Annotated in this window: 25 protein-coding genes and 6 pseudogenes; 17 read left to right on the top strand and 14 right to left on the bottom strand. The window is 42.2% G+C overall.

The features are described 5' to 3' along the window. Window positions 1-334, top strand: a pseudogene (locus tag V7L12_RS31660) (hypothetical protein); the annotation flags it as partial. A 221-nt stretch (window positions 335-555) separates the two neighbouring features. On the opposite strand, the gene V7L12_RS31655 reads toward V7L12_RS31660, so the two are convergent. The 3 genes and pseudogenes from V7L12_RS31655 to V7L12_RS31645 form a co-directional block, all read right to left on the bottom strand. Continuing rightward, window positions 556-1,584, bottom strand: coding sequence for a S66 peptidase family protein (locus V7L12_RS31655; protein ID WP_335090489.1), 1,029 nt, complete (start codon window positions 1,582-1,584; stop codon window positions 556-558). A 336-nt stretch (window positions 1,585-1,920) separates the two neighbouring features. Then, on the bottom strand, window positions 1,921-2,301 hold the full coding sequence (locus tag V7L12_RS31650) for a KGK domain-containing protein (protein ID WP_335090487.1): 381 nt from the start codon (window positions 2,299-2,301) through the stop codon (window positions 1,921-1,923). Between the two features lie 118 nt (window positions 2,302-2,419). After that, window positions 2,420-3,581, bottom strand: a pseudogene (locus V7L12_RS31645) (dynamin family protein). Between the two features lie 346 nt (window positions 3,582-3,927). Here V7L12_RS31645 and V7L12_RS31640 point away from each other — a divergent pair. Further along, the gene (locus V7L12_RS31640; RefSeq protein ID WP_335090486.1) at window positions 3,928-8,643 is read left to right on the top strand and encodes a beta strand repeat-containing protein; all 4,716 of its coding nucleotides are present in this window, start codon (window positions 3,928-3,930) and stop codon (window positions 8,641-8,643) included. Between the two features lie 218 nt (window positions 8,644-8,861). Here V7L12_RS31640 and V7L12_RS31635 read toward each other — a convergent pair whose 3' ends face one another. From V7L12_RS31635 to V7L12_RS31620, 4 genes are all read right to left on the bottom strand, one after another. After that, entirely contained in the window at window positions 8,862-9,845 is a 984-nt protein-coding gene (locus V7L12_RS31635; protein WP_335090484.1) for a polysaccharide deacetylase family protein, read from the bottom strand. A gap of 770 nt (window positions 9,846-10,615) precedes the next feature. Then, window positions 10,616-11,500 (bottom strand): aspartoacylase, encoded by an 885-nt coding sequence (locus V7L12_RS31630; protein WP_335090482.1) that lies wholly within the window; start codon window positions 11,498-11,500, stop codon window positions 10,616-10,618. Further along, complete coding sequence (locus V7L12_RS31625; protein WP_335090480.1) at window positions 11,497-12,552, bottom strand: glutathione S-transferase family protein; 1,056 nt, start codon at window positions 12,550-12,552, stop codon at window positions 11,497-11,499. Before V7L12_RS31625 ends, V7L12_RS31630 begins: the two co-directional genes overlap by 4 nt. Window positions 12,553-12,758: 206 nt before the next feature. Further along, entirely contained in the window at window positions 12,759-15,215 is a 2,457-nt protein-coding gene (locus V7L12_RS31620; protein WP_335090478.1) for a BsuBI/PstI family type II restriction endonuclease, read from the bottom strand. A gap of 244 nt (window positions 15,216-15,459) precedes the next feature. On the opposite strand from V7L12_RS31620, the gene V7L12_RS31615 reads away from it, so the two are divergent. From V7L12_RS31615 to kdpA, 4 genes and pseudogenes are all read left to right on the top strand, one after another. Continuing rightward, the gene (locus tag V7L12_RS31615) at window positions 15,460-16,437 is read left to right on the top strand and encodes a 2-hydroxyacid dehydrogenase (RefSeq protein ID WP_335090476.1); all 978 of its coding nucleotides are present in this window, start codon (window positions 15,460-15,462) and stop codon (window positions 16,435-16,437) included. A 7-nt stretch (window positions 16,438-16,444) separates the two neighbouring features. After that, window positions 16,445-17,291: pseudogene (locus V7L12_RS31610) on the top strand (Rpn family recombination-promoting nuclease/putative transposase). 118 nt (window positions 17,292-17,409) lie between these two features. Then, complete coding sequence (locus tag V7L12_RS31605) at window positions 17,410-17,961, top strand: hypothetical protein (RefSeq protein WP_335090474.1); 552 nt, start codon at window positions 17,410-17,412, stop codon at window positions 17,959-17,961. A gap of 503 nt (window positions 17,962-18,464) precedes the next feature. Continuing rightward, window positions 18,465-20,333 carry a potassium-transporting ATPase subunit KdpA gene (gene kdpA / locus V7L12_RS31600; protein ID WP_335090472.1) on the top strand — a complete coding sequence of 623 codons (1,869 nt, stop codon included), beginning with the start codon at window positions 18,465-18,467 and terminating at the stop codon, window positions 20,331-20,333. Window positions 20,334-20,432: 99 nt separating this feature from the next. Here the strand turns inward: kdpA and V7L12_RS31595 are convergent, their stop codons facing one another. After that, the gene (locus V7L12_RS31595; protein WP_335090470.1) at window positions 20,433-20,738 is read right to left on the bottom strand and encodes a hypothetical protein; all 306 of its coding nucleotides are present in this window, start codon (window positions 20,736-20,738) and stop codon (window positions 20,433-20,435) included. Between the two features lie 50 nt (window positions 20,739-20,788). Between V7L12_RS31595 and kdpB the strand changes: the two genes are divergently transcribed. The 5 genes from kdpB to V7L12_RS31570 all read left to right on the top strand — a co-directional run bounded on the left by kdpB (window position 20,789) and on the right by V7L12_RS31570 (window position 28,820). After that, a complete protein-coding gene (kdpB, locus tag V7L12_RS31590; RefSeq protein WP_335090468.1) occupies window positions 20,789-22,930 on the top strand; it encodes a potassium-transporting ATPase subunit KdpB in 2,142 nt (713 codons plus the stop codon). 84 nt (window positions 22,931-23,014) lie between these two features. Then, window positions 23,015-23,257: a potassium-transporting ATPase subunit F gene (locus V7L12_RS31585; RefSeq protein WP_335090493.1), complete on the top strand. Its 243-nt coding sequence runs from the start codon at window positions 23,015-23,017 to the stop codon at window positions 23,255-23,257. After that, on the top strand, window positions 23,257-23,895 hold the full coding sequence (kdpC, locus tag V7L12_RS31580; protein ID WP_335090466.1) for a K(+)-transporting ATPase subunit C: 639 nt from the start codon (window positions 23,257-23,259) through the stop codon (window positions 23,893-23,895). The genes V7L12_RS31585 and kdpC overlap by 1 nt, the downstream gene beginning before the upstream one ends. Window positions 23,896-24,152: 257 nt before the next feature. After that, window positions 24,153-26,462 (top strand): aminodeoxychorismate synthase component I, encoded by a 2,310-nt coding sequence (gene pabB / locus V7L12_RS31575; protein WP_335090464.1) that lies wholly within the window; start codon window positions 24,153-24,155, stop codon window positions 26,460-26,462. 582 nt (window positions 26,463-27,044) lie between these two features. Next, a complete protein-coding gene (locus V7L12_RS31570) occupies window positions 27,045-28,820 on the top strand; it encodes an iron uptake porin (protein WP_335090462.1) in 1,776 nt (591 codons plus the stop codon). A 274-nt stretch (window positions 28,821-29,094) separates the two neighbouring features. Here the strand turns inward: V7L12_RS31570 and V7L12_RS31565 are convergent, their stop codons facing one another. After that, window positions 29,095-31,797 carry a CHAT domain-containing protein gene (locus tag V7L12_RS31565; RefSeq protein WP_335090459.1) on the bottom strand — a complete coding sequence of 901 codons (2,703 nt, stop codon included), beginning with the start codon at window positions 31,795-31,797 and terminating at the stop codon, window positions 29,095-29,097. A 565-nt stretch (window positions 31,798-32,362) separates the two neighbouring features. Here V7L12_RS31565 and V7L12_RS31560 point away from each other — a divergent pair. From V7L12_RS31560 to V7L12_RS31540, 4 genes and pseudogenes are all read left to right on the top strand, one after another. Continuing rightward, a pseudogene (locus tag V7L12_RS31560) lies at window positions 32,363-35,021 on the top strand (hypothetical protein); the annotation flags it as partial. A gap of 253 nt (window positions 35,022-35,274) precedes the next feature. Further along, complete coding sequence (locus tag V7L12_RS31550; RefSeq protein WP_335090454.1) at window positions 35,275-35,637, top strand: hypothetical protein; 363 nt, start codon at window positions 35,275-35,277, stop codon at window positions 35,635-35,637. Between the two features lie 303 nt (window positions 35,638-35,940). Next, entirely contained in the window at window positions 35,941-37,668 is a 1,728-nt protein-coding gene (locus V7L12_RS31545) for a ShlB/FhaC/HecB family hemolysin secretion/activation protein (RefSeq protein WP_335090452.1), read from the top strand. 202 nt (window positions 37,669-37,870) lie between these two features. Then, window positions 37,871-38,543: pseudogene (locus V7L12_RS31540) on the top strand (Uma2 family endonuclease). 71 nt (window positions 38,544-38,614) lie between these two features. Here the strand turns inward: V7L12_RS31540 and V7L12_RS31535 are convergent. The 3 genes from V7L12_RS31535 to folK all read right to left on the bottom strand — a co-directional run bounded on the left by V7L12_RS31535 (window position 38,615) and on the right by folK (window position 39,884). Then, entirely contained in the window at window positions 38,615-38,743 is a 129-nt protein-coding gene (locus V7L12_RS31535; RefSeq protein WP_335090450.1) for a hypothetical protein, read from the bottom strand. A gap of 8 nt (window positions 38,744-38,751) precedes the next feature. Continuing rightward, window positions 38,752-39,300 carry an NUDIX hydrolase gene (locus tag V7L12_RS31530; protein WP_335090448.1) on the bottom strand — a complete coding sequence of 183 codons (549 nt, stop codon included), beginning with the start codon at window positions 39,298-39,300 and terminating at the stop codon, window positions 38,752-38,754. A 68-nt stretch (window positions 39,301-39,368) separates the two neighbouring features. Then, window positions 39,369-39,884, bottom strand: coding sequence for a 2-amino-4-hydroxy-6-hydroxymethyldihydropteridine diphosphokinase (gene folK / locus V7L12_RS31525; protein ID WP_335090446.1), 516 nt, complete (start codon window positions 39,882-39,884; stop codon window positions 39,369-39,371). 253 nt (window positions 39,885-40,137) lie between these two features. Between folK and V7L12_RS31520 the strand changes: the two genes are divergently transcribed. After that, window positions 40,138-42,525: a transglycosylase domain-containing protein gene (locus V7L12_RS31520; RefSeq protein WP_335090444.1), complete on the top strand. Its 2,388-nt coding sequence runs from the start codon at window positions 40,138-40,140 to the stop codon at window positions 42,523-42,525. Between the two features lie 328 nt (window positions 42,526-42,853). Beyond that, a pseudogene (locus tag V7L12_RS33440) lies at window positions 42,854-43,941 on the top strand (ISAs1 family transposase). A 157-nt stretch (window positions 43,942-44,098) separates the two neighbouring features. Here the strand turns inward: V7L12_RS33440 and V7L12_RS31505 are convergent. After that, entirely contained in the window at window positions 44,099-45,475 is a 1,377-nt protein-coding gene (locus tag V7L12_RS31505) for an MATE family efflux transporter (protein WP_335090440.1), read from the bottom strand. Window positions 45,476-45,843: 368 nt separating this feature from the next. After that, a complete protein-coding gene (locus tag V7L12_RS31500; RefSeq protein WP_335090438.1) occupies window positions 45,844-48,039 on the bottom strand; it encodes a lytic transglycosylase domain-containing protein in 2,196 nt (731 codons plus the stop codon). Window positions 48,040-48,698: the final 659 nt, after the last annotated feature.

The raw sequence follows: 48,698 nt of genomic DNA, 5'->3' as shown, positions 1-48,698 counted from the left end.
AAAAGATACAGCGAATGCAGTAAAGGGTGCAGCCCAAGAGGTCAAACCAGCCGTTAAAAATGTAGCGGACTCTGTTAAAGAGACAGTTGAGGAAGCCAAACCAGCTTTCAAAGATGCAGCAAAAGATACATCGAATGCAGTAAAGGGTGCAGCCCAAGAGGTCAAATCAGCTAGTAATCAGGGCGTAGGATTAGATGAACGGCTGGTTGCAGATAATAAGCAGGTGAAAACTGAAGATGTTGGCATGAGGAAAAGTGTTGAAACTCACTCACCCCAATCACTCCCAGTAGAGATTATTGATCGAACCACCTCTGTAAACACTGACACACTATGAGATGGTGATAAGTTAGACATTCCTTAAGGGGTGTTAGGGGACTTGCAAAAAATAAAGCATTTCCCCATAGATAATTAGGACTCACGCAAAAAGGCAGTGAAAGCCTTGATTTACCGTAGGGGCAATTCATGTAGACGCAAAGCGGCTTCCCGCAGGGTATTGCCCCTACATATTAGATAAAATGTGAGTCACTATTTTTATATTCTAACCTCCTGCATTCTTCACACAAGACTAACAGCCGCCTCTAACATTCGTATTGTCCCAAGTTCAGCATTTATTTCCACTTCTACACCGATTGGCAAGGTAAATTTATCCTTAATATGACCAATCATTGAACCGTACCAAGCAGGAATACCTAAAGGAAGTATGTGGTCTTGCAATACTTGCATTAAGGTAAATGATGGTTCATCTCCAAGACTACAATTAGTGCATTGCCCAAAGATAAAACCAGCAATTTGGTTAAGTATCCCAGCAGTTTTTAACTGCGTCAGCATCCTATCTATACGATAAACATCCTCGCCAATTTCTTCTACAAACAGGATGCTTTTGTTCCAAGAAGGTAGGTAAGGTGAACCTACCATTGCTGATAGCACTGACAAGTTTCCACTCACAAGTTTACCCCTCGCCTTTCCCGTTGCTATCGCCTCCACCCGCACCTCGCTAGGGTTGAGATTTTGCATAGTCACCGCTTCAGCATTAAATAGGATGCGCTTAAAGTAATCGACTGTAAATTGATTCCAAGTAGACGTAGCAACTGGCCCATGAAAAGTAATCATTTGACTACGGGCATTAATTGCCAACAACAGCGTCGTAATATCGCTGTACCCGATGATAATTTTCGGATGGGAGCGGATTAGCGAGTAGTTGAGTAAAGGTAAAATGCGATTACAACCCCAACCACCACGCATGGGAATAATTGCTTTTATGGTGCGATCGCTAAACATTAAGTTTACATCCTGGGCGCGATCGGCATCTTTACCCGCTAAATAGCCGTAACGATCTAAAATATGCTTCCCCAGCTTGACTTTTAACCCCAACTTTGAAATTGATTTCTGCGCTGCTTCGATGTCTTTAGCGTCAACGACACCCGCAGGGGCGATTAATCCTACTGTATCGCCCGCTTGCAGGTGGGGCGGCTTGCGGCTAGTGTTTGAAGATGCCTTACCTTGGGCGGTAAGTGCTGCTGGTATCTGGGTAGCGAAGCTAGCAAGTCCACAGGTTGTGAGAAATTCCCGACGTTTGATATTCATAACCATTGAGTTGGGGACTAGGGACTGTTTTTCTAATACTTAGTACCCAGTTTTGTAAAGAGTATTTATAGCACAATACAGTTCAGTTAGCGCCAAAAACCTTAAACTGCGTAGGTTAGGTTGAGGAACGAAACCCAACATTTCCGGTGCTTTGTTGGGTTGCGCTTTGCTTAACCCAACCTACAATTTTTTCTAACCCTACCGTATTGAGTTATAGAAAGCGTAAATCATTCATCAACAACAAAATTCTTGACTTATTTAATAAGTCGGGAATCTAAGCTTTTCTATTAAAAAAATCACATAGGATTGTTATATGTAAATTTTAATTGACTAATTTTACTCCTGAATCATGCGGCGAAGATCATCAAGAGGCGACTCTGGTTCGGTGATTTCTAAATTGTTGCTGTTAGTTATTTGTACATCTTCCTCTTCAACATAAAATTCAACACTTATTTTAATTTTAACTTTCCCCTTTTTCCAGCTTTGAGAACCTAGTGTTAAAATTTCGCAATCCATACCATTCTGAAACCAATTCACCTTTGGAGACTGTTTTACCCTTACTCCTTGCCTACCTAATTCTTGATTCAATATTGATTCTAGCGTGGAGTTAGATGAGGTATTCATTGCTTGTTTAAATTTAGCAACTTTATATGTGTTGTCTCCAAAGTCCAAAACATCACCATCGTTACACTCTATTGGCTTGAATCCATCTTCCATATCAACCTCAATTTTTGAAAATTTTCTACTTTACGCAAAACTGTAGTTAATGAGGGCTAAAGTCACTAACTACAAGCTACAAAAATCCAAAATTATCTGTGTTTATCTGCTATTCATACTAAACCTGTGCTACTTTATCAACGAACCCATCTGAGTTGACAAATCCATTACTAGCAAATTTGCCATCAGTGTCTAATGAACCAGAGGTAGCATATATAAACTCTGCATTACCAATTACAGGCAAAAGATTGTCATATAATTGCATTGCCTGTAAACAATTATTGATACTAGAAGCTGCTGAATTATATGTTGCAATATTTTCTTCAACAACATTCAATAATCGGCGATTGTTCGCAATTTTTTCTTCAGCTTCTTGTTGGAGTGTTTTTTCTAAATAAGCACGCGCCTGTGGGTATTGCTGCAAAATCTCATCCGCTTGCTGATCCGCCATTGGTAACAACTGAGTTTTGAGCGTTTGGTTGATGGTTTGACGGAAAGATTTGCGAATAGTTTGAGAAACTTTTGGCTCAAAATCTAACTTTAATAACTGCCTAATTGCTGGCTCTGCTTCCACGATACTTTCAGCGTCGTAACCTTGAGAAGTTTGTGATAAAGTTTGGCGAAATTGATATATAGAAAAAGTGCCTTCATCGTAAAATCTCGGACTTTCTCGCACAAAGCGATCGCACTCTACACTAGCTGCACTCACTAAAGTTAAATTGCTCCATTGAATATGTAGCATTAGCCACCGTGTTGATGCGATCGCTATTTGCAATATATCCCTCTAGCAACAACATTAAAGCCTTTGCCTGTTTTGCACGTTCTGATTTACTCTCACCACCTTCGTGCTGAATAATCGCTTCAGAACCTTGACGTAGTAAGTTAATTACCTCAGCTTGGTTGATATTAGCTACTGTTTTAAATCCTAGTTGCTGACACAAAGAAGCTACTTGTTCCCGAATCTCTACTTCACTTAAAAACGTCAAAACAACACGTTCTTTATCTACTTCTGCATACTCAATTTTGCATTCTGTACCTGTAGCGTGTCCCTCTGCGCTGTAGAGTAATTCTCTTTCTAATAGTGCATTAATTAGCATTGATTTCCCAGCACTAAAAGCACCTGCAAATACAATTTCAAACTTGGGAGAAATCACCTTACTTAAAGAAGTTCGTACAGGTGTAATATCTTGGGAACGTAGCGTTGGTTCTTGTTGTAATAGTTGTAATATAGACTCAACCTGCTCTTTCAAATTTTTGCACTGAAGCGGCATATCTGACATATTCAGCATCCTGACAATATTTATGTATATATTAGTAATATTTATTGTTTTGATGGTTCAGTAAAATTCCTGAGAATTTCACTGTGCTTTAGCTGCTGGATATTACTAGGACTGACGCACTGTACAAATTAATGAGCGATTATTCTACAAACTCAAAGCCTACCTGGTTGCGGAAGTAGCAATCAATTTGCAGTTGTTAATAGTGCGCCCAGTCTCACCACATCAGATTTTGTTGTGCAAGTGTCGGGATATACATCTATACCCCCCTACTTAGAACACGGAACTTCAAGCGTAAAACCTAAAAGTTCACTCGCTGACTAACAAGAAATAAACACAGGAGAAAATCATGGCTAATTCATCATTCAATCTCGGTAACCTCTCTTCTTTGAATGGCACTAATGGCTTCGCCATCAACGGTGTTACAGCAGATGACAACTCAGGCTCCTTAGTCAGCAATGCGGGGGACATCAACAATGATGGCATTGACGACCTGATTATTGGGGCACCTAATGTTTCTAATTCTGGTGTTTCTAATTCTGGGCGAAGCTATGTAGTGTTTGGGGGAACAAATGTGGGCAGTGGCGGCACTCTCAACCTCTCCTCTTTAAATGGCACTAATGGCTTTTTAATTAAAGGCAATTACTCAGGCTACTCAATCAGCAATGCGGGGGACATCAACAACGATGGCGTTGACGACCTGATTATTGGGGCACCAGATGGCGACCCCAACGGCATCTATAATGCTGGGCAAAGCTATGTGGTGTTTGGGGGAACAAATGTGGGCAGTGGCGGTACCTTCAACCTCTCTTCTTTGAATGGCACTAATGGCTTTTTAATTAACGGCATTGCTAATGATGACAACTCAGGCTCCTCAGTCAGCAATGCAGGGGACATCAACAACGATGGCATCGACGACCTGATTATTGGGGCAAGGAATCCCTCTTATAGTGGGCAAAGCTATGTGGTGTTTGGGGGGACAAATCTGGGCAGTGGCGGCACCCTCAACCTCTCTTCTTTGAATGGCACTAATGGCTTTTTAATTAACGGCATTATTACTGAGGATAACTACTCACGCGTCTCAGCCAGCAATGCGGGGGACATCAACAACGATGGCGTTGACGACCTGATTATTGGGGCACCACTTGCCTCGCCCAAGGGCGAAGATAAAGCTGGGCAAAGCTATGTAGTGTTTGGGGGAACGAATGTGGGCAGTGACGGCACCCTCAACCTCTCTTCTTTGAATGGCATTAATGGCTTTATAATTAACGGCATTGCAGCAGGTGACTACTCAGGCTTCTCAGTCAGCAATGCGGGGGACGTCAACAACGATGGCATTGACGACCTGATTATTGGGGCATATTTTGCCTCTCCCAACGGCATAACTGTTTCTGGGCAAAGCTATGTGGTGTTTGGGGGAAGGAATCTGGGCAGTGGCGGCACCCTCAACCTCTCTTCTTTGAATGGCACTAATGGCTTTTTAATTAACGGTATTGTTACATATGACTCCTCAGGTATCTCAGTCAGTAAAGCGGGGGACATCAACAACGATGGCATTGACGACCTGATTATTGGGGCACGACGTTCCGACCCCAACGGCAACTATACTCCTGAGCAAAGCTATGTGGTATTTGGGAGGACGAATCTGGGCAGTGGCGGCATCCTCGACCTCTATAATCTGAATGGCACTAATGGCTTTTTCATTAACGCCATTGCAGCAGGTGACGAATTAGGCTACTCAGTCAGCAATGCGGGGGACGTGAACAACGATGGCATCGACGACCTGATTATTGGGGCACCATATGCCGACCCCAACGGCAAAGATTCTGCTGGGCAAAGCTATGTGCTGTTTGGTGGGACGAATATTGGGAGTGGCAGCACCCCTCCTAACCTGACTGGAAGTCCCAATAGAGATTTCGACTTGTTTGGCACACCTAGCAACAACATCATCGATGGGTTAACTGGTGATGATACCCTAACAGGCAACGGCGGTCAAGATAAATTTATTATTCGCCCTGGCGATGGCGATGACACCATCACCGATTTTGGCGGCATTGGTAAAGGCACAACCCCAACGTCGGCAGTGATTGCCTCTTTGGACACCTTGCAATTTACAGGTAGTGGTTTAACTGCCCAAAATTTGCAATTAACTCAAAATGGTAACAACTTAGAAGTCACCTTTGATGAAAATGTAGCTTTTACCAAAGTCACTCTGCAAAACTTCAAATTAGAAAACCTGGATAACCTCGCTGCAAGCGGTTCACGACCTGCACTTGGCAATATCCTGTTTGATGGGCAAACCAACATCGCCGACAGCTTTGATGTCTTCGATGCTAACTCCACTCAAACTACGCTATTCAACAAGAATACGGTGACTTTCCTCAATGACCTCAACAACAATATCACGGGTTTTGACAACTCCGCTGATATCATTAATGGTCAGGGAGGTGACGACATCATCGACGGCAAGAGTGGCAATGACTTGCTGCGGGGTAGTGCAGGCAATGATACCCTTGTCGGTGGTGCAGGCAATGATACCCTTGTCGGTGGTGCGGGTGCTGACCCTTTCTTCAACCTCTCTGACTTGAATGGCACGAATGGCTTTATAATTAACGGCATTGCTAATGATGACAACTCAGGCTCCTCAGTCAGCAATGCGGGGGACATCAACAACGATGGCATTGACGACCTGATTATTGGGGCACCATATGCCGACCCCAACGGCAAAGATTCTGCTGGGCAAAGCTATGTAGTGTTCGGGGGAACGAATCTAGGCAGGGGCGGCACTTTCAATCTCTCCTCCTTGAATGGCACTAACGGCTTTATAATTAACGGCATTGCAACAAATGTTTACTCAGGCATCTCAGTCAGCAATGCGGGGGACATTAACAACGATGGCGTTGACGACCTGATTATTGGGTCACGATATGCCTCTCCCAACGGCAAAGATTCTGCTGGGCAAAGCTATGTGGTGTTCGGGGGAACAAATCTAGGCAGTGGCGGCACTTTTAACCTCTCTGACCTAAATGGCACTAATGGCTTTTTGATTAACGGCATTGCTGAGGATGACAACTCAGGTTACTCAGTCAGCAATGCGGGGGACATTAACAACGATGGCGTTGACGACCTGATTATTGGGTCACTTGCCTCTCCCAACGGCAACTATCATGCTGGGCAAAGCTATGTGGTGTTCGGGGGAACGAATCTGGGCAGTGGCGGTACCCTCAACCTCTCTTCTTTGAATGGCACTAATGGCTTTTTGATTAACGGCATTGCTACATTTGACTCCTTGGGCTACTCAGTCAGCAATGTGGGGGACATCAACGGTGATGGCGTTGACGACCTGATTATTGGGGCACCAGAAAATGGCTCCTCCTACGGCACGGGTGCTGGGAAAAGTTATGTGGTGTTTGGGGGAAGGAATCTGGGCAGTGGCGGCACCCTAGACCTCTCTTCTTTGGATGGCACTAATGGCTTTTTGATTAACGGCATTGGTGATGTTTTAGGATTAGGCTTCTCAGTCAGCAATGCGGGAGACATCAACAATGATGGCATTGACGACTTGATTATTGGGGCAGGTGGTGCTTATGAGCCTGGTGGGAAAAACTATGTGGTGTTCGGGGGAACGAATCTGGGTAGTGGCGGCACCTTAGACCTCTCTTCTTTGGATGGCACTAATGGCTTTTTAATTAAGCGCATTGGCGCTAATAGTCAGTTCCCATACTACTCAGTCAGCAAAGCGGGGGACATCAACAATGATGGCATTGACGACCTGATTATTGGGGCAGCTAATGCCGACCCCAACGGCATCTCTGAGGCTGGGCAAAGCTATGTGGTCTTTGGGGGAACGAATCTGGGCAGTGGTGGTACCCTCAACCTCTTTTCTTTGAATGGCACTAATGGCCTTTTCATTAACGGCATTGCAGCATTGGACTACTCAGGCTCCTCAGTCAGCAATGCGGGGGACATTAACAACGATGGCGTTGACGACCTGATTATTGGGGCACCTAATGCCGACCCCAACGGCAAAGATTCTGCTGGGCAAAGCTATGTAGTGTTTGGGGGGACGAATAGAAACAGTGACGACACCCTTAACCCGACGGTAACTCCTGGTAATGATACCCTGACGAGCAACAGCCGTCAAGATACATTTGTATTTCGCCCTGGCGATGGCAATGACACCATCACCGATTTTGGTGGCGTTGGTAAAGGCTCAAAGCCGTCTGCGCCAGAGATCGCTTCTTTGGACACCTTACAATTTATAGGTTCGGGTTTAACTGCCGAAAATCTGCAATTAACTCAAAATGCTAACAACTTAGAAGTTACCTTTGAAAATGTTGCTAATAGCAAAGTCACTTTGCAAAACTTCAAATTAGAAAGCCTCGATAATCTGCCAGCTTCTGGAGCAACACCTGCGATTGGCAATATAGAGTTTGATGGGCAAACTAACATCGCCGACAGCTTTGATGTCTTCGATGCCAACTCTACTCAAACTAGCCTGTTTAACAAAAACACGGTCACTTTCCTCAATGACCTGAATAATAGCATCACAGGTTTTGAAAACTCCAACGATGTGATTAATGCTCAGGGGGGTAATGACATTATCTATGGCTTGAGTGGCAACGATCTATTGCGAGGCGGTGATGGTAATGATATTCTCGTCGGCGGTGCTGGTAATGATACTCTCGTCGGCGGTGCTGGCGCGGACTGTTTCGTTTACAACACCGATGCAGCTTTTGACCTGACTGCTGGTGTAGATGCGATGTCTACGACGGGCTACGCCTACGCTGACTTCAACAGTTCCCAAGGTGATAAAATTGTCCTAGATAAAACTATCTTTAGTGCGATCGCTTCAACTGCTGGAACAGGTTTTAGTAACAAGAGTGATTTTCAAATCATTTCTAATGGGGGAACCAGCACAGCGAAAATTATCTACGACGCTTTTCGTGGACAGTTATTTTATAACCAAAATGGCAGTGCGGCTGGTTTTGGTAGTGGCGGTCTATTTGCAACTCTGACTGGTGCGCCAACTTTGAGTGCATCAGATTTTGTTGTGCAAGTTTAGATGCTATTTTCAGGTAAATATACCATATGTAGGGGCACAGCAATACTCATTGTAACTTAGCGTCAAAGCCAGCCTAAAACTAGCTTTTTGCTTAAGTTGACACCAATGAGCAATGCTGTATCCCTACGACAACTGAATTCTGACCGGAGCAACGGAAACGTCTCCGGCTCCGCTCCTGAGTTCTGAATTCTTGTTAATAAATCGCATAGATGATATTTTTACCTCTTTTGAGGCACTAATACAGGTAGTTTAGGGGCATCGGCTGCAAATTTAGCGTGTTGTCCAACAGTCAAAACATTAAACTGACTGGATATCATTTCTAAACTTTTGTTCACTATTGCCAGCTTTTTGTAGGTAGGGACACTCATACCTGGGAAGAATGAGAGTTCTGGCACATCTTCTTGACTTACAAAGTCTGTAGGATGGAGTAGCAAAGAAGGCTGGACGCGTGTAACTTTACACAGCGACAGGGCAATTCGCAGGTAGAGTAAAGCCACTTCTGAAGAAAATGTACTCAGAAACATTATGTAACTGAAGTGAATTGGCACTTTAAAAATTGGCATCGTGGTAACGGGAATCTCAGTCAGTTTATCTTTATCTAGTTGCCACTGGTAAGGTTTTAGAGGCTGCAAACCCTCTTTAAAACCGCCAAACAGCGCTTCCCGTTTTTTACGTTCTTCCTTGCTCAATTTACAAGTTATTAAATAATATGCTCGTGCTATAGGCCCCAAAAATGTGGGAAAAGTCGAAGCATCATATTCATATCCTCGTCGTGCTAAGACTTTCAATACTGCTGGAGAAAAACTGTATCCTGGCCCCCGAAAGCCGATAGGATGTTGATGAGTGACGCGCTTGATATGTTCTTCGGCGAGCGCCACCTCTTCTTCAATCTCATTCTCTGAATACAGATGTAGCCAAGGATCGTGATAAAATGAATGGTTGCCAATTTCGTGACCGGCGCTAGCGATCGCTTGTATTGCCTTAGTATTCTTTTCTAGTGCTGCATCCTGACCGACAATGAATACTGTGATTGTCAAATCCCATTGCTTGAGAATATCTAAGAAACGAGGTACTGCGATATTCAGGTAAGAAGGATAAGTCTCCCAACCCGGAGCGCCCTGATTTTTTAAATAAGACCAAATATTATCCAAGTCTAAAGAAAGACTGGCTATTGGTTTGTTTCCTTTTTGCTTTGTTTTCATTATGAGTTAAATTATTTGGACAATTTTAAGCGTCAATTATAGTCTAAGGTTTGGACTTTATTGGTCAAGTTTCATAGTTCGACCTAGGCTGAGTTTAAGGGAAACCTGAAGCTAGAATATTTGCGGCTCCTAATTTTCAAAATAAAGAGTTACTTTAAGAGCAGCATTTCGTAGGCATCGCCCGTCATATCATGTCTACTTGATTACTTATTAAACCCGAATCACCCCACCCCGCCAAAGCTACGCTTTGTCTCCCCTCCCGTTGCTAAGGGACTACGGTTATACACAAGTCAAATTACCCCCCTTAATACCCCCGTTTATTGGGGGGAAACAGGAATCTAGTTCCCTCCCCTTAGAAAGGGGAGGGTTAGGGTGGGGTAAAACTGACGCGAAAAACCAGGTGAGTAAACTATTTCAGACTTGTGTATACACCGTAGTGGCTAAGGGGAGGGGATTAAGAGGTGGGGTACAATGACTGTGGGAATCATAAGTAATTACCCGGACTTGATATCATAGGCATCGCCCAGATTAGTATCGTCCTTTGATCTCGATTTTATCAAACCTTTGGACAACTTTTTACCCTGATACTTAGTTACTGATCATTAATAATTATAACCAAGATACATATAAACTTACATAAGTAGATTTTAGCGTATGCGTAGCCCGTCGCAGACATCGCGCTAGATATAGAAGTTATTAATGATTTGGATGCTCAATTTCTATCATCACTTCCAATTAAAAGCAATTATACAAAAATTTTTATCCACATTCTAGATGTTGATTTGCTGCTTTTGGGTCAAACACATTGCAATTCCCTTTTCGTAGTAAGCTGCCTCATTAATAAAAATTGGCCAAACAGTAGATGCACCTTCATAAACAATTGTTTTATCGTCAAAAGTTATAAAAATTGGATCTCCTGGGTGCAAGGCTTGATAATCCTTATCCTGAAGCTCTGGATGAATCATTCCAAAGATTGTACCATCCGGTTTTTTGGGATAGTCTACAACTGATAAGTGGTCATAGAGAATCAACGTTTCATTATTTGATGGAATTTTACCCTGGTTAAACTGTTCTAGGTAGTCCAGAAGCGCGCGAACAAGTTCCTCTGTTTGTTGGAATAGCGTCGCTTTTAAGATACCTTGGGCAATTGGGCCAACCTCGAACGCAAAGCCTAATTCGCACAGAGAATTTACAAATGGGTTTTCTGCAATTGATTTAAAAGAGCAGCGATAAACCCTAACGAAAGGATTAAGCTGGCTCAGATAAGCAGCCAATTTTAAGTTGAAGGAATGACTGTTATCAAGAATAATTGTCAGACCCATATTAGCTGTACTGCTGTGCAAGTCTAAGATGAAATCTGCTTGTTTATCCCCATTTAATGCTAGGGTATCCTGGATTAATTTAGCCTGCAAATCTTCGTAACTATTCAGAGTTGAATCTTGTAAATCTTGCTTGAGAAAACAGCGATTTAAATCTTTTTCTAAATATCGTCTCCCGGCGGCAAAAGCATTGGGATTTGCTAACAGAGTGACTGTCTCAAAACTCGATCTAGTAATTAAATCGGGAAACTGGGCAAATTTCTGGATTAGGTAGGCACCTGTAAACTCATTGCCATGAGTTCCACCGACAATTGCAACCCGATTAATCTGATTCATGAAGCATTCACCTTGCCGATGCGATCGCGATCGTGTGGTTGATTAAGATAGGACATATCAGGGCCATTGGGAATAATGCCGCCGGGATTGAGTGGGAATAGGTTCCCGTAGTAGTCCCGCTTCACAGTTTCTACGTCGCAAGTGTCAGCCACACCCGGAAGCTGATACAAGTCACGTAGATAAGCTCCGAGATTCTGATAATCTCGAATTCGCTGCCGATTGCATTTAAACAGCCCATAGTAGGCACTATCAAACCGAAATAATGTTGTAAATAAACGTACATCTGCAAGTGTCAGATGTTCACCGCAGAGATAGCGATTAGTCTGCAATGCAAGTTCAATCTCATCAAGAGTTCCGAACAGTTCATTACAGGCTTGATTGTATGCTTCTTGAGTCTGGGCAAAGCCACAGCGATATACACCGTTATTTACGGCGTGATAAATCTTTTCATTCCACCAGTCAATTTTCTCTTTAAGTTCTTCTGGGTAAAGATTTAGCGTCGGATTGTTAGCGAATTCGTTAAACTCAGAGTTCAGCATAACGATAATCTCTGAACTCTCATTATTGACGATGGTTTTTGTTTGGTTATCCCATAGTACCGGCACTGTAGAGCGCCCACTGTAGCCGGGTTCTACCTTTTGATAAAATTCAGCCAGTGTGCGACAACCTTCTTCTTCTTGGTTGAATATCCAACCGCCTTCAATGGGAGAAGGAGAGACGATACATACTGATATTACCGCTTCCAGTTTTTTGAGCGATCGCACAACTAAAGTTCGATGTGCCCAAGGACAGCCCAGCCCAACATAGAGTTTGTAGCGCCCCGTTGCTGGTGGGTGTGGATTCCCTGATTCTGTACCGATGAACTTGCGAAACTGGCTATTAGGACGAATATACGCTCCCGATTGATTGCGAGGAGCAAGATTTGACATCATTATCTGCCACATACTCGTCCAGACAAACTTTCCTAGCCAGATAATCCGCTTGGGAGGAAGCGATTTGCCTTTCTTCTTTGGGAGCTTTTTCTCGTCATCCATTGGAGTTGAGTTAGTCATGGCGACAATCTTGCTTTGGGAGCGATCGAAGTTAGCGCTGTATATGCTGTTAAATTTATAGTCGGTAGGTTTCCATACCTACATGCATCTTGAGATTTCTTATTTTAACTCTACTACGCTTTGCCTGAACTGTTGGATCTATATTGTAGATACCGATATCGCCTTAACGCTTCTTTTTGCACAGATTATCAAAAATTAAAAATAGTTTATTCTGTTTCAGAATCTCTATCTACTTTGTAAGCCTGTAATAAATATTCTCCATTGAAGTGAATGAGATGAGTAGAATCTTCCGCAACCCAAACATCGGTTTCCCAAGCAATTTCAGCCAAATACTCTACCATCGCTTTCCGGCTTAAAAAGGTTGTTACCATTACAAGGGGAATTTTTATATTAGCAAAGATAACTTCAAGTTCTTTCTTGCGTTTAGGGTTAATTGGGCCATGAGAAGTTACAGCTTCAATTAAAACTAGCCAATCATTTTCTATATGATGGATAATCACATCAGGCATTTTTCCGTGAAAATCGATAGTAACACCCAAATCTCTCAATGCAACTTTATTAAAATGCGCGAACTTTTCATCTGTATCACCAACATAAATCAGTTTTCCTCCAGGTGTAAAACGTTCTGCAAACTCCTTAATAATCTTTTCGATCAGAATATTCTGTCCACCTGGTGATAGAGTTTTTAACTTTCCTTCAATTATTATAGGGATACGTGATAGTTCCCGCTCCTGAGCATATCGTTTTTTCAAAGTTTCAACTGAAGCAAGGTAAGTACGAATGCTCTTTTTCCATTCAGTACTTCCATAAGTACGTAAGAGTTCAAGCACACTTTCTTCAATCTGATATACTGTTTTTGGACTGTTAACGGGGCGTTCAGGAGCATCTGGATTTGCAATTATCAAAGCCGCATCTAAGAATTGATGGACTGTTTGGCGGCGAACAGTTTCCCGTGTATTAGGTTTATATGTTTTGCCATAGTGCTGTGCCATAAATTCCATCATTGGCGTAATTCCCATTAGGGGAGATGTAGCAGTTCCCCAAGGATCAGTCGGCTTTAAGTCAAGTAGAGCCAAAAGGGTTAAGGCTGAACGCTCATTAAGTTGTGCCCGTGGAAGTCCAAGTTCAATTAGTATTTGCAATGCTTCATCAATACGGATTTTAATTATTAAGGGGTTATTTTCAGACTGATTGCTCATACTCAGTAACTCTTTTTGCACAAGTTCATCAATTTCTTTCTGTGATGGGAAATGCTCAGTAATATATAGTCCTACGGTCATTAGCTGCGCTATTGTGGGATATTTTAAATTTCGTAAATCGGTTGCATTAACCTGAGTATGCCCATTAAACAACCGAAAAAATGTATCAACAAGGCTAGAGTTAAGATAAGCAGCAAGACCGCGTGCTAGGGTAAGATTGAGTCCTCTTCCGTCCTTGTGAAAATAATTTAAGTGATTTTCAAAACCTACCCAAGAACAATTAATTTTGTTAGCATCATATACAACGGCAACAACTCGTTTTTTTTCCTCTTTTGAGGACAATCGTTTAGTCAAAACATAATGTTCATTTGGTACTAAAAGAGAGACAGTTTCTTCGGTATATACCAGAGCTTGGTGCTTTCTAGTTACCTTGGGATACTCAACATATCCTTTTGAAAAATTCAATGGATAAATCAAGGGAACAGTATTTTTGTCTGGCATTAAACACAGATATTCTTTAGCACGAAAATCTACAACACGTCCCGTTGATACAGTTAATTCTAGGTCTTTTAATGTGCAGGTAAAATTAGCCATTTTTTCAATGACCTGCTGACTTACTGTATCGGGGATAATGTGGATAAATTGTTGCGAATCGCTGGGAATAACTATCTCTGTATAAGCTAAGGAATTTGACAGAATAAAATCATCATTAGCACTTGAACTTGTACTGATGATTACATTGTCAAATTTTGGTTTTTGTTTGATAGCATGGATAATAATTGTTTCTTGCAAAACTTCATCATCACTAAAAGCTTCCTGTCTGGATTCAAAAAGATGTATCTGGTCTAAAGCCATCATTTCTAAAAACATTCTGCGGAAGTCTCTAAAATATGGCCCATTACAGAAACTACGCGGCGAGATAGCTACAAGCTCTCCTCTTGATTCAAGAAGTTGAACTGTAGCAGCAATAAAACCTGTATATAAATTGCTGGCTTCTAATCCTATAGAACGTAACAAATCACGAACTTTGGAATGAGCGTTAATTTTTAAATATGGGGGATTGAGAATAGCGTGGGTAAATCTGCAATTGTCAGGATTATCGAACAAACTAGGCTGAAGAAGTCTGACTGCATCCTCAATAAAATCCGTATCTCGGATCTCATAGTTTAAAGAGATACCAGCTATTTGACATTCTCTAGCACATAATTTCAATGTCTGATGCAAATACCCAATCAGAAAAGGATCAATTTCATAGGCAACAATATCTAAATTGGCTGGGCGTTGTTTGCTGTGACAAAGTTTAGCTACAAAGGCTGCAAGTAATGAGCCAACTCCTGCTCCAGCATCAAGTAGAGATATTTGAGGAAGATCGAGCTTGCCAAACATCCCAACCATTAATTCCGCGACTGGAGCAGGAGTCAAAAATTGCCCCAGTTTTCCTTTTTGCTTTTGATCCTGTTTCAAGCTTGCAGCAATCCTCAGAATATCTACGTCATCGAGTAAGTTTCTGGCAGAACATTTCGACAAGCTTTTGAATTCCAACGGCTTGTGATGATTGTCTGTAGACTCTCTACTGCTTGATTGGAACATCACGGTTCATTTTCACAGAACAAAAACCAACTTTACCAGGTTTTGAATTTACGCCATGATATTTTAAAGAGAAACTGATGCAAGAAGCGTCCCTTTATCCAGAAATTATTTTAAAACTATGCTTCAAGCTAAAGTATTTGTCACTCGTCGCCTACCCATCGAATTAGAGCGACTGCGATCGCTTGCCATTGTGGAAGTTTGGCCAGAACGCCAACCCCCTCCCTACGAAATTTTACTAGAAAAAGTCAAGGAAATAGATGGTTTGCTATGTCTGCTGACTGACCAAATTGATCGCCAACTGATCGAGTCAGGGAAACTCAAAGTCATCAGTCAAATGGCGGTGGGTTACGATAACATTGACATTGCCGCCGCTACGGCACGACAAATTCCCGTCGGTCATACTCCTGGGGTGTTAACCGATGCTACCGCAGATTTTGCCTGGGCATTATTAATGGCATCTGCCCGGCGAGTAGTAGAGGCAGATCGGTTTACTCGTGCAGGTTTGTGGCAGACTTGGGAACCAGATTTGTTATTGGGGCCGAATGTTACGGGTGCTACCTTGGGAATTGTTGGTTTTGGGCGGATTGGTCAAGCGATCGCTCGTCGTGCCAAAGGCTTTGAAATGCGGATTTTGTATACGAGTAGGCAACGATGCAGCCCAGAATTAGAACAATCTTTAGGTGTGGAGTTTGCTGCGTTAGAACACTTGCTGCAAGAGTCAGATTTTGTAACACTGCATACACCATCTGCTGATGATACTTATCATCTGATTAGCGATCGCCAATTTGAGTTGATGAAGCGATCAGCTATTTTGATTAACACGGCGCGAGGAACTATTGTAGATCCCGATTCTCTGTATCGTGCCCTGAAAAGTGGTCAAATTGCTGCGGCGGCTGTAGATGTCACCGAACCAGAACCGATTCCCAGCGATAGCCTGTTGTTGACTCTAGAAAATCTAATTATTGCACCTCATATTGGCAGTGCCAGCCATCAAACGCGCTCAAAAATGGCTTCAATGGCGATCGCTAATTTAATCGCGGGACTTAGGGGCGATCGTTTGGCTTATTGTGTCAACCCTGAAATTTATAATTCATAATTAATCAATGTCTTTTGATAACCTGTGCAAACTACTTTCAGAAAAACATCCCGTTACCTTTGCCAGTTGGGTTTTGGGTACACCTCAAACTTCCGTCAAAGTCCTCAAAACTGAATTGAGCATTGAACCGATTCGCGCTGATTATGTCACATTTTTACAGCTACAAGGACGTATTTTACACCTGGAATTTCAAACTAAACTAGAATCCACGCCACCCCTACCCCTGCGGATGCTAGATTACTGGGTAAGGTTATATCGGTTGTATCGTCTACCAATAACGCAAGTTGTTGTATTATTGCTTCCCCCTGCACCAGAAACGGTAATTGAAACTGCCTTCAGTGTTGAAACCACCCGTCACGAATATCGTGTGATTCCCTTATGGGAGGAAAATCCAGAACTATTTCTCAACGATCCAGCTTTGTTACCCTTAGCACCACTGGCAGCAACCACGCAACCCCAAATCTTGTTACAACAAGTTGTGGAACGAGTGAATCAACTTGAGCCAGAACAACGACCAGAAATTTCTGCTTACACCCAAATCTTAGCGGGGTTAAAATACAGAAAGGACTTGATTCGACAATTATTTCGGGAGGGTATGATGCGCGAGTCAGTAATTTATCAAGAAATTCTGGCAGAAGGGGAACAACGAGGAGAACAACGAGAACGATCGCTCATTCTCCGTCAACTCACTCGCAGGGTGGGAGAATTACCCCAAGAGGTGCGTTAGCGAAGCTTACCGTCAGGTATCGCACATTGAAACCCTCTCTCTAGAAAAATTAGAAAACCTCGCTGAAGCTTTGTTAGATTTTCAGGCGAGCGCAGATTTAGAAGCCTGGTTAACTACATTAGAGTAGCACTAAGTAATCTTAATTTTCTGATTTTGGATCGAGTTGAGTTCAGATGCTTAAAAGACTATATTTTAGTGTTTAATTTTAAGTTAGATAATCGAAAGCATATTTCCAGCTAACATTGATGAATAATACTCTAGCTTCTACTTTAGGAGAACTACAAACAAAAATATATTGGCTACATGATGCTGAAAATTTTTCTGAATTGGCAGAAGCAGCAACTAAAATATATATGAAACTTGGATATGACCAACAAAAAGCAGAAATTGTTGGTCATTTAATTAGTCAAGCCTATCAGTTCTCTGACGATGCTGATATATCATACAAGGCTGGAGACATCGAGAAAGAAATAAAATTTTATAATCAAGTCAAAGATAAATTTATAGAGGTTGAGGCTATATTAGGTCTACAAAAAAGTATAGCCGAGCATCAAATGAAATGGTGGATTTATTTTCGCCACAAACAGAAATTTAAAATTATATATCACCTATTCTTACAACATTTCAAACCTTTGGGCTTCAGCTATTTATTTATAGCTATACAACTAATATATTATATGTTAATGATAGGCAAAGGTCATAATTTGCGCGATATAAAGATAACTCAAAAAAATGCTACAAAATATTGGATGCAATTATTGAAATGTAATATTACCAAATATCCATATTTAGGTTAATTTGGTATTTTGTAAAATATTCATAGAAGCAACGCATAGCGTCTCGTAGAGAAAGTGGTTTGATAAATTAAGCTTTTTGGCGAATTGCGTGTCAATCGTGGTTTTGTTTGTATCGTTGCAGTTTATAACCACCCTTTTAAGTTTCTTACTCATTCCCTACGTAGTCAATAAAGCTAAAAGTTACTGTAATCCTCAAAGACCTCAGCTAGTTTTAGTTGTCAAATAACTATTTGTTTAGTATTTAGCTGTCTTTCTATATTTGCAGATATATATCGAGATAAACACTCTTATACATAGAAACATATATTTCTTATATAGCATAGTTTAAATATCAATTTATACCTTGTGTTCTTTCACAAAAAACTCCATGATTGAGAAAGCCCATAATTATAAGTTAGTTGGTTAATAAAGATGTAAATATACTTCATAAATATTTCCAATCCCTAATAAAAAAATATCTGATATTTATCTCAAGTTTACTTAGGTTGGAGTTTGATTGACTCATGCTAGAAGGATGGATTCAAATTATATTAACGCTACTAATTGTAGTAGCAATTACTCCTATTTTTGGGCGCTATATGGCGCGGGTTTACCTAGAGCAAAGTACTTTTCTCGACCCGATTTTGAATCCGGTTGAGCGAGTGCTTTATTCTTTGGTTGGCGTTAAAACCAAAGAAAATATGACCGACTGGCAGTATGGGCGGGCAATTTTATACAGCAACGTAGCAATGGGGTTGCTGATTTTCTTGATTATTATGAATCAAGGATGGCTACCATTAAACCCAACCAAAATAGATGCCCCAACTTGGGATACAGTGCTGCATACGACTATTTCTTTTATTACTAATACTAACCAGCAGCACTATTCTGGTGAAACCTACATGAGCTATGGCAGCCAAGTGTGGGGACTTGGTTATCACATGTTTACCTCTGCTGCCACTGGTTTAGCGGTGGGGATTGCTTTTATTCGCGGATTAACTGGTAGATCCTTGGGCAACTTTTATGTAGATTTAATTCGCTCGATTACGCGAATTTTGTTGCCTATTTGTATTGTCGGCGCGATCGCTCTCATGGCAGCTGGCGTTCCCGAAACACTGGCGGGTGCAGCTGTATTCCCCACCTTGGAAGATCCGAATATCAGTCAGGCGATCGCTCGTGGCCCTGTTGCTCATTTTGAAATTATCAAGCAATTAGGGGAAAACGGCGGCGGCTTTTTCGCCATCAACTCGGCACACCCTTTTGAAAATCCCAACGGATTTTCTAACTTGATTCAGATTGTCGCCATGCTTTCGATTCCTACTTCCCTAATTTACACTTATGGGTTGTTTGCGAATAACACTAAGCAAGCTTGGTTAGTCTACGGTATGGTTGGTGTACTCTATGTAATATTTATCATCGTTACTGCCATTGGTGAATACAACGGCAATCCGGCTGTGAATGCACTACTGGGTAGTCAGCAACCAAATTTAGAGGGTAAAGAAGTCCGGTTTGGTTGGGCACAATCTGCACTGTTTGCAACGAGTACAACTGGTACTATGTGCGGTGCAGTCAACAGTTTACACGATTCTTTCATGCCCAATGGCGGTTTTATTACCCTTTCCAATATGTTCCTGCAAATTATCTGGGGTGGACAGGGTACAGGAACCGCTTACCTGTTTGCTTACCTGATTCTGGCTGTGTTCGCCACAGGGTTGATGGTGGGACGTACACCAGAATTTCTCGGACGCAAGATTGAGAAGCGCGAGGTTGTACTTGCTAGTTTTTTGATTCTGCTGGTTCACCCGATCGCAATTATGATTCCCGCAGGTATCGCCTTGGCGTTTCCCGATCAACTATCAGGAATTAGCAATCCAGGTTTCCACGGCTTTGCTCAAGTTATCTACGAATATGCCTCAGCGGCTGCTAACAACGGTTCTGGCTTTGAAGGCTTGGGAGATTCACAACCTTCACCTTTTGCGATGTCTACAGGTACAGCACCAACTTTAACCGCTTTGTGGTGGAACTTGAGTACCTGCTTCAGTTTACTAGCTGGACGCTATATTCCGATCATCGGTTTGCTGTTCTTGGCAGATAGTATGTCTCGTAAGCAAGCTGTTCCCTACACCACTGGTACATTACGAACCGATACCGGACTATTTACAGGCGTTACCGCAGGTGTGATTTTAATTCTGGGCGCACTTACATTCTTCCCAGTCTTAGCATTAGGCCCCATCGGTGAAGCCTTTTTTATTGCCAAAGGTATCGGATCGGAATTGGGGAGGGAGGATGAGGAGAGTAGGGGCATTGGTGTCAACTTAAGCTCAAACGCTTATTCCACATGCGTTTTACCCCCCTTAATCCCCCCTTATAAAGGGGGGAGACCGGAGATATAGTTCCCTCCCCAATACATACGGGGAGGGTTAGGGTGGGGTAACGCGGATCGTGATGGGAAGCCAGAGAACTGAATATCACGTTTTGACAAGGGTTTCACGTTAAGTTGACACCAATGGACAAGGGGACAGGGGAATTAGAGACTGATTCATCACTTCAGAACTCCATTCATCGACTTCGGAACTCCATTCATCGACTTCGGAACTCCATTCATCGACTTCGGAACTCCGTTCATCAACCTCGGAACTCCGTTCATCAACCTCGGAACTCCATTCATCAACCTCGGAACTCCATTCATCAACCTCGGAACTCCATTCATCGACCTCGGAACTCCATTCATCGACCTCGGAACTCCATTCATCGACCTCGGAACTCCGTTCATCGACCTCAGAACTAGATTCATCCACCTCATCGTCCTATGCCCAATGCCCAATGCCCCATTCCCAAGATTTAATCTATGCCAATTAATACTGATTCTCCCTCGCCTCCTATTCCATCTGAAACTCGTGACTCACGCAAGCATACCCCCAAAACAGATATGCAGGGACTTTACCAGAGAGCAATTAGTGAATCATTTGTCAAGCTCGATCCGCGAATTACTGTCAGAAACCCGGTGATGTTTGTTGTTTGGGTAGGGACAATTGTCACCTTTCTTGTTACTCTTAACCCAAATCTGTTTGGCACAATCCAGGCTGATGTCAACCAACAACGCTTGTTAAACGGGTTGATTACCTTTATTCTCTTTTTCACACTCGTTTTTGCCAACTTTGCGGAAGCCGTAGCTGAAGGACGCGGTAAAGCTCAGGCTGATTCATTAAGATCGACGCGATCGGATACAATCGCTAATAAAATCCTCCCCGATGGTTCCATAGTAAAAGTCAATTCCACAGAACTGCGGCGGGGCGATTTGGTAAAAGTGGTTGCAAATAATATGATTCCCGCCGATGGCGATGTCATTAAAGGCATTGGCTCAGTGGATGAGTCGGCAATCACTGGAGAATCTGCCCCGGTATTGAAGCAACCAGGTACAGATATTGCCAGTTCGGTGACAGGCGGTACACGCCTACTTTCCGATGAGTTGACAATTCGCATTAGTGCCGATCCTGGACAAGGCTTTATCGATCGCATGATTGCCTTAGTAGAAGGAGCAGAACGCAGCAAGACTCCCAATGAGATTGCTTTGACAGTATTGTTGGCAGTGTTAACACAGGTATTCTTGATTGTGGTGGCAACTATGCCCCCATTTGTCGGCTACATCGCCAGTTTTATCAGTACAGCCTTTGGGGCTGAAGCGGGAAACAGTTTGCGGGCGGGTGCTAGCGTTGCTATTTTAATATCGCTACTAGTAGCTTTAATTCCTACAACTATCGGTGGTTTACTCAGTGCGATCGGTATCGCAGGGATGGATCGAGTTGCTCAATTTAATGTCATTGCTACCTCTGGTCGAGCAGTAGAAGCTTGCGGCGACATCAACACCTTGGTACTAGATAAGACAGGCACGATCACCTTGGGTAATCGGATGGCCGACGAGTTTATTCCCCTGGATAACCACTCAATAATAGACGTGGCGCGAGTCTCTTTAGCTGCTAGCTTGTTTGACGATACGCCAGAAGGCAAATCGATTGTGATTTTAGCAGAAAAGTCCCAGGCTGGGGTAGACTTTAACATTGACAAAGCCGAAGGTGTAGAATTTTCCGCGAAAACCCGGATGAGTGGCACGAATCTACTTGATGGCAAACAAATTCGCAAAGGAGCGGTAGAGGCGATTAAGGGATTTATCCGTTCCCGTGGCGGCTACGTTCCTGATGATATAGATGCAGCTTATGAGCGAGTTTCCCGGTTAGGCGGTACGCCCTTAGCTGTGTGCCAAGATGACAAAATTTATGGTGTCATCTACCTGAAAGATATTGTCAAACCCGGTCTGCGGGAACGGTTTGACCAACTCCGCCGCATGGGTGTTAAAACTATTATGCTCACAGGTGACAATCGAATTACCGCTTCAGTAATAGCCGAAGAGGCTGGGGTGGATGATTTCATTGCCGAAGCGACTCCAGAAGACAAAATTGAGGTGATTCGCTCGGAACAATCTGAGGGTAAACTGGTGGCAATGACCGGGGATGGTACGAACGATGCACCTGCTTTGGCTCAAGCAAATGTGGGTGTGGCGATGAATTCGGGGACGCAAGCTGCCAAAGAAGCTGCTAACATGGTGGACTTAGACTCAGATCCCACGAAGCTAATTGACTTAGTAACCATCGGTAAACAGTTGCTAATTACTCGTGGAGCATTAACAACATTCTCCATCGCTAACGATATTGCCAAGTATTTTGCGATCATTCCCACAATCTTTGCCGCCGCTGGAATCGGCGCACTTAATATTATGGGATTAAAGAGTGCCCAATCTGCGATCGTCTCGGCGCTGATTTACAATGCCTTGATTATTCCAGCACTAATTCCGCTAGCACTCAGAGGGGTGAAGTTCTTACCTTTAACAGCAGATCAACTGTTACGTCGTAACATCTTCATCTTTGGTCTTGGCGGTATCGTTGCACCCTTCATTGCCATCAAACTGATAGATATCATCCTACCTCTGTCTTAACTTACTATGAAACCTATTCAGATCCGACGCGCGTTGGCAAAGCCTCTCGAAGAGAAGCGTCTCGTAGAGAAGCTCGCCGCAGGCATCGCTGCATCCCAAGTATTAGAAGAAATAACTGAAATCTGGTGTCAATGGCGTAGACAAAAGCTACCACTGTATTTATTCTTGGCGATGTGTTTCAACCTAGTGGTTGCACCTATGGTCTATGCAGCGACTAATGAACAACTTTCCCGCAGTCAATCTTGGGGATTGGGGTTGTTAGGAATGGTGACACTGGGACTTTCCATCTATTTATTTTTTGTCATGTTTGTACCGGAGAAATTCTAATGAGTTTTGCACGTGAAGCTGGTAGAGCCGTTCGTTCTACCTTGGTACTCTGGGTAATTGGAGCGATTATTTATCCTTTTGCAATGATTGCCATTGGGCAGATTGTGTTTCCATTTCAAGCAAACGGTAGTCTGCTGAAAAATAGCACAGGTCAAGTTGTCGGTTCTGCTTTGATTGGTCAACCTTTTAGTAGCGATCGCTATTTTAACAGCCGTCCCAGTACCACCAGCTACAGCACAGCCGATCCCAAAAAAGATGATGCAGGAGTTTTGAGAACTGGGGTTTCAGGCGCTAGTAACTTGGCTCCCAGTAATCCTGCATTAATGGAACGCATTAAAGGTAAAGATGACCCAGACCCCAGCAAAAAAGTTGAAGGTGACTTCAATCGTCTGAAGAAAGCAGGTGTGCAGCCAACTGGCGATTTAGTCTACACCTCTGGTTCTAGCCTTGACCCCCACATTACCCCGGAAGCTGCGATCGCACAAGTTGCACGAGTAGCCAAGGCGCGCGGAGTTCAACCGAACCAACTCGAAACTTTAATTTCTCAAAACACCGATGGTCGCTTTCTTGGCATCTTTGGCGAGCCTGGAGTTAATGTGTTGAAGTTGAATTTAGCTCTGGATAAGATTAAGGGATAAGGGCTTGGTCAATAGTGAATATGCCTCATATTTGGAATAGCTATCTATAGTACAATACACTTGGGTTAAGCATTTCTTTCTTCCCTTTGTGTTCTTTGCGTCCTTTGCGGTTCGTCAAAAAAATTGACTTTAGCAAAGAGTTTTAGCCTGAACTGAACTGTATTGAGATAGAACCGAAAAATTTAAAGTAGCAGATAAATTATCTAGGTGCTATTCTAATTGCAAAAATATTCTATACAGTTGTTAATTAAGTATGTATGCAAACATTAATTATTGATAACTATGACTCTTATACCTTTAATCTTTATCAGATGATTGCCGAGGTAAATGGTAAACTACCTCTAGTAATTTATAATGATCGCCTTAACTGGGATGAATTGAAAGAAATTGCATTTGACAACATTGTGATTTCACCTGGCCCCGGTCGTCCAGAAAGATCGCAAGATTTTGGAGTCTGCCGACAGATAATTGAGAATGCGGATGTGCCCTTGCTGGGAGTCTGTCTGGGGCATCAAGGACTTGGCTATCTACATGGTGCAAGAGTGATTCATGCACCGGAAGTTCGACACGGTAGACTCAGTAAAATTTATCATAATAATTCGGAATTATTTCAAGGTATTCCTAGTAATTTTTCTGTGGTGCGCTATCATTCGTTGTTAGTTGCTAATGAACTACCTGAATGTCTGGAAAAAATTGCTTGGACTGAAGAAGGACTGGTGATGGGATTACATCATCGCCATCTACCTTTTTGGGGCGTGCAGTTTCATCCAGAGTCTATTTGTACAGAATATGGGCAAAGATTAATAGCAAACTTTCGAGATATTACGCTGAAATTTACAGAGAAATCGCCAAGGAGGCAGGATAGCGCAGCGGTAGCGAGTCCGCGAGCGTCGGCAGAAGGCAGGAGGCAGGAGGCAGGAGGCAAGAAGGAGAGACACCTACAAGGGGCGGAGCTTGAAAACCTCTTGGCAGAGTCAAAAAGTCCACAAAAGCAATATTGGATTGGATCTGGAACTATTAATCCTGTTATGAATCAACCCCGCCAAGAACAGGAAGAGAAGTTTGAATTGTATACACGCAAGTTAGATATCTGCCCAAATACAGAACAAATATTTGTACAGCTGTTTGGGGATGCAGCAAACGCTTTTTGGCTAGATAGCAGCCGTGTAGAACTTGGTCTATCTCGCTTCTCGTTTATGGGTGATGGCAGCGGAGCAAACAGTTTATTGGTGCGATATCATACCCAAATACAAGAACTCATCATCACACAGTCAGATACCGTGATTCATCGCACCGAAAGTATTTTTGAGTATTTGAAGCGGGAAATAGATTGCCGATTTTGTCAATCTGATGAGTTACCTTTTGATTTTAACTGCGGATTTGTTGGCTATTTTGGCTATGAACTTAAGGCGGAGTGTGGATCGTTATTGGTGCATTCTTCACCATTACCTGATGCAATTTTCTTACTTGCCGATCGCATGATTGCGATCGATCATCAAGAACAGTGCCTTTATTTGCTGCAATTAATCAAAAAAGGACAAACAGAACAAGTAGAAACTTGGTTTGATACTATCCAACAACAACTCGAAACTCTAGATCCTCTTTTTTCTCTTGTACCCCAAGAAAATTGTCAGCCTGTTAAGTTCCGTTTGAGTCGTACTTACCAAAATTACATCCAAGATATTCAGCAATGCTTGGACGAAATTCACGAAGGAGAAACTTATCAAGTTTGCCTGACAAATCAGCTTTACACCGATGCAACCCCTGACCCATTGACCTTCTATCGCACATTACGTAAAATCAATCCGGCTCCTTATTCTGCATTTTTGCGCTTTGGTGAAATTGCGATGCCTGCGGCGAGCGTAGCGATCGCCTGCTCATCTCCAGAAAGGTTTCTACAGATTGATCGTCAAGGATGGGTAGAAACTAAGCCGATTAAGGGAACCCTACCACGAGGAGAAACCCCCGAAGCCGATTTTATCCTCCGTGAGAAGCTACGCAACAGCGAAAAAGACCGAGCTGAAAATCTGATGATTGTCGATCTGTTACGCAATGATTTGGGACGAGTCTGTAAAGTTGGTAGCATCCACGTACCAAAATTAATGGATGTGGAAACATACTCAACTGTACATCAGTTGGTGACAACGATACGTGGGCGGTTACGTTCAGATTTACAAGCAGTGGATTGCGTGCGGGTTGCATTTCCCGGAGGATCGATGACTGGTGCGCCCAAAATCCGCACCATGCAAATTATTGATCGCTTGGAACAAGAGGCGCGGGGAGTTTATTCAGGTGCGATCGGCTTTTTGGGTTTGAATGGTTCAGCCGATTTGAATATTGTGATTCGGACTGCTGTTTTGACTCCCAATCGAACTTCCATTGGTATCGGTGGCGGGATTATAGCGCTTTCTGAGCCGGAGATGGAGTTTCAAGAAACGCTGCTTAAAGCCAAAGCCTTAATCGACGCTCTGCTTTTGACGATACACGGAACATCTGAACTAGATATGTATCCCATTCTGGGATTAGAAGCAACAACTGTTGATAGTTATGAAAAATTATCTGCCTAAATCAAAGACTTAAAAAAGGATGGAGTGTTTGGGGTGGCTATTATGACACAAAACTGGCTACTATTAAAGATTATTGAAACTAACATTTATATCCAAATTTCCTTGGGTTAAGGATTTTTGGTATTGATTTTTAACCTGTAGAGACGAGAATTTTTATGTCTTTACCAAGAATTTTGGGCTTCACTGACGGTATTGACTTATATCTAACATTCAGCAGGTTGGAAGTTCAAAAGAATTAATAATCAATAATTACTAATTTATAATCACAACCCCATACATAAATGCACTTTCTTGATTAAGGAATAAATTGAAAGAGAAAAAGGAGGTACCAAAAACTAGGGTTAAAAACAAGAAGCTAAAATCCATATATAGCAAAAAATCGTATAAAACTCCCTTATCAACCCAACCCTTGACAAAGAAACTATCTGCAAAACATGACAATTCCTTCTCTGTAAAAATTTTCTTAGATATATAGCTTAGGTAACAGCAATCTGATAAGATTTCCCACAAGTAGAATAATCACTTGTTCTCTTTTTCTTGAACCAACTGATTTTGGTTATTTTTTGGGAAGGGAAAATAAAAATGTCTCATCTATTGTGGAAAACTCTGGTACTAAGTCCAGTAGTTTTGGGAGTGACGGTATTGGTTTCCGCTAGGGCTATGGCTGCTGAAGTAGCAAGTTATTTTGAAGATACAAAGCCAATAGCTGCTCAGACAGAAGCACGAATAGCTGCTAATGCTTCAAGATTCATTAAAACAGAGCAACCAAAAGTTAATCAGCAATTGGTTGCCCAAAAGACTGATGAAAATAAGGTTTTAGAAGAGGTTAATCGCTACACCAACGAAGCCAAAAATCAGAATTCACTCTCTCAAGTCACATCAGTTTCTCAATTTTCTGATGTACAGCCGACTGATTGGGCATTCCAAGCTTTGCAATCCTTGGTTGAACGCTACGGTTGTATTGCAGGATACCCCAATAGCACTTACCGTGGCAATCGGGCACTGACTCGTTATGAGTTTGCCGCAGGTTTGAATGCTTGTTTAGATCGAGTTAATGAACTGATTGCAACAGCAACTGCTGACTTGGTGACAAAACAGGATTTGGCGACTCTCCAGCGTTTGCAAGAGGAATTCTCGGCAGAACTGGCAACTCTACGCGGTCGAGTCGATTCTCTAGAAGCACGGACTGCTGAACTAGAAGCCAATCAGTTTTCCACTACCACAAAATTGGTGGGTGAAGCTATTTTTGCTGTTAGTGATATTTTTGGCAATAATACTGGCGGTGTAAATAATACTGTCTTCCAAGATCGGATACGTTTAGACTTGCAAACCAGTTTCACGGGTAAAGACCTTTTACACACCCGTCTTGCAGCCGGTAATGCACTAGCCTTTACACAAGTAGGAAATGATGGTGTTGCGATCAATACTACTGAAGGCACACAAACATTTCAAATCGGCAGCACTGGTAACAACGGTGTGATTATCGACTGGCTGGCGTATTACGTACCCATAGGCCCAGTTCAAGCTTACTTTGCGGGCACCGGAGGTATTCATAGCGATTATGTGCCCACTAATAATCCTTACTTTGAGGATTTTGATGGTGGAAATGGTGCCTTGTCTACCTTTGCTTCTGAAAGTCCGATTTATCGCATTGGTGGTGGTGCAGGTGCAGCATTAACTTTACCCTTAGGTAGCGGTGGCAGTTTTTTCAAACCTTCATTGACTATAGGCTACTTGGCGTCAAATGCTAATGATCCTGGGCCAAATCAAGGTTTGTTAGAGGGTAACTATGCAGCTCTGGGACAGTTGAACTTTAGTGTTGGCGATCGCTTCTCTATAGGTGCTACCTACGTTCACGGTTATAATGGTGCTGGAAGTATCGGTTTATTTGATGGAGGTAGTGGTAATCCAGGCACTATCCGCGTCGTAGGTACTAATCAAGCTAACACCCTCCTAAACCCATCTTCCAGTAATTCCTATGGTGTGTCGGCAGCTTTCAGACCCAGTGACAAACTGTCAATTAGTGGCTTCATTTCTTACCACGATGTCACAGGCGTTGGTGCTGATGATGATTATGAAGCTTGGAGCTACGGTCTTGGGGTAGCCTTACCTGACCTTGGTAAAAAGGGTAACGTTTTAGGTATTTTTGCTGGTGCAGAACCTTATGCCCGTAACCGAGGAGGAGTTTTTGCTGGTACTGGTAATGATATACCTTATCACTTTGAAGGCTTTTACAAATATCGCGTGTCAGATAACATCTCAATCACCCCTGGTGTAATCTGGTTGACCTCTCCTGGTCAAAACAGCAATAACGATGATGCAATTATCGGTACGCTGAGAACAACTTTCACCTTCTAAAGGTTTACAGCAATTTGCTTTAGGGACGCATAACTATGCGTTCCTATGGTAATTTATGGAAACAGAATAAAGGCGTCAGTCGCCAGAATTCAGAATGGATTTTGTGCAACTATAGGGATAAAACACCTTTCCTCTTTACCCAGCCAAGTTCCCTTAGCGAACTACTAGTACAGCACTGCGTAAATTAAACATACCCAAATGGCGCAAGAGCTTGGAATACAATTCTTTTGACTTTTGACTTTTGACTTCCGCCTTGCGGTACTGGGGATCTTTTTCAAAGCCAATTACCGATCGCAACCATTGGTGCCCAATATGCAGGATGATCGTACATGATATTGACACCTTCAGATGGCGGTAATTTCTTAGCATGAATCATTCTGATTTGAGCCGTTTGCAAAGCCTCTGCAATACTCATGCCAGTGTTGCGATAGTTGGTGTAAAATGTTTTCACTAGTTCGGATGTCGATTGATCGGTAACACTCCACAAAGATGCGATCGCACTTTTAACCCCAACTTGCAATGCAACTCCAGCTAATCCTAGTGTGGCACGGTCATCGCCAACTGCGGTTTCACAGGCAGTAAGTGTAAGTAGTTCGACGCTATCTGATTTGCTGTTGAGGTTTCGCAGTGAGTTTTCTAATTGGCTGATGGTAAGTTTTTGGTTTTTCCCTGTGACAATGAAGGTGTCTTCAGGAATGATGCCAAATTGAGCGTGACTAGCTATGTGAACAATCGGATATGTGGTTTTATCAAGTTTGTCTTGAAAACTTTCGGGGAGAAAATTATCGTCAATCAGGGGGGTATGATTGGGGAATATACTTTCAACTGCACTGATTTCATCGGGAACCGCAAAAAGTTGTTCAAAAGTCTTGCCGTCGATAGTGGCTTGTTTTGTCAAACCCAAAATTAACGCCTTTTGCGTACTGCGATCGCGTAGTTTAGGTGTGGTTAGTCGTAAACTGGGAGTTGTTGCAACTGCGTAGGTTTCAACTAAATATTTGTTGAGTTTGCTGTCATAAAGTGCCGCCATTGGAACGCTACGCAAAAACCCATCCTGAATAAATACCAGAGTTTTGACTTTCTCTGGGTTGATATCCTCAGCAAAGGGGCGAATCATCCAATCATAAAGCTGTGCTGCAATTGTTGTATCGTAGTTAATTTCTTCTCTTTTAACTAGTCCGATGCGAAACTCGGCAATTTTTTTCTGTAGGGTTTCACTGCTAACTATTTTCTCACCTTGTTGATTGGGGTCTTCAATCCACTTAAATTTAGTTGCCTGATTGGGTAACTGCAATAATATCCCGGTTTTGCCATCTAAAATTATTGAACTCAAAAACCCAGTCTTCTTAAACGTCACGCTATTATCTTCAAGGAGTTCGCCCACCTGTTTGGGATTCAACCCACTTAAAATGCAATCATTGCCAAAATAATTCTGTAATTCTGCGAGTTTCAACGCATCGATGGTGTTAACTACTTTCGATAGTTCCTTCCCACGTCCTTCGTCTGCAATTGCCCCAACTCCTAGCAAATCGAGCCGCGACTGTGCCAATGTCCGGTATAGTGGTCGAACAACATCGCGGAAGTCAAACTGTACATCTCGTTCGGCGGTCAAAATATCCTGGCGGATATCTTCTAAGGTATCAAATGCTCGTTGATAAGATGCGATCGCTTCTTCTTTTCGCTTTTGTTCGTCTAAAATCCGTCCAGCTTGCCACTCCCACAAATACAAGCTATCTTTTGCACTCAATTTGCTGTCTGCTGCGATGATAGCAGCTTGGGTATATTTTAATGCTTTTTGATTATTTAATGTTTTTTGATTATTTAATGCTTTTTCATTATCTGGGCTACATTCCCAGAAATGGCCCAAAGCACCATTAGAATAAGAAATTAGACGATTATCTTGTAACTTTTTACTTGTTAATACTGAGTTTTCGAGCAAATTTAATGCTTCGTTGTCCCCAGATAAAACCAGCTGAGTTGGACAGTAGGTAAAGGGTGAAGTTCCTTGAGCATCGCGCTGCAAGTAAGCTAAATCAATTGCGCCATAGACTTTTGTGGCGGAATCAGACAAACCTTCGAGAACTTTTAAAGCATCCTTAAGGGCTTTGTTAAACTCCTCATCATTAATAAATTTGCTCTTATTTGTCTGGGAAGCCAACTGAATAAAATTTAATAATCCCCGCATCTCTGCTAAAGGTTGTTTTTCGTTGCGGGCGAGTTTTATACTATCTTGAAAATATTGATAGGCTTTGTCGTAGTCTTTTTGTGAATTTTGAGTAAATTCTTTTTCTTTACTAAAAATACCAGCCTTCTTTGCCGAATCGGCTTGTAATTCTCGCAATTGACCACGACTTTTGTAAGCATTACCTAAACTATTAAACACTAAAAATTTAGATTCGGGAGCAACTTGTTGCGCTGTGTCTAAATGCTTAATTGCTTGGTCGTAACTTCCGATTAAGCGATATGCTTCACCGAGAATACCCAAAGCCGCAATATGACCGCGTTTGTCGTTGTATTTGGTGGCGATTTGTTCAGCACTTTCTGGAGTGCATTTTTCTTCCTGACTTGGTTGATTTTCGGAGCTTTTCGACTTATCTACTAGTTTGCCACACAAAAGTGCGATCGCTTTACGAGGTTGTCCCAAATTGCTGTAAACTTGGGCAAGTTCTGACTTCATACGTCCAACTTGCTGGATATTATTCACCGTATTATAGTCATTAATTGCTGCCGAAAGGGATGTAATTGCTGCTTTGCTTTCTCCTATTTGTTGGTAAGCACGCGCCAAATTTTCATTCACAACTGCTGTAACTGACGGATTATTTTTATCCTGATTTAATGCCTCTTGCCAATTTTTTATGGCATTAACAAAATCTCTGGCATTATAGTCTTTAATTCCTTGTTCAATTAGTGCAATGACATTTGGAGTTTGTGCAGATACAACTTGTCCAAACAATAAACAAATTACGAGACTTGCCAAAAATAATACTTTTATCAATCGATGGCGATTTAGTTTTTGGTATTGCTGGGTGAAGAGATGAATTAGTCTTGTATAAAGTCGCAAAGACATAAAAAGTAAGAGTTTTAGATATTTTTTTGGGGATTTCATATTTTAATTCAGCAATCTTTGGATCTGGTATTTGGTTTAAGAAAAATTATTTTTTATACAATTTTTTTCACAATCAATTGATAGAGGAAATACTTATATGAATTTTATTTTTAACTTACCAGAAATAGTAATCGAAAACTGAGTTTTGGGAAAGTGTGCAGTTTTATGCAATTTTTCTTGCATTTAATGACTGGAAGTGCAAGCTAAATAGACAAAACTTAAAATACTTGATTTTGGGTTAGACTTAGTTATCTTAGCCTCGGACTAACGGTATATACAGGCATTTAGCGCATTTTAGATGCATTATATGTAAGCATAAATAGTGCGATCGCACTATACAGAATCATGCAATTATATTTGCATAAAAGGTAAATGCATTACCTTGCTATTTACCTGATTGTGGATTTTATTCTAATTTATCCAAGGTAAATTATTTATGGATCAAGCACATAATCCTCAAAAAGCCAGTATTAAAAGTATTCTTTCTTTATGCCTAATATCCACTGCATTCAGCCAAGCTTCGCCAGCCTATGCACAAATCACACCCGATAAAACTCTGGGTGCAGAAGCTTCTCAACTTAAGCAAAATCTTATAATTAATGGCGTACTAGGCGACAAAATTGACGGTGGTGCAATACGCGGCAGCAATCTTTTTCATAGTTTCAGCGAATTTAATATCGAAAATGGGCAACGACTATATTTTGGTAATCCCACTGGTATAGAAAATATATTGACGCGGGTAACAGGTGGGAATGCATCGAATATTTTCGGGACATTGGGAGTTGATGGTGCAGCAAATTTGTTTTTGATTAATCCCAACGGAATTTTATTTGGGCAGAATGCGCGGTTAGATATGCAGGGGAGTTTTGTCGGGACAACAGCCAATGGAGTGCAGTTTGGCAATCAGGGTATTTTCAGTGCCACCAATCCCAAAGCAGCACCATTGTTGACGATTCAACCTTCGGCGTTGTGGTTTAATCAGCTTAATCAAGGTGCAGGAATTCAAAATAACTCAATTGCACGAGCCGGAACAGACCCAGCAGGGTTTAATGTATATGGTTTACGAGTAGCAGATGGTAAAAGTTTGCTGCTAGTGGGCGGTAATGTTGGTATGGATGGCGGCGAGTTAAATGCTTATGGTGGGAGAGTTGAGTTAGGAGGGTTAGCAGCACCTGGAAATGTCAATCTTCTTTTTGATGGCGATAATCTCAGCTTGAAATTTCCTCTTAATGTGACTCGTGCAGATGTATCATTGACCAATGAAGCGCGTGTGTATGTAGAAGCTGCTGGTGGCGGTGATATTGCAATTAATGCCCGCAACATAAATATTTTGGGAGGGAGTCTGCTGAATGCTGGTATCGCTGAAGGTTTGGGTCAACCAGAGGCGACTGCGGGGGATATTACGCTTAATGCTACGGGGGAAATCAAAGTTGCTGACTCCGGGAGTAAGATTCGCAATCTTGTGAGTGAGAATTCAAAAGGCAATGGAGGTAATATTACCATCGATTCTGGTGACTTCTCTCTAAGTGATGACGCTCGACTTTCTGCCTCAACTTATGGACAGGGGAATGCAGGGAATGTGACAGTGGATGCAAAAAATGCTGTTGACCTTGTAGGTGGTGACATCTTCAGTAATGTGGGAACGGGAGGTGTAGGCAACAGTGGAGGTATCAACATCAGAGGTAGTTCCCTCTCCCTCACTGATGGTGCTCTACTTTCTGCCTCAATTTTTGGACAGGGAAATGCAGGGAATGTCATTATCTTGGCAAAAGACAAAGTTTCATTTTCAGGAACTAACAGTGGAGTACTTGGTGCTGTTGATTCTTTAGGTATAGGAAATGGGGCTAATATCAATATTAGAGCGCGATCGCTTTCTCTTGGTAATGGCGCTCAAATAGCTACAAGCACTCTTGGAAAAGGTAGCGCCGGAAATATTCAAATAAATGCTGATGACTCTGTTTTTGTCAGCAATGGTTCTGTAATACAGGCTTTAACCTTTGGACAAGGTAATGCAGTAGGAAATGGGGCTAATATCAATATTAGAGCGCGATCGCTTTCTCTTGGTAATGGCGCTCAAATAGCTACAAGCACTCTTGGAAAAGGTAGCGCCGGAAATATTCAAATAAATGCTGATGACTCTGTTTTTGTCAGCAATGGTTTTGTAATACAGGCTGTAACCTTTGGACAAGGTAATGCAGGAAGTATCACTATTGAAGCCGGAAATACAATTTCCTTCGATGGAGTAGGAAGTAATAATCTTACTGCAGCATATAGCGCTGTCGGGCGCTTTGCAATACCTTCACCGGAATTTACAGGGGAATGTGACGGTGGGTGCAAAAAATGCTGTTGACCTTGCTAATGCTGGCATCCTTAGCCTGGTGGGAGCCGGAGGTGTCGGTAAGGGTGGCAATATCGAAATCAACTCACCCAAAATTACCTTAGACAACCAAAGCGGACTCACCGCCAAAACTGCATCCGGTAACGGTGGTAATATCAACATCAACAGCGATTTACTCTTACTCCGTCACAACAGCCAAATTTCCACCAGCGCAGGTACAGAAAAATTAGGTGGCAATGGCGGTAATATTAATATCAACTCAAGATTTATCGTTGCAGTTCCCGAAGAAAATAGCGATATCAGCGCTAATGCTTTTACAGGAAGTGGTGGAAACATCCAAATCAACTCGCAAGGTATCTTCGGTATTGAATCGCGTCCAAAACTAACCGAAAAAAGTGATATTACCGCCAGTTCGGAATTAGGCGTTTCCGGTGTAACAAATATCAATACACCCGATAACAGTTCTATTCAAAACAGCTTCACCGGATTATCACCAAATGTCATCGATACCAACGCACTCATTGCCAATAGCTGCATTTCACGCGGCATCAAGCGACAAGAAAACTCTTTTACCATTACAGGTTCTGGTGCTTTACGCTATACTCCAGGAAATGTGTTGACTTCAGCCTACACAACTGGTGATGTACGTAGTATTGAGCCAACACCACGTCCTTGGAAAAAAGGCGACCCAATAATTGAACCACAAGGATTGTATCGATTACCCAATGGGCAATTAATCTTGAGTCGAAGTTGTTGAAAATAAATATTGCACATATCGGAAAAATCGCATACACAGTTTTCTGCAAAATGGGATGCACCATCATGCGATCGCACCATCCAAATCATGCAACTATATGTGCATAAATGGTGAATGCATTACTTAGTCATATCCCTTAATCTGAGTATTAAAGAAACGGTTAATGAATCGAAAAACAACCAAAACCATCATTGATTAACCGTTGCTGATAAAAATCTTGTAATTTTTTTTCACTCAGATTGAGAGGTTTATTATGTTTTCCAAACTATTTCGCAACACACTTTTAACAACAGCTTTGACATTACCAATAGTACCATTAACCAGCCAAAATGCTCTTGCAGACGAGCGCGATTTTTTAGTTTACAACAACAATGAGTTAGAAATCACTCAATTATATGTATCCTCAACAAAATCTAAATATTGGGGTAGTAATATTCTCAATTCAGATATTGTTAACGGTTCATCTGACACCGTTATCTTTGGCAATAATAGTAATCATTGTACCTATGATGTCAAAGCTATTTATAGCGATGGTACTTATGATGTCATGCGTCAGTCCGATCTTTGCAGCACCTATGGGATAACTTTTTATGGTCATGGAGGCGACCATCAATAATCTTAGATATTTCCAAATCGTTTCTTGATGATTTGCACTTTTATGCAATCATCAAGAAAACTATTATGGTATTTTAATTAAATAAGAATATCCTGTTCCAGACTTCAGCCTGGGAACACAATTTTAGAGAATCTACTAATATCATGTCTGCTTGATTAATTATTAATCAGGACATGATATAACATCATGTCTGCTTGATTAATTATTAAACAGAAGTCGGATGTCTGGGTATTTTCTCCTCTCAGATACCCTATTGTAACTGGCAAAAATTATTTTACAAATTTTACATATCATATATAAACAATGAGTTCATACTTTCGGTTTCAAAAGCTTTTTTTCATATTGCTTACCTGCATCAACATCACTCCAATTGCAGTATTTGCACAATCGACACCCCCATCAGGAGTCACAATTCCTCCCGATACACCAGGGAAAGTCGAAGAAATTCTACCCCAACCATCACCGACACCAACTCTTCCGCCTACACCACCGACACCAACTGTCCCCATACTCCCATCACCCCCACAGAAAAATCTACCCGATACCATCTTTCCTAGCGGTGAAAAGTTCTTTGTTAAAGAAATTCAAGTCACAGGCTATTCTGTTTTAGAAGATGAAATCATCAAGTTAAAACAGCCTTTAGAAAATAAAAACATCACATTTGAGCAGTTATTGCAACTGCGATCGCAAATCACTCAACTCTATGTTGATAATGGCTATATCACCAGTGGTGCATTTATTTCCAACAATCAAAATGTCGCTAGCGGTGTCGTGCAAATTCAAGTTGTGGAAGGCGAACTCGAAGGAATTTCCATTTTAGGGTTACAAAGATTGCAGCCTGGATATGTGCGTTCCCGGATTGAACGGCTTGCAGGTAAGCCTTTAAATCAAAAAAGCCTCGAACAAGCGCTACAATTATTACAACTTGACCCCGTGATTCAACGAGTTAATGCTGAGTTAACCGCAGGTAGCACTCCCGGAAATAATATTTTACAGGTGACAATTACCGAATCGCCAGCCTTCCACCTTGGAGTTACCTTTGCAAATAACCAATCAACTAGCGTAGGCTCAGAACAAGGAAGTGTTTTTCTTGCTCATGATAATTTATTAGGATTTGGGGATAAATTTAGTGCTGAATATGGTGGTAGCGAAGGTTTAGACATTTACGATATCAATTATTCTATTCCCTTCAACGCCTTAGATGGAACCATTGGTGTCCGCTACAGCAACAGCGCTAGCCGCATTATTGAAAGTGAATTTCGTGACTTAAATATCCGCAGCGAAGCCGAAACCCTTTCTTTTAACGTCCGTCAACCGCTAATCTACACGCCAAACAGAGAATTTGCTCTCTCGTTAGCATTCGATTTACGGCGCAGTCAAACCTACATACTCAATGATATCCCCTTCTCCTTTACCGAAGGCCCCGAAGATGGGGAATCAAGAGTTACGGTAATCCGCTTTTCCCAAGATTGGTTACAACGTAATGCTAACAGTGTTTTAGCGGCGCGATCGCAATTTAGTTTTGGGATTGATGCAATTGACGCAACCGTTAACGATAGTGGTACTGATGGGCGTTTTTTCTCTTGGGTGGGACAATTTCAATGGGTACAACGACTATCTCCCCGCATCTTGATGCTAGCCAAAGTTAACACTCAACTTACACCTGATTCCTTACTTTCCTTGGAAAAAATTAGCATTGGAGGAGTTGATACAGTGCGCGGTTATGGTCAAAATCAAATTGTTGCTGACAATGGGGTAGTTGGAGGTGTGGAAGTTCGGATTCCCGTGGCATCAAATGTAGAAACCTTACAGCTAATCCCATTTTTTGACATCGGTACAGCTTGGAATAATCGTGGTATTAATGCCGACCCACAAACCATTGCCAGCTTGGGGTTGGGCTTGAACTGGCAACCTTTTAACGGTTTGGTATTGCGTGCAGACTATGGTATACCATTAATTGGTACAAGCGATCGCGGTAGTTCACTGCAAGATAACGGCTTTAATTTTTCAGTGCGATATCAGCCTTTTTAAAAGCGAGATTTCTAGATTAAGTAGGTAGTAGTCTGTCAAGAAATAATTTATGAATAAATTTTCTGTAGAGACGGCGATTTCTCGCGTCTCTCTAACTGTCAAAATGGGTTTGACAGACCAGTAGGCATAATTAAACATAAAATAAAATCTTAGTTCGTAGTGAGCGATTCATCGCTCAAAGCAAGGATAACTACTAAACCTTATGAACCAAATACAAGCCGAACCAAAAACATTTACTTTCGATGAATTTATCGAATGGTATCCAGAAACCTCACAATTGCGCTACGAATTACATAATGGGGTAATTTTTGAAATGCCTAAACTCTAGAGGCAAACATTCCAAATTAACAGGTTCCCTAATTGAAAAACTACTTATAACTATTAGAGAGACAGCTAAAGGCGATATTTGGTTTATTCCTAGAGAATCGATAGTTAAACCTAATCGCCATCAGTCAGGTTACGAACCGGATATCATTGTTCTGAACCAAGAAACTATTGATACTGAAACACGTTGGGAAAGTGAATCAGTTATTCAAAACTCAACTTCCGTTAAATTAATAGTAGAAGTTGTGAGCAGTAATTGGCGTGACGATTATTATGACAAGTTCGGGGATTATGTTCGCGTAGCGTCTCGTTGGCGCAGCCTCTCGTAGAGAAGAAAAGAGATGGGCATCGCGGAATACTGGATTGTAGATTATGCAGGGTTAGGAGGACGTGATTTTACTGGGAACCCCAAACAACCTGCTCTTTTTGTGTGCGAACTAATTGATGGAGAATATATAAAAAAGCTATTCAGGGGTAGTGATGTGATTATCTCCCCCACCTTTCCCAAACTTAACCTAACCGCGCAACAGGTTTTTGATTTAGCTTTGTAACAGCAATCCTCCTTCTCATTTGAATAAGAAGCGCTAAGTAGATAATAAAACTTTTGTTCGTAGTGAGCGATTTATCGCTCTATATATAGTCGAAAACGTGGATGTTCCACGTATCGACTCAAATCATTGTTAACGATCATTTTGTCTGCATATTCAAAGCCTGCACCGTAGGCATCTGCAATCGCTAACTCTAGTAGCATAAGGGTACTTAAGCTAAAAACGGACGCGCCAGAAAAAAGCTAGAAACTGATTTAGCATCTACCGGTTCTCCCTCCAGAATAGCTTTTTCTAATTCTTCAGGAGTCATAAACACAGTTTCGATATCCTCGTCTCCATCTTGTGGTGGTGGTGTCTCCAGCTTTTCTAAATCTCGCGCCAGAAAAGCATAGATGATTTCATCAGAATAGCCAGGAGCTAGGAAAAATTCGCCTAATTTGTCCCATTTTTGGGCACTATAGCCAGTTTCTTCGGCAATTTCACGCTGTATTGTTTCTAAAGGCTCTTCATTTACTTCCACTGTCCCCGCCGGAAATTCTAATATCCGTCCCTGAATTGCAAAACGGTACTGGCGTACCAGTATAAGTTTACCTTCCGCTGTCACTGGTACAGCTAGGGCACCACCAGGGTGACGAATACATTCCCATTCTCCTTCCGATTTATTCGGCAAACGCAAGCGATTAACTTCAAAATCAAACTTGCGTCCTTTATGAAACAGGCGTTGTCTCAGCAGTTGTGGTAATTCTCTACCTAATGGCATAATAAAATCTGATTATCTGTGAATACAGAGGCAAAATCAGTGTTCTTCTACTTTTAAGGATGGGAATTTTAATAGTCCATCCATAAATGTACATCAGAACAGTCTACCTTTTTCAGCAGCTCTTTAATAACACACCCGGAAACTGGTTCTATCCAATCTGGGGCAATTTCTGCCAGTGGGACTAACACAAAGGCCCGATCCCGCATTCGTGGATGGGGAATCTGGAGATTTGGTGTATCCAAAGTAATGTCATCATATAATAACAAATCCAAATCTAGAATTCGTGGCCCCCAGCGTTCCTGACGTACGCGCCCAAATTGTTGTTCAATTCCTAACAAAATTTCTAATAACTGCTGGGGGAGTATTTCTACCTGCAATGTGACGCAGCCGTTGAGGTAATCTGGCTGTGGTGGCCCAACAGCTTTGGTTTGATACCAATGGGATCTGGCTTCTAAAACAATACCTGGCGTTTGGGCTAAAGTCTTTATAGCTGCTTCTAAAATTGTCTGGGAATCGCCGATATTACTACCAAGAGCAACGGCGCTTCGTCTTAGCTCTGCTTCGTCGTAGCCCGGTGTAGACATTATACTTTCCTGACATAAGCCGTTTTCGGGCTGTCTTTGCGGATACTTGTCAATAGCTTTTATATTCGCAGTAGTTATTAAAATTGCAGCATTTTTTATAAAACTAAATTAACCAAATTTAAAAAACATTATTTTATAGTGAATTCAGTTAATTATTTATAGGATATTATACTAACACAGTGGTAGTGCTATAACCCCAAAGTTGATTGATGGTGGTTATATAATTGCTTACTACTTTGAGCGAGGAACTGACGTGGGGAAGCTTACCTCCTGGTTCAAGCGAAGACCAACTAATTTGAGTGACTTTGGACAAGGAGGAACGAATGATAGCTTACCACCAGCACATCTGGCGCAGACGAGGCAGTTACTGAGCAAAATGAAAATTTTACCATCTAAGATGAGGGTCAATCGGGCAACTGGCGCTAGACCGCTCTATCGCCGCATCTGGTTTTGGGCGGGTTTGGGTGTTGGTGGTGGGATAGTTGCCCTGATCTACGGCATCAATTCAATAGATCGGACTTTGCCAGATAAGTCCGAGTTGAATGCTGTGTTTCGAGAGCAAACACTGACCATTAAAGCTGCTGATGGCGCTATATTACAACAACAAGGTGAAGCGACCAGAGAACAGCTAAAGCTAGAACAAATACCAGATAATTTAAAAAAAGCTTTCATCGCCTCAGAAGATAGAAGATTTAGGCAACACAACGGAGTCGATCCGCAAGGGATTGTCAGAGCGGGTTTGAATAATTTGCGATCGCAAGGTGTGGTAGAAGGTGGTAGCACCATCACCCAACAGTTAACGCGGATTCTATTTTTGAAACAAGAGCAGACAATCTGGCGCAAACTCAAAGAAGTCCGCCTAGCCCAAAAAATGGAGCAAGAATTAACCAAAGATCAGATTCTAGAGCGTTACCTAAATCTGGTTTATTTGGGATCTGGAGCTTATGGTGTGGCAGATGCCGCCTGGGTATACTTTAGTAAGTCGCCAGACCAACTTTCCCTCGCGCAAATGGCAACGATTGCTGGATTAGCTCCTGCTCCTAGCTTATACGCCCCAGACAAAAATCCCGAAGCGGCAAAACGGCGGCGGGACTTGGTATTGCTACGGATGCAAGAAGATAAAGTAATTACACCAGAGCAAAGGCAAGTAGCTGTTCAGGAGCCATTAACCCTCAAAAGTAGTTCACCCAAGCGAGTCCAAGTAGAATCACCCTACTTTACCAGCTACATCCAAAAAGAATTGCCCAAGTATGTTTCTCCTAATGTGCTAAAAAGTGGGGGTCTAGTAGTAGAAACCACGCTGAACCCAAGTTGGCAGAAGGTGGCAGAAGAGGCAGTTGCGAAAACATTGCGAAATCAAGGACGCTGGGAAAACTTTAAGCAAGCGGCAATGGTGGCCATTGACCCCCGCAACGGTGAAATTAAGGCAATGGTTGGGGGAAAAGACTTTGGTAAAAATCAGTTTAATCGAGTTACCCAGGCACAACGGCAGCCAGGATCGACATTTAAAGGGTTTGTATATGCAACTGCGATCGCTACCGGTAAAAGCCCTTACGATAGCTACGAGGATGCGCCCTTTGTCGTAGACGGCTATGAACCGAAAAACTATAGTGAAAACTTCCACGGTTCAATGAACATCCGAGATGCCCTCACCCGCTCTGTTAATATTATTGCGGTCAAGGTGTTGATTGATGTGGGATTTATACCAACGATTAAACTTGCCCATGAGATGGGGATAACATCTGAACTCAAGCCCACCTACTCTTTAGCACTCGGCTCAAATGAAGTCAATCTGCTAGAGTTGACCAGCGCTTATGGCAGTTTTGCAACTCAGGGATTGCACGCAGAGCCTCATGGTATTACTCGCATCCTCAACCGCCAAGGCAAAGTCATCTGGTCAGCTAATTTCAAGTCAAAACGGGCCCTTGATACTGACAGTGCCGCCATCATGACTTGGATGCTACGCAACGTCGTCGAAGCGGGAACTGGTGGTGCTGCCCAATTAGATAATAGACCAGTTGCAGGCAAAACCGGCACCTCCGACGAAGCCCGTGATTTATGGTTTATTGGCTACATTCCTCAGATGGTGACAGGGGTATGGCTAGGTAACGATGACAACCACCCCACTGATGGCAGTAGTAGTAGTGCCGCTTACACCTGGCACGAATTTATGGAAAAAGCGGTAGAGGGAATGCCTGTAGAAAAGTTTCCCAAACGACCCAAGTTAGACGGTCGCAAAGGCACTATCAAAGCCCAGTCTATCAAGCCCAAACAAATGCTGAATCGTTCTATTGCCTCTAAAGATGATGATGACTCAGAAGGGGAAAGAGCTAGAAATTCTAATTCTGAGGAAAGTGGTTCATCTCACAGACGTAGAAGCAGAAGAAGATATTCTCAAGAAGAACAGCAATCGAGCGATTATACCCCAAGACGGAGAAGACGCGATCGCAGCGAATCAACTTCTAGTAACTCCTCCTCAGAATCATCTACTCCACGGCGACGCTCCAGAAGAGTAGAATCTGATTCACCGCCGCCTAGAAGAAGTCGGCGAGAGTTGCCTCCTTCAAATAGTTCTGGTTCTTCAGGTTCTTCATCGCCACAACCATCTTGGCGGGATAGACTTAGACCTTCTCAACAGTAATCAGAAGTGGGCATTGTTGATACTATGCACGACCACTGTTTGAGGTACTCATTTTTCAGCATTTGAGTTACCTATTCCAGTTACTTCTATACTTTATTTTTTGATCGCTGTGCAACAAACCTACACCTGTCAGGGCAGGGGAGACAAGGGGACGGAACAAGGAAACATGAGTAATATCATGTCCGCATAATTAGTTATGATTCCCACAGTCATTGCACCCCACCCCTTAATCCCCTCCCCGCTTGCGGGGAGGCAGGGTGGTTTCATACAACGAGAGAAAAATAATAATGATTTGTAGAGGGTGGAGAAAAATGGATAACTAACAAGTATGAATCTCGTCGAACAATTGCAGCAAGTCCCAGACTATAGGCATATCCGGGGACGAAGACATGAATTATGGTTAGTATTATTGCTCATATTGCTGGGAGCAATGACTGGGTATTGGGGCTACCGACCACTGGAAGATTTTACCAAAGTACACAGACAAAGCTTAATTCAACTGTTAAACCTAGAGGAGACAATTAAGTTTCCATCCTATTCAACCTTCCGACGGGTACTGAAAACAGTAGATTTTCAGCCATTCACTGACTTATTTAATAATTGGGCATCAGTTTTTATTCCACCGATACCAGGAGAAAGATTGGCAATTGACGGTAAAGGCATTCGCTGCACAGTTATAGATTACAGTCAGTCCTACCAAAACTTTATCAATACAGTATCAGTTTATAGTCATGAGCGGGGCATTGTACTCAGGATGCAACCAATGTCCAACAAAAAAATTAGTGAAGTAGCGATCGTAAAACAATTAATCTCTGAGTTTTGTGGTCAACAAGTCGTTTTTACCCTTGATGCTTTACACTGCCAAAAAAAACTGTATCGCTAATCATCAATAGTGGCAATGATTACCTGATTGGATTAAAAGAAAATCAACCGACACTCTCTAAAATGGCTCAAACTCAGTCACAGACCCAGGAACCTTTGAGCAGTAATACAATAGAAGACTATACTCACGATCGCAAGGTTTTGCGTTGTTGTCAGGTATTCGCGGCTCCAGAAAAATTACAAAGTCAATGGGCTGGACTTAAAACCTTTGTCCAAGTTGAACGTTCTGGTATCCGTGATTGTCAATCATTTCAAGAGCGTCAGTTCTATATTTGTAGTCAGATCGTCTCGGCTAAAGATGCTTTAACCGACACCCAGAAACATTGGGGAATTGAAAACCGACTCCATTGGGTTCGTGATGTTACCTTTTCAGAAGACTTTCCACTGCGACGAGGTGGCAATGCACCAGTTAACTGGGCAATCTTACATAATTTTTTCATCACTCTTGCCAGATTTCTCGGTTTTCGTACTATCCCTCAAGCTCAACGTGCTTTAGCCAATCAAATCCAAAAGGTTTTTTCTTTCTTTGTATGAAACCACCCTGCTCCCCGCTTGCGGGGAGGGGAGACAAAGCGTAGCTTTGGCGGGGTGAGGTTCTTCGGGTTTGATAAGTAATCAAGCGGACATGATATGAGAACTTGCAATAAGTCTTTCCCCTTGTTTTCTTCCCCTTGCCCCTCTACCTCTTTAGTCAACCAGACTCAATCTCAGAAGTCAAAAGATAAAAACGCCCAGTTAAAAGCACTGCACCCATAAGTAGCCCTAGTACTAAACCCAACCATAAACCTATAGCACCCCAGGCGAAAGTGAATGCCATCAGATAGCCACCACCTAGACCTACTCCCCAGTAAGCGAACATAGTAATTAACACTGGTACTTTGGTATCTTTCAACCCAATTAAAGCACCAGCAGCAATAGTCTGAATAGAATAAAATATTTGGACTATTGCCCCCGCAGCGAGGAAAGAAGTTGCCGTTTTAACTATCTCGATATTATCTAGATTACTGATATCCAAATACATTGCCACAATATAGTTGGGAAACAGCCAAAAAATTAGTGCCACAATACTTACAAAAGGAGTAACAAGCGCAATGCAGACTAATCCCGCTGTGCTTGCACCCTTGAGATCGTTTTGTCCCCTCAACTGTCCTACTCTCATCGTGACGGCATAGGAAATACCTATAGACACTGTTTCGACAAAACTTTCTGTCTCGACGGTAATTTCATGTGCTGCTAATGTCTCTGTCCCAAACCACCCCATCAGTAAAGCAGTGACAGTGAATACTCCAATTTCTGCTCCATATTGCAACCCCAAAAACCACCCAGTTTGGAAGATATCTATAAACATATCTTTATCAAACTGATGCAAAGCACAATCAAGCTGATAGTCTTTAAAGTAGTTATCAAAGTAAATCCAACTGGCGGCAGCGATAAAATTTAGCCAAAAAATGAGTGTGCTTCCCCAACCGATACCGGCTAAACCAAAGGCTGGTAAACCAAATTTACCGAACATTAGCACGTAATTAGTAACCGCATTTAATAATAGTCCAGCTACCGTAATTACTGTTAAGAATTGGGGACGATTCAGGGCAGAGCTAACTTCTTTTAAGATACAAAAACCGAGTGCAGCCGGAAAACCCCAAACAATAGACCGCAAATATGTTTGAGCTAATAATACATTGCTTTCTTCTTGACCAGTTAGCAGCAGGATATAGTCAAAGTGCCAAATGATAAACATCACAGGTAAGCACATCGTCACGGCTAACCAAATTCCTTGACCGGTAGCACGGCTCACTGGGTCTATCTTTCCTGCACCAAAAGCATTGGCGACACTCACACCCACGGCTGAAAGAACAGAACGACAAACGGAAGCTAAGGTAGAAAAGGTGACAGCGCCTAAAGCACCCGCAGCTAAAGCTTGGCTGTTAAGTAAGCCCATCATTACCCCATCTAATAAAGGAATGCCCGCTTCTAATATTTGAGTAATTACCAAAGGAACTGCTAATTGCAGGCAGGCTTGGACTTCTAATATCAGTTCTGACTTAAATTCTTTTGAGGTTAACTCCATTGGGGCGCTAAAAAAGCAATACTGAATACATTAAGATATATTAACGCCACAGGTGTAATCAACTCAAGCTATTAGCGATCGCCTCTCCAAAAATTGTGTTTTATAACACTGTTGCCAGCAGATGAAAAGTTATTTACGAGCTTCAACTGTCAATAATGGCACATCATAAACCTGGGTAAAAGTGATGCTTTTGACCAGCCTTTGCTATTACCTATGCCCTGCTTGAATGTACCAGCATTTATGGCTGTAATAACAGCATTGAAGGTAATACCTATTAGTAATTAGTTAAACAGATATCACTATGAGTTGTGAACTTTGAATTAAAAAATTGCTTGAACTCAACACTCACAACTCATAACTTTCTAAGATTATCGCGCCGGTAATTGTGGGTGTGTAGTCGAGTACTTTGTTACGATGCCAGAAATTTCAGGGTTGTAAAGCCTTAGATAATTCCAGTAGTTGCCAAATACTTGCCGCACATAGTTTTTGGTTTCATCAAAGGGAATTTCTTCAACAAACTCATCTGGATCTTTTGTAGTTAGAGTTTGCAACCATTTGGAGACATTACCGGGACCAGCATTGTAACTAGCGATCGCCAGCAAGGAGTTATTGTTATATTGATCGTGGGTATGACCCAAGTACCATGTACCCAGCATGATGTTATCGTTGGGATTTTCTAAGTTGATTGTTTTGAAATCCACCTTGATTTGTGGCGCGATCCATTTAGCTGTACTCGGTAACAGCTGCATTAAACCAGTAGCTTCAGCGACAGATTTGATTTTTGGTTCAAACCGTGACTCTTGACGCATCAAAGCAGTTACTAGCAAAGGATTAAGTTTACGGTCAATAGACCACTTTTCAATCTCTCGCTGATAGGGAAATGGATAACGTGCTTGCCAGTAGGTGATTTGTTTACTCAGAGTCTGATATTGGGCAAGTTCGGCTGGTATTTCTCGGTCTTCTAATTTAGAAATTTCATCAATTCCGATGAGATTTTCTCCCTTAGCCTGCCGCATCAACCCTTCAGTAAATTGCTCTGCTACCGTTGGCTGAATTTTGTTTTGAAATTCTGTTTGCCATTGTAACCAGGCATCGCGGTTTTGACCCAACAGATACAATTCTTTGAAAGTTTCAGAACCAGCAGGCGGTAATGGACGCTGGGGTGCGATTACTTCCGGGTTCATGACGCGCACGTTGTCAAAGTTGCCGACATTTAGCCCCAACATTGTCGCGGCTCGCCATGCATAGTAAGAGTAGGGAAACTGGCTAATCACATATTCATAAGCAGTTTTAGATTCTTGCTGTTTCCCCAGTGAAGCTGCCCATTTACCTACCCAAAAGCCTGCTCTTGGAGCCAAAATACTATTGGGGTTATTAGTGACGATTGGTTCTGCCCATTGCCAAGCACCGACGTAATCTTTGGCTTTGGCTTTATCTTGGGCGGTTTTCCAACGGTATTCTGCTGCTTCGTCAGAGTTACCGTATTTACCTATGAGTAATTGCCACACCGCGCTAGCTGACTTTTGATCCTTAAGAGTTTGGAGAGTTTTGGCTTTTTGTGCCAGTGCAGTACCAGCTTGTTTGGGAAATTTACTAATTACCTGGTCAAGATACAGTAAGCCGTCTTTAGATGTTTTTGCAGTTTCTGCTAACCGCAGTAGTGCCGTCCCAGTTTCCTCACTATTGGGAAATTGCTGCACTAATTGTTGATAGGTAGCGATCGCTTTTTCTTTATCTTTGCCTCCCACCTGTAAGCCCCGTGCAGTACGGTAGAGGTTGCGCGATGTTTTGGGTGCTTGGGCGTAAGCATTGGCCGCTTTGGGAAATTGACTATTTTCCCAATAGCTAGTACCAATGAGTTCCCAGTCTTCAGGTTTGAGGGTAGTCTGTTTTACTAGCTGATCCAAAACACCGACTATACCTGGTTGATCGTAGGCATACTTAGCCAAAATCAATTGTAATTGTGGCTGATTGGGATTTTCTTGCAAGCGTTTGCGGATAATTTCCCAAGTTAGAGGATTGGAAGCAAATTGAGCGATCGCAGTTTCTTGTTGCTTTGGTTGAGCAATCAGATATAGCGCTTTCACTGCGGCCGGTTCTTTGGGATACAGTTTCAGCACCCTTTGCCTGAGATCCGAAGCTTTGCCGTCCTCGCCCAACATATCCTCTGCTTGGGCTTGTTTGAGCAAAATGTAGGGCGCGAGGATGGGATAGTCTTTCTCTAGTCCTTGGAGTAAAACCAGAGCTTTTTGCCCTTGGGTTCTTTCAATATAATCACTCGCCAAAAGATAACGAGCGCGATTCCGATCTGGCGATCGCGATTCTTGAGCGATCGTTGCTAGTTTTGCCGCCCGTTCTGGCAGCGATTGCGATATCAGCCCAAAGACGGCTGATTGAGCAACACTACCATCTGATTTTTGCTCTGCTTGATTCTGACTCAGTTTGAGCCATTTCCCCAGAGACTTGCCAATCTCAGGTGCTGATACCATTGCCCCAGTTAAAAAGGCAAACAGTGCTGCACCTGCAATTATCGAAATTTGCTTTTTCTGTAGTTTCTTCAGCATGAATACCCGCTGAAAAGTTTCGGTGAATTTCTTGAAACTCTAACACTCCTAACCATCAGTGTTACCAATTTTTAATTTTAGATTTATGTAGAAAAATACTAATTTTCAATCCTTCAGTTGGTAGTATTGAGTAATTAGCACATATTAGATACTATTACATCTATCTTGGGTATATCTTAAAAGATTGCAGAAAGTAGCTCTTAAGTTAGAGATTTGACTCCTACTGATTTGGTACGACTGAACTCCCGTACCCTGCAAGAAGCTGACACAACAGTGCAAATCTTAAATTTTTCTCTTGATAGATAAAATTTGTCGCCACCACTTGAGCGTTTTCCAGTTTTGTTAGGGTGTGTTATCGCATCAGTGTAACCTACCGTCAGAGATTTTCGGTACGTTAGGACTAAAGTCCATAACGCACCCTACCAAATTAAAGCTAATCTGAAGCAGATTTTTCAATTTGTGTGTACACTGTAGCCGAAACGGGAGAGGAATGTAAGCGGGGTTTTTAGTATACTTTCAGACTTGACAAATATCTTCTAAATCCCCGATTGATTACATTTTTAATTCTGACTTCTGACTTCTGACTTCTGACTTCTGACTTCTGACTTCTGACTTCTGACTTCTGACTTCTGACTTCTGACTTCTGACTTCTGACTTCT

The organism is Nostoc sp., from assembly GCF_036918245.1.
Classification (GTDB): domain Bacteria; phylum Cyanobacteriota; class Cyanobacteriia; order Cyanobacteriales; family Nostocaceae; genus Nostoc.
The sequence above is the reverse complement of the archived record's forward strand: the minus strand, read 5'-3'. Positions and strand labels throughout refer to the sequence as shown.

Excerpts from the sequence above, each read along its gene's own strand:
- kdpC (WP_335090466.1), top strand. The coding sequence starts at position 23,257 with ATGAGTTTTGCACGTGAAGCTGGTAGAGCCGTTCGTTCTACCTTGGTA.
- V7L12_RS31650 (WP_335090487.1), bottom strand. The coding sequence starts at position 2,301 with ATGGAAGATGGATTCAAGCCAATAGAGTGTAACGATGGTGATGTTTTG.
- V7L12_RS31530 (WP_335090448.1), bottom strand. The coding sequence starts at position 39,300 with ATGCCATTAGGTAGAGAATTACCACAACTGCTGAGACAACGCCTGTTT.
- V7L12_RS31640 (WP_335090486.1), top strand. The coding sequence starts at position 3,928 with ATGGCTAATTCATCATTCAATCTCGGTAACCTCTCTTCTTTGAATGGC.
- V7L12_RS31605 (WP_335090474.1), top strand. The coding sequence starts at position 17,410 with ATGAATAATACTCTAGCTTCTACTTTAGGAGAACTACAAACAAAAATA.
- V7L12_RS31545 (WP_335090452.1), top strand. The coding sequence starts at position 35,941 with ATGAGTTCATACTTTCGGTTTCAAAAGCTTTTTTTCATATTGCTTACC.
- V7L12_RS31630 (WP_335090482.1), bottom strand. The coding sequence starts at position 11,500 with ATGAATCAGATTAATCGGGTTGCAATTGTCGGTGGAACTCATGGCAAT.
- V7L12_RS31535 (WP_335090450.1), bottom strand. The coding sequence starts at position 38,743 with ATGCTACTAGAGTTAGCGATTGCAGATGCCTACGGTGCAGGCTTTGAA.
- pabB (WP_335090464.1), top strand. The coding sequence starts at position 24,153 with ATGCAAACATTAATTATTGATAACTATGACTCTTATACCTTTAATCTT.
- V7L12_RS31635 (WP_335090484.1), bottom strand. The coding sequence starts at position 9,845 with ATGAAAACAAAGCAAAAAGGAAACAAACCAATAGCCAGTCTTTCTTTA.
- kdpB (WP_335090468.1), top strand. The coding sequence starts at position 20,789 with ATGCCAATTAATACTGATTCTCCCTCGCCTCCTATTCCATCTGAAACT.
- V7L12_RS31500 (WP_335090438.1), bottom strand. The coding sequence starts at position 48,039 with ATGCTGAAGAAACTACAGAAAAAGCAAATTTCGATAATTGCAGGTGCA.
- V7L12_RS31615 (WP_335090476.1), top strand. The coding sequence starts at position 15,460 with ATGCTTCAAGCTAAAGTATTTGTCACTCGTCGCCTACCCATCGAATTA.
- V7L12_RS31505 (WP_335090440.1), bottom strand. The coding sequence starts at position 45,475 with ATGGAGTTAACCTCAAAAGAATTTAAGTCAGAACTGATATTAGAAGTC.
- V7L12_RS31655 (WP_335090489.1), bottom strand. The coding sequence starts at position 1,584 with ATGAATATCAAACGTCGGGAATTTCTCACAACCTGTGGACTTGCTAGC.
- kdpA (WP_335090472.1), top strand. The coding sequence starts at position 18,465 with ATGCTAGAAGGATGGATTCAAATTATATTAACGCTACTAATTGTAGTA.
- V7L12_RS31550 (WP_335090454.1), top strand. The coding sequence starts at position 35,275 with ATGTTTTCCAAACTATTTCGCAACACACTTTTAACAACAGCTTTGACA.
- folK (WP_335090446.1), bottom strand. The coding sequence starts at position 39,884 with ATGTCTACACCGGGCTACGACGAAGCAGAGCTAAGACGAAGCGCCGTT.
- V7L12_RS31570 (WP_335090462.1), top strand. The coding sequence starts at position 27,045 with ATGTCTCATCTATTGTGGAAAACTCTGGTACTAAGTCCAGTAGTTTTG.
- V7L12_RS31625 (WP_335090480.1), bottom strand. The coding sequence starts at position 12,552 with ATGACTAACTCAACTCCAATGGATGACGAGAAAAAGCTCCCAAAGAAG.